The 57671-nt window shown below is 66.2% G+C and carries 49 protein-coding genes and 2 tRNA genes (1 of these 51 running past the window's edge); 14 read left to right on the top strand and 37 right to left on the bottom strand.

All coding sequences use genetic code 11. The features are described 5' to 3' along the window. Together ACYCAX_RS16705 and ACYCAX_RS16700 are read right to left on the bottom strand one after the other, a co-directional pair. Positions 1–76, bottom strand: the 5' end (the start) of a protein-coding gene (locus tag ACYCAX_RS16705; protein ID WP_460248415.1) for a parallel beta-helix domain-containing protein. Its footprint begins 1169 nt before the window's first position; 76 of the gene's 1245 nt are visible here — the first part of the coding sequence; the start codon lies at positions 74–76; the stop codon falls past the left edge of the window. Positions 77–266: 190 nt separating this feature from the next. After that, a complete protein-coding gene (locus tag ACYCAX_RS16700; protein WP_460248414.1) occupies positions 267–2522 on the bottom strand; it encodes a YgiQ family radical SAM protein in 2256 nt (751 codons plus the stop codon). A 199-nt stretch (positions 2523–2721) separates the two neighbouring features. On the opposite strand from ACYCAX_RS16700, the gene ACYCAX_RS16695 reads away from it, so the two are divergent. Next, positions 2722–4593 carry a diguanylate cyclase domain-containing protein gene (locus ACYCAX_RS16695; protein WP_460248413.1) on the top strand — a complete coding sequence of 624 codons (1872 nt, stop codon included), beginning with the start codon at positions 2722–2724 and terminating at the stop codon, positions 4591–4593. On the opposite strand, the gene alr is transcribed toward ACYCAX_RS16695, so the two are convergent. From alr to rnr, 8 genes are all read right to left on the bottom strand, one after another. Beyond that, positions 4594–5670, bottom strand: a complete 1077-nt coding sequence (alr, locus tag ACYCAX_RS16690; RefSeq protein ID WP_294980055.1) for an alanine racemase — start codon at positions 5668–5670, stop codon at positions 4594–4596. 70 nt (positions 5671–5740) lie between these two features. Then, a complete protein-coding gene (gene dnaB, locus ACYCAX_RS16685) occupies positions 5741–7135 on the bottom strand; it encodes a replicative DNA helicase (protein WP_015479133.1) in 1395 nt (464 codons plus the stop codon). 126 nt (positions 7136–7261) lie between these two features. After that, positions 7262–7708: a 50S ribosomal protein L9 gene (rplI, locus tag ACYCAX_RS16680; RefSeq protein WP_015479134.1), complete on the bottom strand. Its 447-nt coding sequence runs from the start codon at positions 7706–7708 to the stop codon at positions 7262–7264. Between the two features lie 21 nt (positions 7709–7729). Continuing rightward, positions 7730–8599, bottom strand: coding sequence for a hypothetical protein (locus tag ACYCAX_RS16675; RefSeq protein ID WP_294980050.1), 870 nt, complete (start codon positions 8597–8599; stop codon positions 7730–7732). A 34-nt stretch (positions 8600–8633) separates the two neighbouring features. Continuing rightward, entirely contained in the window at positions 8634–8864 is a 231-nt protein-coding gene (gene rpsR / locus ACYCAX_RS16670; protein WP_003095634.1) for a 30S ribosomal protein S18, read from the bottom strand. Between the two features lie 29 nt (positions 8865–8893). Further along, the gene (gene rpsF / locus ACYCAX_RS16665) at positions 8894–9310 is read right to left on the bottom strand and encodes a 30S ribosomal protein S6 (RefSeq protein ID WP_015479136.1); all 417 of its coding nucleotides are present in this window, start codon (positions 9308–9310) and stop codon (positions 8894–8896) included. A gap of 259 nt (positions 9311–9569) precedes the next feature. Further along, on the bottom strand, positions 9570–10322 hold the full coding sequence (gene rlmB / locus ACYCAX_RS16660; protein WP_294979730.1) for a 23S rRNA (guanosine(2251)-2'-O)-methyltransferase RlmB: 753 nt from the start codon (positions 10320–10322) through the stop codon (positions 9570–9572). Further along, the gene (gene rnr / locus ACYCAX_RS16655; protein WP_460248412.1) at positions 10319–13057 is read right to left on the bottom strand and encodes a ribonuclease R; all 2739 of its coding nucleotides are present in this window, start codon (positions 13055–13057) and stop codon (positions 10319–10321) included. Before rnr ends, rlmB begins: the two co-directional genes overlap by 4 nt. A 205-nt stretch (positions 13058–13262) precedes the next feature. On the opposite strand from rnr, the gene ACYCAX_RS16650 reads away from it, so the two are divergent. Continuing rightward, a tRNA-Leu gene (locus ACYCAX_RS16650) sits at positions 13263–13349 on the top strand. A gap of 147 nt (positions 13350–13496) precedes the next feature. Beyond that, a tRNA-Leu gene (locus tag ACYCAX_RS16645) sits at positions 13497–13583 on the top strand. Positions 13584–13828: 245 nt separating this feature from the next. On the opposite strand, the gene ACYCAX_RS16640 is transcribed toward ACYCAX_RS16645, so the two are convergent. The 12 genes from ACYCAX_RS16640 to ACYCAX_RS16585 all read right to left on the bottom strand — a co-directional run bounded on the left by ACYCAX_RS16640 (position 13829) and on the right by ACYCAX_RS16585 (position 27075). Next, entirely contained in the window at positions 13829–15124 is a 1296-nt protein-coding gene (locus ACYCAX_RS16640; protein ID WP_460248411.1) for an adenylosuccinate synthase, read from the bottom strand. A gap of 66 nt (positions 15125–15190) precedes the next feature. Then, entirely contained in the window at positions 15191–16369 is a 1179-nt protein-coding gene (locus ACYCAX_RS16635) for an ATP phosphoribosyltransferase regulatory subunit (RefSeq protein ID WP_460248410.1), read from the bottom strand. A gap of 31 nt (positions 16370–16400) precedes the next feature. Continuing rightward, positions 16401–16586, bottom strand: coding sequence for a DUF2065 domain-containing protein (locus tag ACYCAX_RS16630; protein ID WP_037012084.1), 186 nt, complete (start codon positions 16584–16586; stop codon positions 16401–16403). Between the two features lie 341 nt (positions 16587–16927). Continuing rightward, positions 16928–17797 carry a protease modulator HflC gene (gene hflC, locus ACYCAX_RS16625; RefSeq protein ID WP_015479142.1) on the bottom strand — a complete coding sequence of 290 codons (870 nt, stop codon included), beginning with the start codon at positions 17795–17797 and terminating at the stop codon, positions 16928–16930. Further along, positions 17797–18960: an FtsH protease activity modulator HflK gene (hflK, locus tag ACYCAX_RS16620; RefSeq protein ID WP_294976243.1), complete on the bottom strand. Its 1164-nt coding sequence runs from the start codon at positions 18958–18960 to the stop codon at positions 17797–17799. Before hflK ends, hflC begins: the two co-directional genes overlap by 1 nt. A gap of 95 nt (positions 18961–19055) precedes the next feature. Then, positions 19056–20357 (bottom strand): ribosome rescue GTPase HflX, encoded by a 1302-nt coding sequence (hflX, locus tag ACYCAX_RS16615; protein ID WP_294976240.1) that lies wholly within the window; start codon positions 20355–20357, stop codon positions 19056–19058. 12 nt (positions 20358–20369) lie between these two features. Then, complete coding sequence (gene hfq / locus ACYCAX_RS16610) at positions 20370–20618, bottom strand: RNA chaperone Hfq (RefSeq protein ID WP_015479145.1); 249 nt, start codon at positions 20616–20618, stop codon at positions 20370–20372. Positions 20619–20725: 107 nt separating this feature from the next. Further along, positions 20726–21679 carry a tRNA (adenosine(37)-N6)-dimethylallyltransferase MiaA gene (gene miaA, locus ACYCAX_RS16605; RefSeq protein WP_294976235.1) on the bottom strand — a complete coding sequence of 318 codons (954 nt, stop codon included), beginning with the start codon at positions 21677–21679 and terminating at the stop codon, positions 20726–20728. A gap of 98 nt (positions 21680–21777) precedes the next feature. Then, positions 21778–23688, bottom strand: a complete 1911-nt coding sequence (gene mutL / locus ACYCAX_RS16600) for a DNA mismatch repair endonuclease MutL (protein WP_015479147.1) — start codon at positions 23686–23688, stop codon at positions 21778–21780. Further along, positions 23685–25115 (bottom strand): N-acetylmuramoyl-L-alanine amidase AmiB, encoded by a 1431-nt coding sequence (amiB, locus tag ACYCAX_RS16595; RefSeq protein ID WP_294976231.1) that lies wholly within the window; start codon positions 25113–25115, stop codon positions 23685–23687. Before amiB ends, mutL begins: the two co-directional genes overlap by 4 nt. A gap of 8 nt (positions 25116–25123) precedes the next feature. Continuing rightward, entirely contained in the window at positions 25124–25591 is a 468-nt protein-coding gene (gene tsaE / locus ACYCAX_RS16590) for a tRNA (adenosine(37)-N6)-threonylcarbamoyltransferase complex ATPase subunit type 1 TsaE (protein WP_015479149.1), read from the bottom strand. Next, entirely contained in the window at positions 25579–27075 is a 1497-nt protein-coding gene (locus tag ACYCAX_RS16585) for an NAD(P)H-hydrate dehydratase (RefSeq protein ID WP_460248409.1), read from the bottom strand. The genes tsaE and ACYCAX_RS16585 overlap by 13 nt, the downstream gene beginning before the upstream one ends. A gap of 104 nt (positions 27076–27179) precedes the next feature. Between ACYCAX_RS16585 and queG the strand changes: the two genes are divergently transcribed. Then, a complete protein-coding gene (queG, locus tag ACYCAX_RS16580) occupies positions 27180–28241 on the top strand; it encodes a tRNA epoxyqueuosine(34) reductase QueG (RefSeq protein WP_460248453.1) in 1062 nt (353 codons plus the stop codon). 90 nt (positions 28242–28331) lie between these two features. Here the strand turns inward: queG and orn are convergent, their stop codons facing one another. Beyond that, positions 28332–28874, bottom strand: a complete 543-nt coding sequence (orn, locus tag ACYCAX_RS16575) for an oligoribonuclease (protein ID WP_460248408.1) — start codon at positions 28872–28874, stop codon at positions 28332–28334. An 89-nt stretch (positions 28875–28963) separates the two neighbouring features. Between orn and rsgA the strand changes: the two genes are divergently transcribed. Next, positions 28964–29995, top strand: a complete 1032-nt coding sequence (rsgA, locus tag ACYCAX_RS16570) for a small ribosomal subunit biogenesis GTPase RsgA (protein ID WP_015479153.1) — start codon at positions 28964–28966, stop codon at positions 29993–29995. 169 nt (positions 29996–30164) lie between these two features. Here rsgA and motB read toward each other — a convergent pair whose 3' ends face one another. Both motB and motA read right to left on the bottom strand, forming a co-directional pair. Next, positions 30165–31220, bottom strand: a complete 1056-nt coding sequence (gene motB, locus ACYCAX_RS16565; RefSeq protein ID WP_015479154.1) for a flagellar motor protein MotB — start codon at positions 31218–31220, stop codon at positions 30165–30167. A gap of 15 nt (positions 31221–31235) precedes the next feature. Then, positions 31236–32087, bottom strand: a complete 852-nt coding sequence (gene motA / locus ACYCAX_RS16560) for a flagellar motor stator protein MotA (RefSeq protein ID WP_015479155.1) — start codon at positions 32085–32087, stop codon at positions 31236–31238. A 121-nt stretch (positions 32088–32208) separates the two neighbouring features. Between motA and ACYCAX_RS16555 the strand changes: the two genes are divergently transcribed. From ACYCAX_RS16555 to ACYCAX_RS16530, 6 genes are all read left to right on the top strand, one after another. Continuing rightward, positions 32209–33732 (top strand): HDOD domain-containing protein, encoded by a 1524-nt coding sequence (locus ACYCAX_RS16555; protein WP_015479156.1) that lies wholly within the window; start codon positions 32209–32211, stop codon positions 33730–33732. A 141-nt stretch (positions 33733–33873) separates the two neighbouring features. Beyond that, on the top strand, positions 33874–34686 hold the full coding sequence (gene rhdA / locus ACYCAX_RS16550; protein ID WP_015479157.1) for a thiosulfate sulfurtransferase: 813 nt from the start codon (positions 33874–33876) through the stop codon (positions 34684–34686). 3 nt (positions 34687–34689) lie between these two features. Further along, a complete protein-coding gene (gene asd, locus ACYCAX_RS16545; RefSeq protein WP_015479158.1) occupies positions 34690–35559 on the top strand; it encodes an archaetidylserine decarboxylase in 870 nt (289 codons plus the stop codon). A gap of 77 nt (positions 35560–35636) precedes the next feature. After that, entirely contained in the window at positions 35637–36614 is a 978-nt protein-coding gene (locus ACYCAX_RS16540; protein ID WP_015479159.1) for an HPP family protein, read from the top strand. A 128-nt stretch (positions 36615–36742) separates the two neighbouring features. Next, the gene (locus ACYCAX_RS16535; RefSeq protein WP_294976203.1) at positions 36743–38536 is read left to right on the top strand and encodes a molecular chaperone; all 1794 of its coding nucleotides are present in this window, start codon (positions 36743–36745) and stop codon (positions 38534–38536) included. Between the two features lie 65 nt (positions 38537–38601). Continuing rightward, positions 38602–40686, top strand: coding sequence for an EAL domain-containing response regulator (locus ACYCAX_RS16530; protein ID WP_015479161.1), 2085 nt, complete (start codon positions 38602–38604; stop codon positions 40684–40686). Positions 40687–40757: 71 nt separating this feature from the next. On the opposite strand, the gene serB is transcribed toward ACYCAX_RS16530, so the two are convergent. After that, on the bottom strand, positions 40758–41978 hold the full coding sequence (gene serB, locus ACYCAX_RS16525) for a phosphoserine phosphatase SerB (protein ID WP_294976199.1): 1221 nt from the start codon (positions 41976–41978) through the stop codon (positions 40758–40760). 211 nt (positions 41979–42189) lie between these two features. Here serB and ACYCAX_RS16520 point away from each other — a divergent pair, with 211 nt between their 5' ends. Continuing rightward, positions 42190–43716 carry an AhpA/YtjB family protein gene (locus ACYCAX_RS16520; RefSeq protein WP_294976196.1) on the top strand — a complete coding sequence of 509 codons (1527 nt, stop codon included), beginning with the start codon at positions 42190–42192 and terminating at the stop codon, positions 43714–43716. Positions 43717–43750: 34 nt separating this feature from the next. Continuing rightward, on the top strand, positions 43751–44287 hold the full coding sequence (locus ACYCAX_RS16515; RefSeq protein WP_015479164.1) for a metal-dependent hydrolase: 537 nt from the start codon (positions 43751–43753) through the stop codon (positions 44285–44287). On the opposite strand, the gene ACYCAX_RS16510 is transcribed toward ACYCAX_RS16515, so the two are convergent. From ACYCAX_RS16510 to ACYCAX_RS16460, 11 genes are all read right to left on the bottom strand, one after another. Then, positions 44201–45520 carry a metallophosphoesterase family protein gene (locus ACYCAX_RS16510; protein ID WP_460248407.1) on the bottom strand — a complete coding sequence of 440 codons (1320 nt, stop codon included), beginning with the start codon at positions 45518–45520 and terminating at the stop codon, positions 44201–44203. The genes ACYCAX_RS16515 and ACYCAX_RS16510 overlap by 87 nt on opposite strands. Then, positions 45517–47118, bottom strand: a complete 1602-nt coding sequence (locus ACYCAX_RS16505) for an ArnT family glycosyltransferase (RefSeq protein ID WP_460248406.1) — start codon at positions 47116–47118, stop codon at positions 45517–45519. Before ACYCAX_RS16505 ends, ACYCAX_RS16510 begins: the two co-directional genes overlap by 4 nt. A gap of 221 nt (positions 47119–47339) precedes the next feature. Continuing rightward, on the bottom strand, positions 47340–48059 hold the full coding sequence (locus ACYCAX_RS16500; RefSeq protein ID WP_041712217.1) for a PqiC family protein: 720 nt from the start codon (positions 48057–48059) through the stop codon (positions 47340–47342). A 149-nt stretch (positions 48060–48208) separates the two neighbouring features. Further along, positions 48209–50473, bottom strand: coding sequence for a DNA topoisomerase IV subunit A (gene parC, locus ACYCAX_RS16495; protein WP_460248405.1), 2265 nt, complete (start codon positions 50471–50473; stop codon positions 48209–48211). Between the two features lie 7 nt (positions 50474–50480). Continuing rightward, on the bottom strand, positions 50481–51005 hold the full coding sequence (locus ACYCAX_RS16490; RefSeq protein ID WP_460248404.1) for a retropepsin-like aspartic protease family protein: 525 nt from the start codon (positions 51003–51005) through the stop codon (positions 50481–50483). Continuing rightward, positions 51002–52006 carry an esterase-like activity of phytase family protein gene (locus ACYCAX_RS16485; RefSeq protein WP_460248403.1) on the bottom strand — a complete coding sequence of 335 codons (1005 nt, stop codon included), beginning with the start codon at positions 52004–52006 and terminating at the stop codon, positions 51002–51004. Before ACYCAX_RS16485 ends, ACYCAX_RS16490 begins: the two co-directional genes overlap by 4 nt. Further along, on the bottom strand, positions 52006–53901 hold the full coding sequence (gene parE, locus ACYCAX_RS16480) for a DNA topoisomerase IV subunit B (protein WP_460248402.1): 1896 nt from the start codon (positions 53899–53901) through the stop codon (positions 52006–52008). Before parE ends, ACYCAX_RS16485 begins: the two co-directional genes overlap by 1 nt. Before the next feature lie 10 nt (positions 53902–53911). Next, positions 53912–54535 carry a YqiA/YcfP family alpha/beta fold hydrolase gene (locus ACYCAX_RS16475; RefSeq protein ID WP_294980351.1) on the bottom strand — a complete coding sequence of 208 codons (624 nt, stop codon included), beginning with the start codon at positions 54533–54535 and terminating at the stop codon, positions 53912–53914. 79 nt (positions 54536–54614) lie between these two features. Further along, complete coding sequence (gene cpdA / locus ACYCAX_RS16470) at positions 54615–55433, bottom strand: 3',5'-cyclic-AMP phosphodiesterase (protein WP_015479173.1); 819 nt, start codon at positions 55431–55433, stop codon at positions 54615–54617. 158 nt (positions 55434–55591) lie between these two features. Next, positions 55592–56050 carry a DUF1249 domain-containing protein gene (locus tag ACYCAX_RS16465; protein WP_015479174.1) on the bottom strand — a complete coding sequence of 153 codons (459 nt, stop codon included), beginning with the start codon at positions 56048–56050 and terminating at the stop codon, positions 55592–55594. Continuing rightward, on the bottom strand, positions 56041–56658 hold the full coding sequence (locus ACYCAX_RS16460; RefSeq protein WP_460248401.1) for an NUDIX domain-containing protein: 618 nt from the start codon (positions 56656–56658) through the stop codon (positions 56041–56043). Before ACYCAX_RS16460 ends, ACYCAX_RS16465 begins: the two co-directional genes overlap by 10 nt. A gap of 207 nt (positions 56659–56865) precedes the next feature. Here ACYCAX_RS16460 and ACYCAX_RS16455 point away from each other — a divergent pair, with 207 nt between their 5' ends. Continuing rightward, the gene (locus tag ACYCAX_RS16455) at positions 56866–57618 is read left to right on the top strand and encodes an RsiV family protein (RefSeq protein ID WP_294980343.1); all 753 of its coding nucleotides are present in this window, start codon (positions 56866–56868) and stop codon (positions 57616–57618) included. Positions 57619–57671: the final 53 nt, after the last annotated feature.

Here is a 57671-nt window from a genome sequence, read left to right as displayed (position 1 = left end):
CGGCGGTTTTCTCCCCTTCGCCGCAAGCGGCCAGGGCAACGGAGACGGCAATCAGGGACAAGCAAGCGAGACGCATGGCAGGGCACTCCGGTCTTGTTCTTATAATTATGGAACTATAGTACCAAGTAACTCCTATGGATAGCCCCCATGTGCATGAAAGCCGCGCCACCCGGGCTCTTCAGCCATGCGGCCGGCCAGCCATCCCCCGAAATAGACAGGCCCCGCATATGCGGGGCCTGGGGTATTGCGGCGAGGGCGACGAAGGCTCAGCGCGGAATGTTCGGCTGGCGCTTGGTGCTGCGTTTCTTGCCCTTGGCGTAGCCGCTGGCCTTGTCTTCCGCGGCCTTGTTCCACGGCTTGGAGCCATCGCTGGCGCGCGGCGGCAGGCCGGTATGCTGGGTCAGCAGCGGCTTGCCGGTCTTCTTGCTGCCCACCGGGGTGGAGTTCTTGCGGCGCGCGCTCTGGTAGCCGCCATCAGCGGTCGGCTGGTGCGTCGGGATGAGCTGGTGCTTGCCGTTGCCGATCAGGTCGGCGCGACCCATTTCCTTCAGGGCTTCGCGCAGCATCGGCCAGTTGTTCGGATCGTGGTAGCGCAGGAAGGCCTTGTGCAGCCGGCGACGGCGTTCGCCCTTGACGATCTCCACGCCATCGCTCTTGTAGGTGACCTTGCGCAGCGGGTTCTTGCCCGAGTGGTACATGGCCGTGGCGGTGGCCATAGGCGAGGGGTAGAAGGCCTGCACCTGGTCGGCGCGGAAGCCGTTGCGCTTGAGCCACAGGGCGAGGTTCATCATGTCCTCGTCGCTGGTGCCCGGGTGCGCGGCGATGAAGTACGGGATCAGGTACTGTTCCTTGCCCGCTTCCTTGGAGAACTTCTCGAACATCCGCTTGAACACGTCATAGGTGCCGATGCCCGGCTTCATCATCTTCGACAGCGGGCCTTCCTCGGTGTGTTCCGGGGCGATCTTCAAGTAACCGCCGACGTGGTGCGTCACCAGCTCCTTGACGTATTCCGGGGACTGGACCGCCAGGTCGTAGCGCAGGCCCGAGGCGATGAGGATCTTCTTCACCCCCGGCAGGTCGCGGGCGCGGCGGTACAGCTGGATCAGCGAGGAATGGTCGGTATTGAGGTTGTCGCAGATGCCCGGCCAGACGCAGGACGGCTTGCGGCAGTGCTTCTCGATCTCCGGGTCCTTGCAGGCGATGCGGTACATGTTCGCGGTCGGCCCGCCGAGGTCGGAGATGACGCCAGTGAAGCCGGGGACCTTGTCACGGATTTCCTCGATCTCGCGGATGATCGAGTCTTCCGAGCGGCTCTGGATGATGCGGCCTTCGTGCTCGGTGATCGAGCAGAAGGTGCAGCCGCCGAAGCAGCCACGCATGATGTTCACCGAGAAGCGGATCATCTCGTACGCCGGGATCTTCGCGCCGCCGTAGGTCGGGTGCGGCACGCGGGCGTACTGCAGGCCGAAGACGTAGTCCATCTCCTCGGTGGTCAGCGGGATGGGCGGCGGGTTGAACCACACGTCGGTTTCGCCGTGGCGCTGGACCATCGCGCGGGCGTTGCCGGGGTTGGTTTCCAGGTGCAGCACGCGGTTGGCGTGGGCATAGAGCACCGGGTCGCTCTTGACCTTCTCGAAGGACGGCAGGCGGATCACCGTGCGCTCGCGCTCCAGGCGCGGGTGCGGCAGCAGCTCGACGACCTTGGCCTGGTTCGGGTCGTCCTGCTCGCCCTTCTCCTGCTCGATGGCGCAGGCGGCGGTGTCCTGGGTATTCACGTACGGGTTGATGATCTTGTCGATCTTGCCCGGACGGTCGATGCGGGTGGAGTCCAGCTCGAACCAGCCCTCGGGAGTGTCGCGACGGACGAAGGCGGTGCCGCGCACGTCGGTGATCGAGTCGATGGATTCGCCGGCGGACAGGCGCTGGGCCACTTCCACCACGGCGCGCTCGGCGTTGCCGAACAGCAGGATGTCGGCCTTGGCGTCCATCAGGATCGAGTGGCGGACCTTGTCCTGCCAGTAGTCGTAGTGCGCGATGCGGCGCAGCGAGGCCTCGATGCCGCCGAGAATGATCGGCACGCCCTTGTACGCCTCTCGGCAGCGCTGGCTGTAGACCATGCTGGCGCGGTCCGGGCGCTTGCCGGCTTCGCCGCCGGGTGTGTAGGCGTCGTCGGAGCGGATCTTCCGGTCGGCGGTGTAGCGGTTGATCATCGAGTCCATGTTGCCGGCGGCGATGCCGAAGAACAGGTTCGGCTTGCCCAGCTTCATGAAGTCGTCTTTCGACTGCCAGGCAGGCTGGGAAATGATGCCGACGCGGAAGCCCTGGGCCTCCAGCAGGCGGCCGATGATGGCCATGCCGAACGACGGATGGTCAACGTAGGCATCCCCGGTGACGATGATGATGTCGCAGGAATCCCAGCCCAGCTGATCCATCTCTTCCCGGCTCATGGGCAGGAACGGCGCCGGGCCGAAACACTCGGCCCAGAACTTGGGATAGTCGAACAGCGGTTTGGCGGCTTGCATCACGGGCACCGGGGTATCTCGAAGTAGGTATCGCGAAAAAACGCGGGCGCGGAATATAGCACAAAAAGTGTACAAATCCGACCGATGAACTCAGATTTAACCGGTGCGCGACGGATTGCCAGTGCCATCATCTAGCTATACTTCAGCCACTATCCGCAGTAGGTGCCGGGATACCCACAAGGCACAGGGAGTGCGTGTCGTGCGTCATCTTTTCGTGCTACTGCTCGCGCTGCTGAGCGGCCCGGTCGCCGCAGTCGAGCTGGATTCAGGCGCCAGCGGCACCTGGCTCAATGGTCGCCTGGAACTCCTCGAGGACCGTAGCGGCGGGATGCCGTTCGACGAAGTTCAGCGTAGTCGTGATTTCATTCCGGCCAACGGTCGCACCAGCGTCGGCCAGAGCCCCAGCGCCTGGTGGCTGCGCCTGGACCTCGAGCGCCGGCAGGTACCGCCCGGCGGCTGGTGGCTGGAGGTGGACGCGGTCAACCTCAAGGACCTGCGCCTGTACCTGCCCGATGAGCAGGGCCGCTATGACGAGCGGCTCTCAGGCGAATCGGTGCCCTTCTCCGCCGGCCGCGACCGTGGTTACCGGCGTCCGGTTTTCCATCTGCCCGACGGCACCGGGCCGTTGCGACTCTACCTGCGTACCTATGACCCCGCCGGCAACTCCTTCCCCCTGCGCATCTGGACGCTGGACGACCTGCAGGACCATCGCGCCGACACCAACCTCTTCCTCGGCGTGATCTACGGCCTGATCGCCGCCCTGCTGCTGTACAACCTGTTCATCCTGCTGACCCTGCGCGACCGCGCCTATCTCTGGTACGTGCTGACCACCGCCGCGGCGCTGCTGTTCAGCCTCGGCATGAGCGGCCACGGCTTCAAGTACCTCTGGCCGGAACACGCGGTACCCTGGTGGTTGGACCGCATCACCCTGCCCTCGCTGTGGGGGCTGTGCGTGCACCGTTTCACCATCACCCTGCTGCAGACCCGCAAGTACGTGCCGTGGGCACACCGCCTGCTGAACCTGAACTGCGCGCTGTACCTGCTCACCATTGCCCTCGGCGCCCTGCAACTGCGCGGCATTGCCAGTTGGATGCTGGTGGCGATCACCTTCATCGGCGTGCCGGCGGCGATGGGAGCGGCGCTGACGCGCTGGCGTCAGGGCTGCTTCCCCGCCTTCCTCTACCTGCTCGGCTTCGGCCTGGTACTGGGCAGCGTCAGCATCTCGGTGATGCGCGCCCTGGCGGTCGTGCAACCCACGCCGATCACCACCTACACCTTCCCGATCGCTGTCGCTATGGAATCGATACTCTTCTCCTTCGCCCTCACCTCGCGCATCCGCAGCCTCAAGCGGGAACGCGCGCAGGCCGTGGAGCAGGCCGACCGGGAAAAGAACGCACGCCTGACGCTGATGCAGAGCGCGCAGCACGACCTGGCCAAGGCGGTGGCCGAACGCACCGCCGAGCTGACCCAGAGCAACCAACTGCTGCGCGAGCGCGAAGCCCAGTTGCAGCACGCAGCACACTACGATCCGCTGACCGGCCTGCCCAACCGCCGCTTCCTGGTCGAACACGCCGAGCGTGCACTGGAACGCGCCCAGCAGAACGGCGAAACCCTGGCCCTGATGCTGATCGACCTCGACCACTTCAAACCGATCAACGACAGCCACGGACACGACGCCGGCGACTTCATGCTGCAGAACGTCGGCCACCGCCTGCGCCAATGCGTGCGCGCCAGCGACTGCGTAGCGCGACTGGGTGGCGACGAGTTCGCCGCGCTGATCGCCGGCCCGGACGCCGAAGGCCATGCCCGCGAGATCGCCAGACGCCTGCTCAACGAGCTGTCGCGCCCGGTGCAGTTCGACGCCCTCGAACTGCGCGTCACGCCCAGCATCGGCGTCGCCATCTACCCCAGCCATGCGATGCAGTTCAGCAAGCTCTACAAGGCCGCAGATCAGGCGCTGTACGACGTGAAGGGCAACGGCCGGGCCAGCTTCGCCATCGCCAACGAGGGCGGCAACGACGCCAGCGACCTCTGGCAAGACGGCAACAAGACCACGGAAGGCCGCGCCTGATCAACTGCGATAGCGGCGCGGCACGCGGGCAGTAACCTTGGTCAGCAGCTCGTAACCGATGGTCCCGGCGTGGCTTGCCACCTCGTCCACCGGGAGACTCGCACCCCACAGTTCCACCGGCTCGCCGACGACCGCATGGGGCAGATCAGTGAGATCGACGGCCAGCATGTCCATCGATACCCGGCCCGCCAACGGCACCCGCCGTCCGCCCACCAGCACCGGCGTGCCGCTCGGCGCATGGCGCGGATAACCATCGGCGTAGCCGCAACTGACCGTGCCGATGCGCGACGGACGCTGCGCCACCCAGGTCGCGCCATAGCCGACACACTCCCCGACCGGTACCTCGCGCACCGCGATCAACTGCGCCTCCAGGCTCATCGCCGGGCGCAGGCCCAGCTCGGCCGCGCCGATATCGGCGAAGGGCGTAGCGCCATAGAGCATGATGCCGGGGCGAGTCCAGTCCATGTGGGCGGCAGGAATGGTCAGCACGGCAGCGGAGTTGGCCAGTGAGCGCTGGTCGAAATCCAGGTCGAGCACGCTGAGGAAACAGGCTACCTGGTCTTCGGTCAGCTCATCGCCGCGCAGGTCGGCATTGGCGAAGTGGCTCATCAGGTTCAGTTCGGCCACCTGCGTGGCCTGGCGCAGGCGCGGATGCCAGTCGCGCAGCGCCTCGGGCGAGAAGCCCAGGCGGTGCATGCCCGAATCCAGCTTCATCCATGCCTTCAACGTGCTCGGCAGTTGCGTGGCGAGCAGCGCCTGGGCCTGCTCCGGCCCCTGCACGGCCACGTCCAGGCGCAGTTGCGCGGCGATCAGGTACTCGCCCGGCTCGAAGCAACCTTCCAGCAGCAGGATGCGTGCATCGGCGTGCAGCGCGCGTACTTCCGCCGCCTCCTCCAGGCAGGCCACGGCAAAGCCGTCGGCCTCATCGTGCAGGCTGCTGACCACCTCTCGCGCGCCATGCCCATAGGCATTCGCCTTGACCACCGCGAACGCCTGGCGGCCCGGCGCGCAGCGCTTGGCCACGGCATAGTTGTGGCGGATGGCGGAAAGATCGACGGTGGCGACGAGCGGACGCATGGCTGCGGGTCCTGAAACGAAACGGGCGCCCATATTAAGGCGCCCGTCGATCACGCGATATGTGGCCGCGTCACTCGTCTTCGAAGTTGTACATGCCGGGGGCGAGGTTCTCGAAGCGGCTGTAGCGGCCGAGGAAGGCCACGCGCACCGTGCCGATGGGACCGTTACGCTGCTTGCCGATGATGATTTCGGCGACACCCTTGAACTCGGTTTCCGGGTGATACACCTCGTCGCGATAGACGAACATGATCACGTCGGCGTCCTGCTCGATTGCTCCGGATTCACGCAGGTCGGAGTTCACCGGGCGCTTGTTGGGACGCTGTTCCAGCGAGCGGTTGAGCTGGGAGAGCGCCACCACCGGACAGTTGAACTCCTTCGCCAGCGCCTTGAGCGAGCGGGAGATCTCGGAAATCTCGTTGGTCCGGTTGTCGCCGGCGGAACCGGGAATCTGCATCAGCTGCAGGTAGTCGACCATGATCAGGCCGATCTCGCCGTGCTCACGGGCCAGGCGGCGGGTACGCGCACGCATTTCCGAGGGCGAGATGCCGGCGGTGTCGTCGATGAACAGCTTGCGGTCATTGAGCAGGTTCACCGCCGAGGTCAGGCGCGGCCAATCCTCGTCGTCCAGCTTGCCCGAACGCACCTTGGTCTGGTCGATGCGGCCGAGCGAGGCAAGCATACGCATGACGATGGAGTCGGAGGGCATTTCCAGGGAGTACACCAGGATCGCCTTGTCGCTGCGCATCAGGGCGTTCTCCACCAGGTTCATGGCGAAGGTGGTCTTGCCCATCGACGGACGGCCGGCAACGATGACCAGGTCCGCCTGCTGCAGGCCGCTGGTCTTTTCATCGAGATCGGTGAAGCCGGTGGAAATCCCGGTCAGCGCATCGGTGGTGTTGAACAGGTGGTCGATGCGGTCGATGGTCTTCACCAGGATATCGCTGATCCCCACCGGACCGCCGGTCTTCGGGCGCGCTTCGGCGATCTCGAAGATCTTGCGCTCGGCTTCGTCGAGCACTTCGTTGGCGCTGCGCCCTTCCGGATTGAAGGCGCTGTCGGCGATATCGCTGCTGATGCCGATCAGCTGCCGCAGCGTGGCGCGCTCGCGAATGATGTTCGCGTAGGCCTTGATGTTGGCTACCGAGGGCGTGTTCTTCGCCAGCTCGGCAAGGTAGGCAAGACCGCCCACCTGGGACAGTTGGCCCTCGCGTTCGAGCATCTCGGAGAGGGTCACCACGTCGATCGGCTGGTTGCTTTCGGCGAGCTTGTAAACCGCGCGGTAGATCAGCCGATGGTCATGACGGTAGAAGTCGCCATCGGACACCGCGTCCGACACCCGCTCCCACGCATTGTTGTCGAGCATCAGGCCACCCAGCACCGCCTGTTCGGCTTCGATCGAGTGCGGTGGCACCTTGAGGGAAGCGGTCTGCAGGTCGTATTGCTCGGGGACGGTGATGTCGTTCATGGGCTCTTCGTGTTGTGTGAAACGGCGGAAAAACAAAGGGCACGGACCGAGGATCGGTACCGTGCCCATTGTTATTGGACTGATTCACCCAGGCAAGCCGCGTGAATCGTCCTAGCGACGGATCGCTTACTCGGCGACTACAACCACGTGCAGGGTTGCATCAACATCCATGTGCAGTTGCACTTCGATGTTGTATTCGCCTACAGCGCGCAGGGCGCCGTCGGGCAGGCGAACTTCGCTCTTTTCCAGCGGGTAGCCGGCAGCCGAAACGGCGTCGGCGATGTCGCGGGTGCCGATCGAACCGAACAGCTTGCCTTCGTCGCCAGCGTGGGCGCCGATGGTCACGATCAGTTCGGCCAGTTGGGCAGCACGGGCTTCAGCAGCGGCTTTCTTCTCGGCAGCGGCTTTTTCCAGCTCTGCGCGGCGCTCTTCGAAAGCAGCGACGTTGGCAGCGGTGGCAGCGGTGGCTTTGCCCTGCGGCAGCAGGTAGTTACGAGCGTAACCGCCCTTTACGTTCAGCTTGTCGCCCAGGTTGCCCAGTTTGGCGATCTTTTCCAGCAGGATGACTTCCATTTGAGTCTTACCTCTTAACTTTTAACCTTCACCGTTCGCGGCACCCTGGCGCTTCGCCAGACGACCGCGAAAATCAAACAGACTGTCGACTACGGCGACAAGACAGATCACATTGCCCAGTACGAATACCAGCAGGTACAGCGGTGCCAGCCAGAAGCCCGGAAACTTCTTCAGCGCGACCAGCCCGTGGCCCAGTGCGATCCCGGCGAACAGCAGCGGAATCATGCACAGCGGCGCCAGCATGGTGGCCGCGGGACCTGCGAAGGGCAGCGCCACAACGCCGACCAGCAGCGCGATAGCCGTGCCCGGCGACAGGCGCAGTGCGCGGAACTCGCGGCCAAACCCTTCCGGGTTGAACAGCACTGCCTGCCAATAACGCGCCAGCATCAGGCACATCAGGCTGATCGTCTGCAGCGAGGCTGCCATCAGGCCGGTGATGGTCGGAACCATCTCCGCCTGCAGGGCGGCCATCTGTTCCGGCGAAAGCTTGGCTTCGGCCAGAACCTGCGGCAGTGCCTTGCCGAACGCATCGGCAAGAGCAGCGACCAACCCGGCCGACACCGTGCTGAGCAGCAGCACGAACACCGCACCGAGCACAACGCTCGCCAGCATCACCTGGTTCCAGGACACCCTGCTGCGCAGAACCTGCGCCAGCACGGCACTACCCACCAGAACCAGACTCACGCTGGGGTCACCCAGGTACCACCAGGCCAGTGCCGGAAGCAGCGCCCAGGCCAGGATGCCAAAGGCATCACGCGGACCACGACGCAACAGCACCAGACTGCCTGCTGCGGCACCGAGCCAGAACAACGGCTGCAGTACCGCGGCTGCGACGACCACCAGGGTCGCCTGCATGCGGCCTCGCATGACGAATTCAGCCAATGCGCGCATGCGATCTATCCATCAATTCCAGTCGACTGCCCGATCAACGGCCGTGGCTGTCGGTGTAGGGAAGCAGGGCCAGGTAGCGGGCGCGCTTGATAGCGGTGGCCAGCTGACGCTGGTATTTGGCCTTGGTGCCGGTGATGCGGCTCGGAACGATCTTGCCGGTTTCGGAAACATAGGCCTTCAGGGTGTTGAGATCCTTGTAATCGATCTCTTTCACGCCTTCAGCGGTGAAACGGCAGAACTTACGACGACGGAAGAAACGTGCCATGTGTGTGGCTCCTCAATACTGGTCCGGGATTACTCGTCAGCGCTGTCGCGGCTATCTTCGCCGTCAGCGGACTCGCCCTCGTTCGATTCGGGACGCTCACGGCGCTCGCGGCGCTCGTTGCGGCTCTCTTCGGCCTTCAGCATTTCGGACTGGCCGGTAACGGCTTCGTCGCGACGGATGACCATGTTACGGATCACGGCGTCGTTGTAACGGAAGTTGTCTTCCATTTCTGCCAGGGCCTTGGCAGTGCACTCGACGTTCATCAGAACGTAGTGGGCCTTGTGCACGTTGTTGATGGCGTAAGCCAGCTGACGACGGCCCCAGTCTTCCAGACGGTGGACTTTGCCGCCGTCTTCTTCGATGGCCTTGGTGTAACGCTCGACCATGCCACCGACTTGTTCGCTCTGGTCCGGGTGAACCAGGAACACGATTTCGTAATGACGCATAAATGCTCCTTACGGATTGCAGCCTGCCGACGAAGCGGTCAGGCAAGGAGTGAATGATTTTTACCTTGCCACTGGGAAGGACGTGCGAACGCCTGCCCGGACGACAAGGGCCGACATTCTAGAGAAGGGGGGAAGGTGGCGCAAGGCAATTGACGATTATTTGTACAACGGGCTTTTCGTAGGAGCGAGCTTGCTCGCGAACGGTGCCGGCTCCGTGCTTGCCCGGTTCGCGAGCAAGCTCGCTCCTACAAAAGCAACGTCAGGCGCCGGCCTTGGGCTGGCGCTGCCGGACAATCTCGAACAGGCAGACGCCGGTGGCCACCGAGACGTTCAGGCTGCTGACGCTGCCCTGCATCGGCAGCTTGGCCAGGTAATCGCAATGCTCGCGGGTCAGGCGGCGCATGCCCTTGCCCTCGGCGCCCATCACCAGCACAGTCGGCCCGGTGAGGTCGAGTTCGTAGAGCATCTGGGTCGCCTCGCCGGCGGTGCCGACGACCCACAGACCACGCTGCTGGAGTTTCTCCAGGGTGCGCGCGAGGTTGGTCACCGCCACCAGCGGGATGACTTCGGCGGCACCGCAGGCAACCTTGCGCACGGTGGCATTGAGGGTGGCGGACTTGTCCTTCGGCACGATGACCGCCAGCGCGCCCGCCGCATCGGCGGTGCGCAGGCAGGCACCGAGATTGTGCGGATCGGTCACGCCGTCCAGGGCCAGCAGCAGCGCCGGACCGGGCGTGCGCTCCAACAGTTCCTCGAGCATGTTCTCGCCCCACACCTGGCTCGGGCTGACCTCGGCGACCACGCCCTGGTGCACGCCCTCGGCCCACTCGTCCAACTCCTTGCGGTCGCGCGTGCCCACCGGCACGCGCACCTGGCCGGCCAGCTCGACCAGCGCCTGGACGCGCGGATCATGCCGGCCCTCGGCCAACCACAGCTGCTTGACCCGTTTCGGATGATGGCGCAGCAACGCCTCTACGGCATGGACCCCGTAGACCTTTTCCCACTGACTCATTTCTTCGCCTTACGCTTGCTGGCCGGCGCGCCGCCCGCCGCACCCGCCTTGGGCGCGGACGAGCCCTTGCGATGCTTGGTCGGCTTGGCGGACCGGGCTTTCTGTTTCGAAGGATTGCGCGACTTGCCCGCAGCGGGCGCGCCCTTGCCTTTGCCGTTGGCCGGTTTCTTGCTGCCGACCTTGGCTTCGTCGAGCAGCGCTTTCTTCACTTCGCGGCTCTTGCGCACATCGGTATTGCCAAGCATTTCCTCGGCCTTGGCCAGCATTTCCGGGGCCACCGAAGGCAGCGCCTGGACCACGCCGACCTTGCGCTTGCGCGGCTGGTGCGACGGCACCACGGCCACGTCGGGCGCGAAGAACGGATCGTCCGCTACCTGACGACGGGCCTTGGCCGGCTTCTCTTTGGCTGCAGCACCTTTGGGCGCCTTGCCCTTCGCAACCTTGCCCTTGGCCGGCTCAGCCTTCTCGCCACGCTTCTTGCGGCCGATGGGCGCGCTGAGCACGTTATCGGAGAGCTCGAAGTCGATCTTGCGCTCGTCCAGGTCGACGCGCGCCACCACCACTTCCACGGTGTCGCCAAGGCGGAAGCTACGGCCGGTACGCTCGCCGGAGAGGCGATGGTGGACGGCATCGAAATGGTAGTAGTCGCCCGGCAGTGCGGTAACGTGGACCAGGCCCTCGACATAGATGTCCGTCAATTCGACGAAGATGCCGAAGCCGGTCACCGCGGTGATCACGCCGGGGAAGGTCTCGCCCACGCGCTCGCGCATGAACTCGCACTTCAGCCAGTTGGTGACGTCGCGGGTCGCCTCGTCGGCTCGGCGCTCGGTCATCGAGCACTGCTCGCCCAGTTGCGCCAGGCGCGCCTCATCGTACGGATAGATGCGCGCCTTGGGCATGCTGGCGGCGCCGACGCGCTGTACGTGCTCCGACGCCGCCTTGGAGCGGATCAGGCCGCGGATGGCGCGATGGGTCAGCAGGTCCGGGTAGCGCCGGATCGGCGAGGTGAAGTGGGTGTAGGCCTCGTAGTTCAGGCCAAAGTGGCCGGCGTTCTCCGGGCTGTACACCGCCTGGCTCAGGGAGCGCAGCATCACGGTCTGGATCAGTTGCAGGTCCGGGCGACCCTGGATCGACTCCAACAGCTTCTGGTAATCCGCCGGGGTCGGCTCGCCCTTGCCGCGATACAGGGTCAGGCCCAGTTCGCCGAGGAACTGCCGCAGGTTGTTCAGCTTCTCCTGCGGCGGACCGTCGTGGACGCGGTACAGCGCCGGGATAGCGTGCTTCTCGAGGAACTTGGCGGTGGCGACGTTGGCCGCCAGCATGCATTCCTCGATCAGCTTGTGCGCGTCGTTGCGCTGGGTCGGGCGGATCTCCGAGATCTTGCGATCCGCACCGAAGACGATGCGGGTTTCCTGGGTCTCGAAGTCGATCGCCCCGCGCACGTGGCGCGCGCCGACCAGCACCTTGTACAGGTCATAAAGCGTGTTCAGGTGCGGCACCACCGCCGGCAACTGCTCCTTCAGGCGCTGGCCTTCGGGGCTGTCCGGGGTTTCCAGGTACTGGCTGACCTTGGTGTAGGTCAGGCGCGCATGGGAATGGATGACCGCCTCGTAGAACTGGTAGTCGGTCATCTTGCCAGCCTTGGAGAGATTCATCTCGCAGACCATGGCCAGGCGATCGACCAGCGGATTCAGGGAGCACAGGCCGTTGGAGAGGATCTCCGGCAGCATCGGGATCACGCGCTCGGGGAAGTACACCGAGTTGCCGCGCTTGGCCGCCTCCTCATCCAGGGCCGAGCCGACCTTCACATAATGAGAGACGTCGGCGATGGCGACGAACAGCTTCCAGCCGCCACCCTTGCGCTTCTCGGCGTAGACCGCGTCGTCGAAGTCGCGGGCGTCCTCACCATCGATGGTCACGAAAGGCAGGGCGCGCAGGTCGACGCGCTTCTCCTTGTCCTTTTCCGCCACTTCGGGCTTGAGCTTGGCCGCTTCCTTCTCCACGGCCTCGGGCCAGGTGTGGGGAATGTCGTAGCTGCGCAGCGCGACTTCGATCTCCATGCCCGGCGCCATGTAGTCGCCGAGCACTTCCAGCACCTCACCCTGGGCCTGGCGATGCACGCTCGGCCAGACGTCGATGCGCACCTGGACGAACTGGTTGTGCCTGGCCTTGCCGGCCTTGCCCGGCGGGATCAGCACTTCCTGCTGGATCTTCGGATTGTCGGCCACCACCGTGCCGATGCCGCTCTCGTCGAAGTAGCGGCCGACGATGGTCTCGTGGGCGCGCTCGACCACTTCCACCACCGCACCTTCGCGGCGACCACGGCGGTCGAAGCCGGAGACGCGCGCCAGGGCGCGGTCGCCGTCGAACACCAGGCGCATCTGCGTCGGACTGAGGAACAGGTCATCGCTGCCGTCATCGGGGATCAGGAAGCCGAAGCCGTCGCGGTGGCCGGCGATGCGGCCGAGGATCAGGTCGAGCTTGTCCACCGGCGCGTAGGCGCCACGGCGGGTATAGATGAGCTGGCCGTCGCGCTCCATCGCGCGCAAGCGCCGGCGCAGCGCCTCTTCCGACTCTTCGCCGGAGAGACCGAATTCATCGAGCAATTGGGCCCGCGTGGCAGGCGCGCCGCGTTCGGCGAGATGCGCCAGGATGAGTTCGCGGCTGGGGATGGGGTTTTCGTATTTTTCCGCCTCACGGGCGGCCTCGGGATCGAGGTTTTGCCAATCGGCCATTAAAGTGAGGTCACCTTATCTATATAGGGATGGTTCGCCATCTGCTTATTGAAGCGCGAAATCCGCTCGTCGGTCAGCTTTGGGCACGAATAAATTTTTTATCGCATCAGGGGTTTACAAGCGAAACCTGGCTCCGTATAGTTCGCGCCCACAGCGTCAGACAGACGTTGTAACACGGAAACGATGAGCGATCATCGCATCCAGTGCCCAGGTGGCGGAATTGGTAGACGCACTAGGTTCAGGTCCTAGCGGTGGCAACACCGTGGAAGTTCGAGTCTTCTCCTGGGCACCACTTATTCAAGGATAAAGTCAGTCGATGACAGACTTCATCCCGGCGGGTTCGGAACCCTGATAACCGAACGATAGACCGCCCGATGCAACCAAGGGTTGCATCACCGCAAGACGATGAGCGATCATCGCACCCCATGCTGAAAAGCATGCCCAGGTGGCGGAATTGGTAGACGCACTAGGTTCAGGTCCTAGCGGTGGCAACACCGTGGAAGTTCGAGTCTTCTCCTGGGCACCATCTTCAAACGAAAAAGCCGAGCACTGCTCGGCTTTTTCGTTTTCGGCTTTCTGCAATTCAGCCCCTCTCCGCACTCGCACTCGCACTCGCACTCGCACTCGCACTCGCACTCGCCACCCCAGCGTACGGACAGGCACGCGGCGAATCAGCCTCAACCCAACCAGCAGCATGCCCCTCCGATTCGCTCGCACCCCCAGAAACGACAACGGGCCGCATAAGCGGCCCGCTGCGATCCACAACGCGAATCAGCCGAACGGATGGCGCAGGACGATGGTCTCGGCGCGGTCCGGGCCGGTGGAGATGATGTCGATGGGCGCACCGACCAGCTCCTCGATGCGCTTGATGTAAGCGCGAGCATTGGCCGGCAGGCCTTCCAGCGACTGGACACCGACGGTGGATTCGCTCCAGCCCGGCAGGTCTTCGTAGATCGGCTGCAGGCCGATGTAGCTGTCGGCGTCGGTCGGCGCATCGGTCAGCAGTTCGCCGGCGGCATTCTTGTAACCGGTGCAGATGCGTACGGTTTCCAGGCCGTCGAGGACGTCCAGCTTGGTCAGGCACAGGCCGGACAGGCTGTTGATCTCGATGGCGCGACGCAGGATGACGGCGTCGAACCAGCCGCAACGACGGGCACGACCAGTGGTGGCGCCGAACTCGTGACCTACCTTGGCCAGGCGCGCGCCGATGTCATCGAACAGCTCGGTCGGGAACGGACCGGAGCCCACGCGGGTGGTGTAGGCCTTGGTGATGCCCAGGATGTAGTCCAGGTACAGCGGACCGAAGCCCGAACCCGTGGCGGTGCCGCCCGCGGTGGTGTTGGAGCTGGTGACGAACGGGTAGGTGCCGTGGTCGATGTCCAGCAGCGAGCCCTGGGCGCCTTCGAACATGATGTTGCCGCCGCTGCGACGCAGGTCGTGCAGGGTCGAGGTCACGTCGGCCATCAGCGGCTTCAGCTCTTCGGCGTAGGCCATGCACTCATCCAGGGTCTTCTGGAAGTCGACGGCCGGCTCCTTGTAGTAGTGCTGCAGGACGAAGTTGTGGTAGTCCAGAACCTCGCCCAGCTTGGCGGCGAAGCGCTCGCGGTGGAACAGGTCGCCCACGCGCAGGCCACGACGAGCCACCTTGTCTTCGTAGGCCGGGCCGATGCCGCGGCCGGTGGTGCCGATCTTCGCGTCGCCACGAGCCTTCTCGCGGGCCTGGTCCAGGGCCACGTGGAAGGACAGGATCAGCGGGCAGGACGGGCTGATGCGCAGGCGCTCGCGCACCGGTACGCCCTTCTCTTCCAGCTTGGCGATCTCGCGCATCAGCGCATCGGGCGCCAGCACCACGCCGTTGCCGATCAGGCACTGCACGCCTTCGCGCAGGATGCCCGACGGAATCAGGTGCAGAACGGTCTTCTCGCCGCCGACTACCAGGGTGTGACCGGCGTTGTGGCCGCCCTGGTAACGCACCACGGCAGCAGCCTGGTCGGTCAGCAGGTCGACGATCTTGCCTTTGCCCTCATCACCCCACTGGGTGCCCAGGACTACGACATTCTTACCCATAACACTTGTCCCCATCGTGGATGTTCGGTGCCGGCCGCGGCCGGCGGAAACTCGAAGTGGCACGCCTCAGAGCGCAGCCACCTGCCAATTGCCATCGCGAACCAGCAATTGCTGGTCGCAGCCCGCTTCGGTAGCCGAAGCCGCATCCTGCCCGGGCAGCGCCTGCACCACGCGCACACCCTGACGGCGCAACTGCTGCACCGCCCGCCACAAGCCAGCCCCGTCGGCCGGCGCCCAGACTCCGGTGCGCGGCTCGTCGAGCTGGGCGCGGCCGAGAGTGACCAGGGTCTTCAGGTCGGTAGAAAAACCGGTGGCCGGACGTGCGCGACCGAAGTCCGCGCCAATGTCGTCGTAACGGCCGCCCTGGGCAATGGACTCGCCAACCCCAGGCACGAACGCAGCGAACACCACGCCCGTGTGATAGTGATAGCCACGCAGTTCGCCGAGATCGAAGTACAACGGCAACTGCGGGAAGCGCGCGGCCAGCGAGTCGGCGATGGCCGTGATGTCGGCCAGCGCGACCTGTACCGCAGCCGGAGCGCCGGCGAGCACTTCGCGCGCCTGGCCCAGCACTTCGCGGCTGCCGCACAGCTCGGCGAGCGCACGGAGCATGCCGGCAAGCTCGGCGGGCAGGCCTTCGGTCAGCGCCGCGACCTCGTCCACCGCCTTGCGCTGCAGGGCGTCGAACAGCAGTTGCTCGACTTCGCCGGACAACCCGGCGGCCTGGGCCAGGCCACGGTAGATGCCGACATGCCCGAGGTCCATGTGCACGTCCGGCACCTGGGCCATTTCCAGCATGTCGAGCATCAGGCTGATGACTTCGACGTCGCCAGCCGAACCGGTATTGCCATAAAGCTCGGCACCCAGCTGGATCGGGCTGCGCGAAGTCGCCAGCGCACGCGGACGGGCGTGCAGCACGCTGCCGGCGTAGCACAGGCGGTTCGGGCCTTCGCGACGCAGGCTGTGGGCGTCCATGCGCGCCACTTGCGGCGTGATGTCCGCGCGGAAGCCCATCAGGCGGCCAGAGGCCGGATCGGTGACCTTGAAGGTGCGCAGGTCCAGATCCTGGCCGGCACCGGTCAGCAGGGATTCCAGATATTCGATATGCGGGGTGACGACGAACTCGTAACCCCAGCGCTGGAACAGGTCCAGCACCTGACGGCGGGCTGCTTCAACGCGCGCCGCCTCCGGTGGCAGCACTTCTTCGATCCCATCCGGCAGTAGCCAGCGGTCTACCGTTGCCATGTCGCCTCTCCCCTTTCAGCCGGGCGGCACTTCAATGAATGCAGTAAAGAAGGACGGTGCCGAGCAGCATGCTGCCCAGCCCGATGAGTCTCAGACTGCGGTCGCCAAGGCGCCCGAGCCCGCTCACGGCGTCGCGCCAACCACGCGGATACAGGAATGGAAGGATGCCTTCCAGCACCAGCAACAGACAGAACGCCTTGCCGAATTCCTGCCACATGGCTCTCGTACATCATTCTCGCGGACGCAAAAAAGCCGGGATTTCCCGGCTGACCCATGATAACACGATTTCTCCGACGGGCGCTGCCGCCCGCCGGAGACTTGCAAGGGTCCGTTGATGTTTCGGCGTGAATCGCGTTGCCGCGGCAAATCACGCCAGGCTAGACGCGGGGCGACGGTAATGGCCGCCCCTTGCCTAGTCCCGCAACGACGCATGGCGTGATTTGACGCGCAACCCGAAGGGACGAACCCCGTGTTGCGCGGCGCCCGGACCTCAATTCAGCATCGGGACAACTCGCAACACGGGGTTCGGCGCGGTCACGACGAAGCGTCGACGGACCCTTAAGGTTTAGCTTTTTCCAGATAGCGGAAGAACTCGTTGCTCGGATCGAGCACCAGCACGTCCTTCTTGTCGGCAAAGCTCTCGCGGTAAGCCTTGAGGCTGCGGGTGAAGGCGTAGAACTCCGGATCGGCGGTGTAGGCCTTGGCATAGATCGCCGCCGCCTTGGCATCGCCGTCACCGCGGGTCTCTTCCGACTCGCGATAGGCCTCGGCCAGCAGCACACGACGCTGACGGTCGGCATCCGCACGGATACCTTCGGCCAGTTCGCGACCCTTGGCGCGGTGCTCGCGGGCTTCCCGCTCACGCTCGGTGCTCATGCGCTCGAACACGCTGCGGTTCACTTCCTTGGGCAGGTCGATGGCCTTGACGCGAACGTCGATGACTTCGATCCCCAGCTCCTTCTGCGCCATGCGGTTCAGCGATGCGGTGATGTCACCCATCAGCGCATCGCGCTCACCGGACACCACTTCGTGCAGGGTGCGCTTGCCGAACTGGTCACGCAGACCGGCTTCCAGGCGCCGGGACAGACGTTCGTCGGCGATCTGCTTCATGCCGGAGGTCGCGGTGTAGAAGCGCTCGGCATCGGAGACGCGCCACTTGGCGTAGGCGTCGACCATCACCGCTTTCTTCTCCAGCGTCAGGAAGCGCTGGGTCGGCGAATCCAGGGTCAGCAGGCGGCCGTCGAACTTGCGTACCTGGTTGACGTACGGAATCTTGAAGTGCAGACCCGGCTTCACGTCCGCGTCGACCACGCGACCGAAGCGCAGCAGCACGGCGCGCTCGGTCTGCTGGACGACATAGACGGTGCTCCACAGCGCAACCGCGGCAACGACAGCAGCGATCAGGGCAATCAGAGACTTGTTACTCATCAGCGGCTCTCCCTGGTACGCATGTCACGCTGCTGCAGGTCGTTGGCCACCCGCGAACCGATGTCTTGCGCAGTGCTGGTCGTGCTCGGCGTGCTGCTCGGGGTTGCCGAACCGCGGCCGTCCATCATCTTGTCCAGCGGCAGGTAGATCAGGTTGTTCTGACCCTGCTGGCCGGTGACCAGAACCTTGCTGGTCTGGCTCAGGACATCCTGCATGGTATCCAGGTACAGACGCTGGCGAGTGACCTCCGGCGCCTTGTGGTATTCGGCGGCCAGCTTGGTGAAGCGGTCTGCCTCACCCTGGGCGCGGGACACCACTGCATCGCGGTAACCATTGGCCTCCTCGATGACGCGCTGCGCCTGACCACGGGCTTCCGGCACCACGCCATTGGCGTAGGCCTCGGCCTGGTTCTTCTCGCGCTGCTCGTCCTCGCGGGCACGGATCACGTCGTCGAACGCTTCCTGCACCTCACGCGGCGCGGCGGCGCTCTGGATGTTCACCTGAGTCACGGCGATGCCGGTCTTGTAGGTGTCCATGAAACGCTGAAGACGCTCGCGCACCTCGGTGGCCATCTGCTCGCGGCCCTCGGTGAGGATCTGATCCATAGTCGTCGAACCCGCCACGTGGCGCAGCGCGCTCTCGGTAGCCTGCTGCAGGCTCACCTCGGGCTGCTCGACGTTGAGCACGAAGTCCTGCAGGTTGCTGACCTTGTACTGCACGGTCAGCGGAACCTCGACGATGTTCTCGTCCTCGGTGAGCATCTGCCCCTGCTTGCTGTAAGCACGCTCGCGGGTGACGTTCTCCTGGAACTTCTTGTCGATCGGCGGGAAGTAGATGTTCAGGCCGGGCCCTACGGTCTCGTAGTACTTGCCGAAGCGCAGGATCACCGCCTGCTCCTGTTCATCCACCACGTAGACGGCGTTGTACAGCCACAGCACGGCGAGGATCGCCAGGCCGATGCCGAACAGCCCCAGGCTGCCGCCCCTGCCACCACCAGTACCGCTGCCACGCTTGGGCTTGCCGAAAATTCCGTTCAGGCTGTCTTGCAGCTTGCGGAAGGCTTCATCCAGATCAGGCGGACCCTGGCGACCGCCACCACGGCGTCCACCCCAAGGGTCCTGATCGTTCTTGTTCGAGTTGTCACCCGGCTCATTCCAAGCCATAGCGCTCTCCATCTGATAACGCGAAAACGCGCCCACGGCGCGCCCACCCATGCTACCGAATGCCCCCGCCACTGCCAAAAGCAGTGTTCCGGGCTTTATTGCAAAGTGTGTTGCGCAATGAACTCCGCCGGCTGCCAGCCCTCACGACTGACCAACCGGTTCAACTCGACACGCGGCAGGCGAACCTGCAACACGGCGCATCCTTGCTCGTCATGCCCCTCGGACTGTACCGCACCCAGCTCGAAGAACTGAGCACGAAGTCGTCCCAGGCGTTGCGGCAGGCAGAGCGTTCCCACGAACATGTCCTCCCCCAGCAACTCGGCGACCGCCTGCTCCACCAACTCCAGCCCACGGGATTCGCGCGCCGACACCCAGACTCGGACGGGCTTGCCGAGTTCGTCGCGCTGAATCATCGGCCGCATGTCCGGCAGCAGGTCGATCTTGTTGTACACCTCGAGTATCGGCAGCTCATTGGCACCGATTTCCTGCAGTACCGCCAGTACCTGCTCGATCTGCGCATCACGTTCCGGCTCGTGGGAGTCGATAACGTGCAGTAGCAGGTCGGCATTGCTCGACTCTTCCAAGGTAGCTCGAAACGCCTCGACCAGCTTGTGCGGCAGATGACGAATGAAGCCTACGGTGTCCGCCAGCACGATCGGTCCGACGTCATCCAGCTCCAGGCGGCGCAGGGTCGGGTCCAGGGTGGCGAACAGCTGGTTGGCGGCATAGACCTCGGAGGTGGTCAGCGCGTTGAACAGCGTGGACTTGCCGGCGTTGGTATAGCCGACCAGGGATACCGAAGGAATCTCCGCGCGACGACGGCCGCGACGAGCCTGCTCACGCTGGCTGCGGACCTTCTCCAGGCGCGACTTGATCTGGCGGATACGTCCGCGCAGCAGGCGACGGTCGGTTTCCAGCTGGGTTTCACCCGGACCACGCAGGCCGATACCGCCCTTCTGGCGTTCGAGGTGAGTCCAGCCGCGCACCAGGCGCGTGCTCATGTGTTCCAACTGGGCGAGCTCCACCTGCAACTTACCCTCATGGGTACGCGCACGTTGAGCGAAGATATCGAGGATCAACCCCGTCCGGTCGAGCACACGGCATTCGATCGCACGCTCGAGGTTGCGCTCCTGACTCGGAGTAAGGGTGTGATTGAAGATGATCAGCTCGACCTTCTCGGCATGGACGAGGTCGTGCAACTCATCGACCTTGCCGCTGCCGATCAGGTACTTGGCTGAAGGCTGGTGGCGCGAAATGCTGATGAACGCTACGGATTCCGCGCCCGCCGAACGTGCCAGCTCCTGGAACTCCTGCGGGTCTTCGCGCGCCTCGGGGTCCTGACCTTCCAGATGGACCAGAATGGCCCGTTCCCCACCACCCGGGCGCTCAAAGAACAAGGCGGACTCCCGTCAAACGTTGCCCGGCTCGGCCGGCTGATCACCGCTGGGCAGACGCACCGGACGGCTGGGAACAACGGTGGAGATAGCGTGCTTGTAGACCATCTGGCTGACAGTGTTCTTCAGCAGAATCACGAACTGGTCGAAGGATTCGATCTGCCCCTGCAACTTGATGCCGTTGACCAGATAGATGGAAACCGGGACGCGCTCTTTGCGCAGGGTATTGAGGTAAGGGTCTTGTAGCGAATGCCCTTTTGACATATGCCGCACTCCTTGTAAGGGTAAAAAGCTGATTTAGTAAGTAGTCGAATTTGGCTTAACGCCGTCCTGAACCCCAAGGATAGACGGCCGGAATTAAGGTCTCGAGCCTATATGGAGACCGCCTCAAGGTATTTCAAGGCACGCGGCAAATTGTCGCTTGCCTGGCTGTCCAACCAGTGTAGATGGCTCCAGCTGCGCAGCCAGGTAAACTGGCGCTTGGCCAGCTGTCGCGTGGCGATGACGCCGCGCTCCACCATCTCAGCGTAGGACAGTTTGCCTTCAAGGTAATCCCATACCTGACGGTAACCCACCGCTCGTATGGACGGCAGCCCCGCATGCAAATCACCTCTTGCGCGAAGGCGTTCGACCTCGGCGATGAAGCCCTGTTCCAGCATCTGGTCAAAACGTTGCGCGATACGCGCGTGCAGCACCTGGCGCTGCAGAGGCGCAATCGCCAGATGGGCGACAGTATACGGTAATTGCCCGCCGAAACCCGCACTTTCACTCGCCTGGCGATGGCGGTGTGCAGTCATGGACATACCGCTTACGCGATAGACCTCCAGCGCCCGGACGAGCCGCTGCGGATCGTTCGGATGGATACGCGCGGCCGACTCCGGGTCCACGCGCGCCAGCTCCGCGTGCAGGGCGCCCCAGCCGTCGGCCTCGGCCCAGGCCTCCAGTTCGGCGCGCACCGCGGGGTCGGCGCCGGGCATGTCGGCCAGGCCTTCCAGCAATGCCTTGAAATACAACATGGTGCCGCCGACCAGCAGCGGAATGCGGCCGGCGGCGGTGATCTCGTCCATCGCCGCCAGAGCGTCGGCGCGAAACTCCGCCGCCGAATAGGCTTCGCCGGGGTCGCGGATGTCGATCAGGCGATGCGGAAACTCCGCCAGCACCTCGCGGGGCGGCTTGGCGGTGCCGATGTCCATGCCCCGGTAGATCAGCGCCGAATCCACGCTGATCAGCTCCACCGGCAACAGGCGCGCCAGCTCCAGCGCCAGGTCGGTCTTGCCGGCGGCGGTGGGGCCCATGAGGAAAATCGCGGGAGGCAGGGAGGACATCGGGGGCTCGTTAATACGTACTGCTGGTTATTGCGCGCTGCTGAATCGTTTGGCGCGCAGTGTACTGCAGAAAGCTGAACGCCACCTTACGGGAATGATCAGCGTCCGCGCAGGAACAGTTTGTCCAGCTCGTCGAGGCCCAGTTGCGTCCAGGTCGGTCGGCCGTGGTTGCACTGGCCGCTGCGCTCGGTCACTTCCATGTCGCGCAGCAGGCCGTTCATTTCCGGCACGGTCAACCGGCGGTTGGCGCGCACGGCGCCGTGGCAGGCCATAGTGCCGAGCAGTTCGTTGAGGTGCGCCTGGATGCGGTCGCTGGTGCCGTACTCCAGCAGGTCGGCGAGCACATCACGCACCAGTTGGGTGGCCTCGGCCTGCTTGAGCAGCGCGGGAATCTGGCGGATCGCCAGGGTTTCCGGGCCGAGCCGTTGCAGTTCGAAGCCGAGCCTGGAAAACCACTCCCCATGCTCCTCGGCGCAGTCCGCCTCACGCTCGCTGACGGCGACGGACTCCGGCACCAGTAGCGGCTGGCCACGCAGCCCCTCACTGGCCATCGCCGTCTTCAGGCGCTCGTAGGTGATGCGCTCGTGCGCCGCGTGCATGTCCACCAGCACCAGGCCGTGGGCGTTCTCGGCGAGGATATAGATACCCTTGAGCTGCGCCAGGGCGTAGCCCAGCGGCGGCACGTCCTGGCTGCTTTCCGGCAGCGCTTGCGGCGCCTGCTCGGGCAGCGGTGCGAAATAGGCCTTGTAGGCGCCCTGCGCCTCCTGGATCGGCGGCATTTCCGGGCGGTTCGGCTGATAACCGTAGCCGCCACCACCGCCGGAGCCAGAACTGCCGGAAACCGGGCCGGGCTGCCAGGCGCGCGCGGCGGCCGGAGCCTCCAGCACGGTCTCGGACAGGCGCATTTCGCCCTGCGGGCCGAACTCGCCGGCTTCCGCACCGGTCGGGCGCGGCACGGTCAGGGTGGTCGCCCCTGGCGGCGCCAACTGGTCGTCCGGACGCACTTCCGCCAGCGCCCGGTGCAGGGTGCCGTAGAGGAAGTCGTGGACCATGCGACTGTCGCGGAAGCGCACTTCGTGCTTGGTCGGGTGGACGTTGACATCCACCACCGCCGGATCGACCTCGAAGAACAACACGAAGGTCGGATGGCGGCCGTTGTACAGCACGTCGCGATAGGCCTGGCGCACGGCGTGGGCGACCAGTTTGTCGCGCACCATGCGGCCGTTCACATAGAAGTACTGCAGGTCCGGCTGACTGCGGGAGAAAGTCGGCAGGCCGACCCAGCCCCACAGGTGCAGACCGTTGCGCTCCACCTCGATGGGCATGGCCTGCTCGAGGAAGCCGGAGCTGCACACGGCACCGACGCGGCGGGCGCGGGAGGCTTCGTCCTTCGCTTCATGCAGCGAGAGGATGGTCTTGCCGTTGTGACGCAGGTGGAACGCCACGTCGAAGCGCGCCAAGGCGAGGCGCTTGATGACTTCCTGCAGATGATCGAACTCGGTCTTCTCGGCACGCAGGAACTTGCGCCGCGCCGGGGTATTGAAGAACAGGTCGCGCACTTCGATGCTGGTGCCCACCGGGTGGGCCGCCGGCTTCACAGTGGATTCCATGTCGCGGCCCTCGACCTCGACCTGCCAAGCCTGCTCGGCGTCGGCGGTGCGCGAAGTCAGGGTCAGGCGCGAGACGGAACTGATCGAGGCCAGCGCTTCGCCACGGAAGCCCAGGCTCATTACCCGTTCCAGGTCTTCCAGTTCGCGGATCTTGCTAGTGGCGTGGCGCGCCAGGGCCAGCGGCAGGTCCTCGGCGGGAATGCCGCTGCCATCGTCGCGCACGCGCAGCAGCTTGACACCGCCCTGCTCGACTTCGATATCGATGCGCTTGGCGCCGGCGTCCAGGCAGTTTTCCAGCAGTTCCTTGATGACCGACGCAGGGCGTTCGACCACTTCGCCGGCAGCGATCTGGTTGGCCAGCCGCGGCGTCAGCAGCTGGATACGGCGAACGTCACTCATTGCTGCGACGCCAGGGCGGTGCCCGGAATCTTCAGCACCTGGCCAACCTTCAGGCTGTCGCTCTTGAGGTTGTTGGCGCTGCGGATGGAAGCGGTGCTCACGTCATAGCGGCTGGCGATCATGCCCAGGCTCTCGCCGGGACGCACCACGTGCTCGCGCGGACCGCTGGAGAGCTGGCCGCCGTCGCGCAGCGAGGCAATATAGGTGCCCGGCGGCGGCGTCTGCACGAAGTACTGGCGAACGCCACCGGCAATGGAGCGCGCCAGCGCTTGCTGGTGTGAGCGGCTGGCGAGTTTCTGCGATTCGCTCGGGTTGGAGATGAAGCCGGTTTCCACCAGGATCGACGGAATGTCCGGGGACTTCAGCACCATGAAGCCAGCCTGCTCCACGCGCCGCTTGTGCAGCGACGTGATCCGGCCGACGTTGGTCAGCACCTTGTGGCCGACATCCAGGCTGGAGGACATGGTGGCGGTCATCGACAGGTCGAGCAGCACGCCGGCGAGCATCTTGTCCTTGTCGTCGAGGTTCACGCCGCCATCGCCGCCGATCAGGTCAGAACGGTTTTCGCTGTCGGCCAGCCAGCGCGCGGTTTCGGAGGTGGCGCCACGGTCGGACAGGGCGAACACCGAGGCACCGAAGGCGCTGCGGCTGGGCGCGGCATCGGCGTGGATGGAGACGAACAGGTCCGCGCCCTTCTTGCGGGCAATGGCGGTACGCCCGCGCAGCGGGATGAAGTAGTCGCCGGTACGGGTCAGTTCCGCGCGGAAGCCTTTCATCTGGTTGATCTGGCGCTGCAGCTCGCGGGCGATGGCCAGGGTGATGTTCTTTTCATGCAGGCCGTTCGGACCGAGGGCGCCCGGGTCTTCGCCGCCGTGGCCGGCGTCGATGGCGACGACGATGTCACGCTTGCCGCCCGTGCTGGGTGCGGGAATCCTGGTCACCGACTGTGCGGGACTGACAGGTACGGCGGGCACGCCGGGAGTCGGCGTGGCCGGAACGTCCGGCGCGATGTCGGCACCCTGGTCGTACAGGTCGACGACCAGGCGGTTGCCGTACTGCTGGTTCGGCGCCAGCACGAAACTCTTGGGCGTGACCGGGTTCTTCAGGTCCAGCACCAGGCGCAAGTCGGTGGGCGAACGCTGGGCCGAGCGCACCGCGATAATGGGTGTGTTGCCGAGCTTGAGCTTGTCCAGCGCGGTGGACATCTGCGCGCCGTTGATATCGACGACGATGCGGTTAGGCGCGCTGAGCGTGAACAGGCTGTGCTGCACAGGACCGGACAGATCGAACACCAGGCGGGTGTTGTCCGGCGCCCGCCAGATACGGACACTCTTGATTTGCGTGGCGGCAAAAGCCTCGCCGGCAATCATTGCCAGCAAAACAGTCATCCCCGTCAATAGCGCCCGCAGGCGCAACCCCCAACCCATCTTTTTTCTCATGCTCCCGTGGCCAGGGCGGCACACCAGGCTTCGCCCCGCGCACCCTGCGGCGTCAGGCGCAGCATGCGACCGCCCGCATGCGGGGTAATGGTAATGTCCATGTCGGCCTTTGGCAAAATGCCTGTGCCCCGTTCAGCCCATTCGATCAGGCACAGGGCATCACCCTCGAAGTAGTCGCGGATGCCGAGGAACTCCAGCTCCTCCGGGTCGGCCAGGCGGTAGAGGTCGAAGTGGAAGGCGCGGACCGGTCCGATCTCGTAGGGCTCGACCAGGGTGAAGGTCGGACTCTTCACCGCCCCGCCATGCCCCAATCCTCGCAGGATGCCGCGCGACAGCGTGGTCTTGCCGGCGCCCAGGTCGCCGTGCAGATAGATGATGCCGCGTCCGCCGGTCGCCGAGGCAATCTTCCGTCCGAGGTCGTACATGGCCTCTTCGCCCTCGGCGAACAGATTCAGTTCAGGCATGGACTGTGCTCCTCGAGCAACTGACGAACGGCAGGGATCAGATCGGTGGCGGCCAGCCCCCTGCCCTGCGGACCGAGCGACTCGCCGGCGCGGGCGTGGAGCCAGACGGCCAGGCAGGCCGCATCGAAACAGGGCATCCCCTGCGCCAGCAACGCGCCGAGTATGCCGCAGAGCACGTCGCCCAGCCCGGCGCCGGCCATGATCGGATGGCCGTGACTGCACAGCGCCAGCCGTCCATCCGGAGCGGCGATCAGGCTGCCGACACCCTTGAGCACCACAACCGCCTGGTACCGTTGCGCCAGCGCGTGGGCCGCGCTCGGCCGGTCGGCCTGAACGTCGGCCGTGGAGACGCCCAGCAATCGTGCCGCTTCGGCGGGATGCGGGGTCATCACCCAGTCGCCGGACGGGCGCGAAACCAGGCCCTCCGCCAACAGGTTGAGCGCATCGGCGTCCCAAACCTGGGTACGCTCCAGGCTGGCCGCCGCGCTGACCAGTACACGCCCCCAGGCCTCACGCCCCACACCCGGCCCCACCACCAGCACGCTGGCCCGCTCGGCCACGCGCAGCAGTTCGGCGGACGAGGAAACGCCACGCGCCATCAGTTCCGGGCAACGGGCCAGGGCACCGACGACGTGCGGTGCGCGGGTCGCCAGCGATACCAGTCCGGCGCCGCAACGCAGCGCGCTTTCGGCGGCCAGCAGCACCGCGCCACCCATGCCGGTATCGCCGCCGATCACCAGAGCGTGGCCGAACAGGCCCTTGTGCGCGGCCTTCGGGCGCGCGGCCAGGCGAGCCAAGGATGCGGGAGCGAGACGACGGGCAACGCAGTCGTCGGGAATCAGCGCCGGATCGGCATCCAGAGCGTCGAACACCCGCTCGCCGCACTGGTCCGGCCCGTTCGCGGTGAACAGCCCCAGCTTGAGGCCGATGAAGGTCACGGTCAGGTCCGCACGAACGGCGCAACCCAGCACCTGGCCGGTGTCCGCGCTCAGGCCGGAGGGGATGTCCACGGCCAGCACCGGCAGGCCGCTGGCGTTGATCGCGGCGATGGCCGAGGCATAAGGCTCGCGCACCGCGCCGCCCAGACCGGTGCCGAGCAACGCATCGACCAGCACCCCACGCAGCTCCGCGCGGTCACTCCAGGCTTCGATATCCACACCCGCCGCCCGCGCCTCGCCGTGGGCGGACGCCGCGTCGCCGGACAGCCGCGCGGCATCCCCCACCGCCAGCACCCGCGCGCGCCAGCCGGCACGCAGGGCCAGGGCGGCGATCAGGTAGCCGTCGCCGGCGTTGTTACCGTGGCCGGCGAGCACGCTGATCTCACCCGCGTCCGGCCAGTGCCGGCGCAGGGCACGCCAGGCAGCGTGGGCCGCACGACGCATCAGTTCGAAGCCGGGCGTGCCGGCGGCGATCAGGCGCGCGTCGAGATCGCGTACCTGCTGGACGCTGTAGAAGTTAAGGGGCAGATCGTCGTGGGCAGTCATCGCTGTTCCGGGCGGCAGATTGTGTCGCCTTGGCGTACGGACGGGCCGACGCCGGCAAGGTCTGGCAGAATTATACCCACCCGGACTTCCGTTTCTCGCCTTCCATGCACGATTCGACACTCGACTACACCGACCTTGCCCGTTCCATCAAGGAGTGGGGGCGCGAACTCGGCTTCCAGCAGGTCGGCATCGCCGGGCTCGACCTGGAGCAGCACGGCGAGCACCTGCAACGCTGGCTGGAGGCGGGCTACCACGGCGAGATGGACTACATGGGCGCCCACGGCAGCAAGCGCTGGCGGCCGGACGAACTGGTGCCCGGCACGCTGCGGGTGGTCTCGCTGCGCATGGACTACCTGCCCGGCGACACCCGCATGGCACAGGTGCTGGGCAACCCGGAGAAAGCCTACGTCTCGCGCTACGCCCTGGGCCGCGACTATCACAAGCTGATCCGCAAGCGCCTGCAGCAACTGGCCGAGCGCATCCAGCAGCAGGTCGGGCCGTTCGGCTTCCGCGCCTTCGTCGACAGCGCGCCGGTGCTGGAGAAGGCCATCGCCGAGCAGTCGGGCCTCGGCTGGATCGGCAAGAACACCCTGGTGCTCAACCGCAAGGCCGGCAGCTACTTCTTCCTCGGCGAGCTGTTCACCGACCTGCCGCTGCCGGTGGACCCGCCCCACGGCACGGAGCACTGCGGACGCTGCTCGGCCTGCCTGGACATCTGTCCCACCGCCGCCTTCGTCGCCCCCTACGTGCTGGACGCGCGGCGTTGCATTTCCTACCTGACCATCGAGCTGAAAGGCCCGATTCCCGAGGACCTGCGCCCGCTGATCGGCAACCGCGTGTTCGGCTGCGACGATTGCCAGATGGTCTGCCCGTGGAACCGCTTCGCCCGCGCCACCGACCAGGGCGACTTCCAGCCCCGGCACAGCCTGGACAACGCGGCGCTGGCGGAACTGTTCCTGTGGACGGAGGAAGAATTTCTCAGCCGCACCGAAGGCTCGCCGCTGCGGCGCGCCGGTTATGAGCGCTGGCTGAGGAACCTGGCCGTGGGCCTGGGCAATGCGCCGTCCACCATCCCGGTGATCGAGGCGCTGAAGGCGCGCCGGGCGTTCCCGTCGGAACTGGTGCGCGAGCATGTGGAGTGGGCACTGGGCCGGCATCAGGCCTGAAAGGTATTTGTAGGAGCGAGCTTGCTCGCGAACAGCTTCGCAGCAGGGGTTTGTTCGCGAGCAAGCTCGCTCCTACGAAGAGCTGCCGGCTTACACCTTGATGAAATGCTCACGGTAGTAGCGCAGCTCGGCGATGGACTCGCGGATGTCGTCCAGCGCCAGGTGGGTGTTGCCTTTCTTGAAGCCGTCACGCAACTGCGGGGCCCAGCGCGCGGCCAGTTCCTTGAGGGTGGAGACGTCCAGGTTGCGGTAGTGGAAGTAGCCTTCCAGCTTCGGCATGTGGCGGTAGAGGAAGCGGCGGTCCTGGCAGATGCTGTTGCCGCAGATCGGCGAGCTGCGCTTGGGCACCCACTTTTCCAGGAAGGCGATGGTCATGGCTTCGGCCTCGGCGGCGGAAGTGGTGCTTTCGCGCACCCGCTGGGTCAGGCCGGACTGGCCGTGCTGGCGGGTGTTCCACTCATCCATGCCGGCGAGCAGTTCTTCGCTCTGGTGCACCGCGATCACCGGGCCTTCCTCGAGGATATTGAGGTCGCTGTCGGTGACGATGGTCGCCATCTCGATGATGACGTCCTTGTCCGGGTCCAGACCGGTCATTTCCAGGTCGATCCAGATCAGGTTCTGTGGGTTCTGCATGATGGGGCTCCTCAGCTCAGCCCTCTAGTTTAGCGGGAAGCGGGCATACGCATGCTAAACTCCGCGGCGATTTTCCCTGTGGATACCCTATGGCCAAGCGTCACCTCACCCGCCGGCAGAGCTGGCGGATCGAAAAAGTCCAGGAAGAGCGTGCTGCCCGCGCGGCGAAGCGCGAATCGCGCGCCCTGGAAGAGCTGGAAGGCGGCGACCTCGGCCCGGAGCAGACCGGCCAGGTAATCGCCCACTTCGGGGTGCAGGTGGAAGTCGAGGCGCAGGAAGGCGACCACGCCGGCGAAGTGTTCCGCTGCCACCTGCGCGCCAACCTGCCGCCACTGGTGACCGGCGACCAGGTGGTCTGGCGCCCCGGCAACCAGGGCATCGGCGTGATCGTCGCGCAGTTGCCGCGCACCTCCGAGCTGCGCCGCCCGGACATGCGCGGCGTGCTCAAGCCGGTGGCGGCCAACGTCGACCGCATCGTGATCGTCTTCGCCCCACGCCCGGAACCCCACGCCAACCTGATCGACCGCTACCTGGTGGCCGCCGAGCACGCCGGCATCAAGCCGCTGCTGCTGCTGAACAAGGCCGACCTGATCGATGAGGAGAACGCTCCGTTCCTCGACTCGCTGCTGGGCACCTACCGCGAACTCGGCTACCCGCTGCTGGAGGTCTCGGCCTTCAACGGCCTGGCCCTGGACGCCCTGCGCGCCGCGCTGAACGAGCACGTCAGCGTGTTCGTCGGCCAGTCGGGCGTTGGCAAGTCATCGCTGGTGAACGCGCTGCTGCCAGGCGTCGACACCCGCGTCGGCGACCTCTCGGAAGTCACCGGCAAGGGCACCCACACCACCACCACCGCACGGCTGTTCCACTTCCCCGCCGGCGGCGACCTGATCGATTCGCCCGGCATCCGCGAGTTCGGCCTGGGCCATGTGAGCCGTGACGACGTGGAAGCCGGCTTCATCGAGTTCCACGACCTGCTCGGCCACTGCCGCTTCCGCGACTGCAAGCACGACCGCGAGCCGGGCTGCGCGCTGCTCAAGGCGCTGGAAGAGGGGCGTGTCTCGCCGCAACGGATGTCCAGCTACCGACACATCCTCGCCAGCCTGCCGGAAGACGAATATTGATCGGCGGGCCTTGCCCAAAGCGCCGACGCTGCCCGTACCTGTAGGAGCGAGCTCGCTCGCGAACAGTCCCTTGCGATGCGGTTCGCGAGCAAGCTCGCTCCTACGAAGAGTCCCATGATTCAGTCACAAAGAAGAAGGCCAGCTTTTCAGCTGGCCTTCGCGTTTCTCACTACTGCTTGTTCAGCTCATCGAGCTTCAGCGTGCCACCGTCGTCGAAAAGGTTGAGCTTCTGCTCGAGCTGGTCCGGCGGTAGCGGGTCGCCCTGCCCGGCCGCCGGCTGGGCCGGAGCGGCATTGGGTGCAGCCGAGCCTGGAGCCACCGGCGACGCGCCATCGGCCGGCTTCTCGGCCCCGCCGTCCTGGCCTTCGATGGCCCGCTGGGCCTTCTTGGTCAGGACGATGATGTCGATGCGGCGATTCACCGGGTTGAGCGGCTGGTCGCGATCGAACAGCGCCGAGGAGGCATAGCCCACCACGCGGGCGATCTGGTCCTCCGGATAACCGCCGGCCTCCAGCGCGCGCCGCGCGGCGTTGGCGCGGTTGGCGGAGAGCTCCCAGTTGCCGAACTCGCCATTGCCCGCATAGGGCTTGGCATCGGTATGGCCGCTGATGCTGATCTTGTTCGGTACCTGCTTGATGGTCTCCGCCAGCGCCAGCAGGATGTCCTCGAAGTACGGCTGCAGCCGCGCGCTGCCCAGGTCGAACATCGGTCGGTTGTCGGAATCGACGATCTGGATGCGCAGGCCGTCCTGGGTGATCTCGAACAGGATCTGGTCCTTGAAGCGCTTGAGCGTGGGGTTCTCGTCGACCTTGTTCTGCAGCTCCTGCAGCAACAGTTCCAGGCGCTCGCGCTCGATCTTCTCGGCAAGATTTTCCGCCTGCTCGGCGTTGACCGTGGTCCCGTCCTGCGGGCTGACGCGGGTTTCGTCCGCCTCGGGCTGCGCCTGGATCTGCGGGTTCAGGGTCTTGTCCGGCGCGGGCGTCGGCGTGCCACCCAGGTCGATGACGTAGGGGCTGGCGCTTTCGGTGAAACCGATGGGGTCCTGGAAGTAGCCGGAGATGGCCTTCTTCTGCTCCGGCGTGGCCGACGACAACAGCCAGAGCACCAGGAAGAACGCCATCATGGCGGTGGCGAAGTCGGCGAAGGCGATCTTCCACGAGCCCCCGTGATGACCCGCGGCGTAGCGCTTGACCCGCTTGACGATGATCGGCTGGTTGTTATCCATGCGTCAGGCGACCTGTCAGCGACCGCGAACGGCCTGTTCAAGCTCGGTGAAGCTCGGGCGGTGCGCCGGCAGCAGGACCTTGCGGCCGAACTCCACGGCCAGCGACGGCGGCATGCCCGAGGCCGAGGCGACCAGGCAGGCCTTGATGGCTTCGTAGAGGTTCAGCTCTTCCTTGGCGTCGTGCTCCAGGGCGTTGGACAGCGGGCCGACGAAACCGTAGGCGGCGAGAATACCGAGGAAGGTGCCCACCAGCGCGGCGGCCACGTGGTGACCGATCTCCGCCTGGCTGCCCTGCCCGAGCAGCGCCATCGTGATCACGATGCCGAGCACCGCGGCGACGATACCGAATCCCGGCAGGGCATCGGCCACGCGGGTCACCGCGTGGGCGGGGTGGTCGAGGTCTTCCTTGAGGCTGCCCAGCTCCATGTCGAACAGGCCTTCCAGCTCGTGGGGCGCCATGTTGCCGGAGGACATGATGCGCAGGTAATCGCAGATGTACGCGGTCATGCGTTCATCCTTGAGCACCGCCGGGTACTTGCTGAAGATCGGGCTGGCATCCGGATCCTCGACGTCCGCCTCGATCGCCATCATGCCCTCGCGGCGGCTCTTGTTGAGTACCTCGTAGAGCATGCCCAGCACTTCCAGGTAGAAGGTGTGGGTGAAGCGGTTGCTGAACATCTTCGGCGCCTTCTTGAGCACCGTCATGAAGGTGTTGCCGGGGTTCGCCTGCAGGAAGGCGCCCAGCGCCGCACCACCGATGATCAGCAGTTCGAACGGCTGGATGATGGCCGCGATCTTGCCGCCAGAGAGCATGTATCCGCCGAGCACACTGCCCAGGATGACGATGATGCCGATGATTTTTGACATGGGGACCGGACTGAAACTGTGAACAGAAAGGGAGGCACTTTTCCTGCCTCCCTGTTGTTATCGGAGAATTCGGGCAAGACTATAGGCCGAAAACACTAAAAACCAGTTCGGCGCCTCACGCATGCCCACCACCGTGCCCAACCCAGAGCGTCTCGCGGCCTGGCTCTCCCTGCTGGAAGAGCTGCCTTTGCCCGTCCCCCAGGAGCAGCGCGACGCCATTCGCCGGGCGCTGGATGACAGCCACCGCTCGATCCGCGACATCGCCGACCTGTTGCAGGACTGCCCGACCCTGGCCCTGGCCATCCTGCGCGAGGCCAACCGCGCCGAGAGCGCCCGCGACAATCCGGCGGAAAGCCTGGAAGTCGCCCTCAACCGCCTGGGCCTGGCGCGGGTCACCCAGTTGCTCGAACACCTGCCGAGCCAGCCCGAGGCGCAGATGCCCCGCGCCCTCAGCCAGCTCCTGCTGATCAGCCGCCATGCCATGCAGCAGGCCAGCGGTCTGTTCGCCAACCGCCTGGCGCGACTCTGGCAGGAAATCCACTGGGGCAGCCTGTTCGCCCTGGCGCCGCTGTGGGCACTGGCCACCGCGCGGCCGGACCTGCTGGAAACCTGGCAGCGCCAGGTCTGCGGACTCGGACGCAGCAGCTCCGACGTCGAACAGGAGCTGCTGGGCATGCGTCTGTTGCCACTGTGCCGGGCGCTCGCCGAACGCTGGCGGCTGCCCGAATGGATCGGCCAGGGCTTCATCCTGCTCAACGATGACCGCCGCCTGCTGGTGCGCGCCCTGCATGTGGCGCACACCGAGCCCGAGCCGCTGGGCCAGCAGCGACGCCTGGACGCCGATCCGGAACTGGCCCGCTGGCTGACCCGCCCGGCCAACACCATCCTGCTGGCCAACAGCCTGGCGATGGCCGCGCACCAGTCCTGGGGCGGACCGCACATGCTGCGCTGGCAACGCCTGACCGCGCTCTACCTGCAGATGCCGCTGGCCGAACTGCAGCAGCAGGTTCACGGCCTCGCGGCGCAAAGCGCGCGACGCCACGCCCGACCGCAGCTCTGGCATCCGGCGCAAGCGCTGCTCTGGCCCTGGGACAGCCAACGCTGGCTCGGCCCCCCTGCAGCGAGCGCGCCCACGCCACCGGATACGCTCGGCGAGTGGCGCCAGCACTGCGCGCGCCTGCTGCAGAATCCCTCGCCGTTCGGCAACGCCATGCAGTTGCTCGACACCGCCAGCGCCGCCCTCCAGGCCGGCGGCCTGCAACGCGGCCTGATCCTGCTCGCCGACCGCGGCCAGGCGTGGCTGCAAACCCGCCACCACTTCGGCCTGCCGGAGCAGGCCGGCGAGTTGAAACTGGAAGTCGCGGCCAGCGCCCTGCTGCGCAAGCTGATGCAACAGCCGGCGCAACTGCGCCTGAGCCCGGCGAACATGGCCGACTTCTCCGCCGTGCTGCCCGGCGCGCTGAAGGCGCTGCTGCCCAGCGAACACCTGCTGCTGCGCTCGCTCGGCAACGGCAGCCGGGTCATCATGCTGCTGGCCGCCGACCGCAACGGCCAGCCGCTGGGCGACCTGCACGCTCAGGCCTTCGGCCGCACCGCGCAGTGCATCGAGCAGGCCGTGCGGCAAATGTCCCGCAGCGCATCCTGAGCCGCGCGGCGATCGCCGGGATTTCCGGTACACTGCGTCCCCCTTTAGACTATCGCCCCTCAACGGCAGCCCAGGGCCGCCAGCTCACGCCGCCGCGTCCACCCTCGCGGCGGGCCGTCCGCCGTACCGGGAGACTTCGACATGTCCGCCTTCTCCGCACTGCCCCTGGTGATCGAACCGGCCGACCTCGCCAGCCGCCTCGACGCCGCCGAACTGATCCTGGTCGACCTGACCAGTGCCGCGCGCTACGCCGAAGGCCACATTCCCGGCGCCCGTTTCATCGCTCCGGCGCGCACCCAGCTGGGCGGGCCGGCACCGGGCCTGCTGCCGGCCAAGGCCGACCTGGAAGCGCTGTTCGGCGAACTGGGCCACAACCCCGACGCCGTCTACGTGGTCTACGACGACGAGGGCGGCGGCTGGGCCGGCCGCTTCATCTGGCTACTGGATGTGATCGGCCACCACCACTACCACTACGTCGACGGCGGCCTGCATGCCTGGCTGGCCGATGGCCTGCCGCTGAGCCAGGACGTCCCGGCGCCGGCCGGCGACCCGCTGCCGCTGACCCTGCACGACGAGCCCACCGCCACCCGCGAATACCTGCAGAGCCGCCTGGGCGCCGCCGACCTGGCCATCTGGGACGCGCGCAACCCCAGCGAATACAGCGGCCAGAAAGTCCTCGCCGCCAAGGGCGGACACGTTCCGGGCGCGGTCAACTTCGAATGGACCGCCGGCATGGACCCGGCCCGCGCCCTGCGCATCCGAACCGATATGCCGCAGATTCTGCAGAACCTGGGCATCACCAAGGACAAGGAAGTGATCACCCACTGCCAGACCCATCACCGCTCCGGCTTCACCTACCTGGTGGCCAAGGCCCTCGGCTATCCGCGGGTCAAGGGCTACGCCGGCTCCTGGTCGGAATGGGGCAACCACCCCGACACCCCTGTAGAGGTTTAAGGAATGTCGTTCAAAGATCGTCTGTTCATCCTCGCCCAGTACCTGCTGCCGCACCACCTGCTGTCGCGCCTGATCGGCTGCGCCGCCGAATGCCGCGCGCCCTGGTTCAAGGACCGCCTGATCCCCTGGTTCGCCCGCCGCTACCAGGTGGACATGCGCGAGGCCCAGGTCGAGGACCTGCGCGCCTATGAGCACTTCAATGCCTTCTTCACCCGCGTCCTGAAAGACGGCGCCCGTCCGCTGGACGAGAGCGAAGGCAGCGTGCTGAGCCCCGCCGACGGTGCCATCAGCCAGCTCGGCCCGATCGAGCACGGCCGCGTGTTCCAGGCCAAGGGCCACAGCTACAGCCTGATGGAACTGCTGGGCGGCGACGCCGAGCGCGCCGCGCCCTTCATGGGCGGCGAATTCGCCACCGTCTACCTGTCACCCAAGGACTACCACCGCGTGCACATGCCGCTGGCCGGCACCCTGCGCGAGATGGTCTACGTACCGGGCCGGCTGTTCTCGGTGAACCAGCTGACCGCCGCGCAGGTGCCGGAGCTGTTCGCCCGCAACGAGCGCGTGGTGTGCATCTTCGACACCGAGCGCGGGCCGATGGCGGTGGTGCTGGTCGGGGCGATGATCGTCGCCTCCATCGAAACCGTCTGGGCCGGCTTGGTCACACCGCCCAAGCGCGAGCTGAAGTCCTTCGCCTATGACGAAGCCGCCCGCGCGCCGATCCACCTGGAGAAAGGCGCCGAGCTGGGCCGCTTCAAGCTGGGTTCCACCGCCATCGTGCTGTTCGGACCGCAGCAGGTCAGCTGGGCTGAAAACCTGGCGGCCACCAGCCCGGTCCGTATGGGACAGCGCCTGGGTGGCGCGCGCCAGGGCTGACGCCCGTTTCCTATAAGGCGGGTGGCCAATGAGCCGCCCGCCCTGCTTCTTGCCTTACTGCCTTGCTGTCCCTTGCCATGAAACGCTTCCTGCACCTCATGGGCTGGCGCGCCAACGCCACCAGCCATCTGGAAAAGTGGCTCTCCGCGCTCGGAGCGCTGTGCGGCCTCGCCGCCATCTACGCCGTCACTCACTGGGTATTGCCCAGCGAAGCGGCTATCTGGGTCGTCGCCTCGATGGGCGCCAGCGCCGTGCTGCTGTTCGCCGTGCCCCACGGCGCACTGTCCCAGCCCTGGGCGGTGCTCGGCGGCCAGGTGCTGTCGGCCGTCGTCGGGGTGATCTGCCAGAAACTCTTCCCCGAGCAGCCCTTCACCCCGGCCCTGGCGGTCGGCGCGGCGATCCTGGTCATGCACTACACCCGCTGCATCCATCCCCCGGGCGGCGCCACCGCGCTGGCGGCGGTGTCCGGCGGGCCGGCGATCAGCGCGCTGGGCTTCGACTACGTGCTCAGCCCGGTGCTGCTCAACGTGGTGCTGATCCTCGCCGTGGCCGTGGCCTTCAACGGCATGTTCGCCTGGCGCCGCTACCCCGCGCCTCTGGCGCGCCTGCCCGACACGCCGAAGCTGCCCGCGGGGCCCGCCCCGGAAGACCTCTACCACGCGCTGCGCAAGATGGATTCGTTCATCGACGTACAGTTCGACGACCTGCTGAAGATCCTCCAGCTAGCCCAGGAGCACGCCCAGGCGCAGCGCCTGACGCCCGACGACATCCTCCTGGGCGCCTGCTACAGCAACGCGCTGAGCGGCAACGCCTGGGCGGTGCGCCAGGTGATCGACGACCACCCCGGCAAGCGCACGCGCCAGGACCAGCTGGTCTACAAGGTGGTCGCCGGCGCCGGCAAGGGCAACACCGGCGCCTGCCGTCGCCAGGACCTGGTCGAATGGGCCGCCCATGCGGTGATTCCCCAGGGCGACGGCTGGTTGCGCGTCACTCCGCAAGCCTCCGCCAGCGACGCCCTGCAGCGCCAGATCAGGGGCGAAACTCCCCGTCCGTGACCCGTCGGCGCACCCATCCAGCGATGGGCTGCGGTGCGCGACGGATGCTGCTAGAGTTCGGAAAAAGCCGAGCGTGACGACCGGCCGGTCCACCAAACGGCCCAGATTGTGGAGAATCCGAACCCAGCATGGACAACAGTCCCCAGCAGTTTCTGCGCGTCCCCACTCCGACGCACGAAAGCCTGAGCTTCTGCAACGCCACCCCGCGCGAGCTGAAATACTGGCTGGATCACCTGCCCAAGGCCAATCTGGGCGAAACCGCCCGCCAGCTCTATCAGGGGCTGATCGAGCTGAACCAGCTGAAGCTGCCGGTGGAAGCGCGCCTGCAGTTGCTGGAGCTGTTTCGCCCGGAAGTCCAGTTCGTCTGCCAGCACCTGGAACGCCACTTCCTCAACCAGTCCATCGTCCTCGACGAGCGCCCGCGCAAGGTCGCCAACCTCTGCCAGGCCCTGCAGAACCACCTGGCCATCGGCTACAAGCTGATCGTCGTGCGCGAGGCGGGCCGCGTTTCCCGCGAGCGCGCGCAGTTGCTGGCGGCCTCCATCCAGCGCGCCATCCGCGCCCTGTGCGGACCGCTGGTCCGCGCCTCGCAGCTGTATTGTCCGGTACCGGAAGGGCTCTGGCTGGAACTCCATCAGCTGTACCAGTTGGCGCGCCAGCACGGCCTGCAGAACCTGAGCATCCGCGACGCCCTGGCCCGTGACGCCCAGGGCCTGACCATCGAGCAGTCCTACCTGGTGGCCGTGATGCTCGGCTCGGCGCGCTGCAACCAGATGCGCCAGCACAACATCGCCCGCCTGGCGGAAGTGCTGGAAAACTGGAGCCCGCAGATACGCGTCCAGTCCGCCGATGCGCCCTCGACCCTGTTCGTCGTCGCCCCCCAGGTGGACGGGGCGCCGCGCTACCGCACCCTGTTCAAGGAAGGCGAACTGCCGGGCGGCTTGGGGATCGATCCGCAGCCCCTGGTGGACCTGATCAAGGAATACCTGCTGCTCCTCCCGGAGAACCGCGCCCAGGCGCGCCTGAAGGTGCCCGAGGGCGTCTCCGTGGACCTGCTGCAGCACCTCGCCGCCGCCTGGGGCGACATCGCCGAACGGACCTTCCAGCGCACCCTCGGCCGCGGCCAGCTCACCCTGTGCATCGGCATGAGCGCCCTGCACTACTTCCTCGCCGGCCGGCGGAACTTCACCGACGTGCTCAGGACCCAGCCGCAACACCTGGCCCCGGCCTTCAAGGCCGATGCCCAGGACGCCTGGTCCACGGCCTTCGACGCCCGGCAAGTCAAGGACTGGCAGCCCGGCATGTCGCTGGAGGAAATCGAGTACACCCCCAGCAGGCCTGTCGACAGCACCCGCGCCGCTCCCGACCTGCCCAGCGAGGACTACCCGGTCTTCGCCCTGCCCATCGTCAACCACAGCCCGGGCGGCTACTGCCTGACCTGGCCAAAGGACATTCCCAGCCAACTGCAGGCCGGCGAACTGCTGGGCATCCAGGACACCCCGGATCACAGCTGGAGCATCGCCGTGGTGCGCTGGATCCGTCAGGTACGCGGCGGCGGCACCCAGATGGGCATCGAGCTGATCGCGCCGCTCGCCCAGCCCTGCGGCCTGCAGTTGTTGCGCAAGACCGAACAGGGCAGCCACTACCTGCGTGCGCTGCTGCTGCCGGAAATCTCCGCGATCTCGCGGCCGGCGACCGTGATCACCCCGCGCCTGCCCTTCCAGGAAGGCAACCGCGTGCAGATCAACCTGGCGGGCGAGGAGCGGCGCGCCACGCTCACCCGCAAGGTCACCGCGACCGGCAGCTTCACCCAGTTCGAATACCGGGCGCACGACGCCATCGCTGCAACGAACGATAAGCCGGTCACAGCACCAGGCACCCGCGGGGAGGAAGACTTTGACTCGCTCTGGAAGTCGCTGTAGATTCCGGCCAATCCCCATTCATCGCCCATTTGCTGCCGTCCAGCGCGGTATAAGCAGCCTTACTCATGGCCAATGAAAAGAAGACCGTCCGACTACTGATCCTGGAAGACTCACAGAACGAAGCCGAGCGCCTGGTCAGCCTGTTCCGCAACGCCGGGCGCGCCACCCGCGTCCACCGCATCACGTCCAGTGAAGACCTCCTGGAAATCCTTCCCCAGGGCTGGGATCTGCTGATCGCCGCCCCTGACAGCAGCGCAATGGCGCCCAGCGATGCCCTGAGCGGCATTCGCCGCCAGGCCAAGGACATCCCGTTCATCCAGCTGATCGCCGGTAACGACTCCGACGCGGTGACCGAAGCCCTCGCCCTCGGCGCCCAGGACGCCCTGCCGCAAGGCGAGGACGAGCGCCTGATCCTGGTCGCCAACCGCGAGCTGGCCAACCTCGAGGAGCGCCGCGCCCGCCGCGCCGCCGAAGTCGCCCTGCGCGAGGCGGAAAAGCGCTGCCAACTGCTGCTGGACAGCTCGGTGGACGCCATCACCTACGTGCATGACGGCATGCACATCTACGCCAACCGCGCCTACGTCGACCTGTTCGGTTACGACGACGCGGAGGAACTGGAAGGCCTGCCGATGATCGACCTGATCGCCGGCAGCGACCAGGCGACCTTCAAGGACTTTCTCAAGGGTTACCCCAATACCAAAGAGAGAACGGAAGACAACGCCGACCTGGCCTGCAGCGGAATCAAGGTGGACGGCCAGGCCTTCAGCGCACGCATGAGCTTCTCCCCGGCCACCTACGACGGCGAACCCTGCATCCAGGTGGTGATCCGCGCCCAGACCGGCAACGCCCAGCTCGAAGAAAAACTGCGCGAGGTCAGCAGCCAGGACCTGGTCACCGGCCTGTACAACCGTGGCCACTTCCTCGACCTGATGGACAGCGCCGTGGAGCGCGCGGTGACCGCCAGCCAGCCGGCCAGCTTCGCCTACATGCTGCTCGACCGCGCCCAGACGCTGCAGCTCAACCTCGGCGTCGCCAGCATCGACCTGCTGCTCGCCGACCTCGGCAACCTGCTGCGCGCCCACTTCCCGCAGGAGGCCCAGCTGGCCCGTTTCAGCGACGACGTGTTCGCCGTGCTGCTGCCGGGGCACAGTCCCGACCAGACCCGGGCGCTGTTCGCCAGCCTGCTGAAGAAGATCGAAGGCCACCTGTTCGACATCCACGGTCGCACCGCCCAGGTCACCTTGTCCATCGGCGTCGCCGGGCTGGACGAAAAGACCACTCGCGCGCAGGACGTCATCGAACGCGCGCATCGCAGCGCCGACGAAATCGCCCAGAGCGAAGGCAACGGCCTGAAGCTCTACGATCCGGCCGATGAACTGGCCGCCGCCGCCAACCGCGGCGACACCCTGGCGATCATCCGCCAGGCCCTGGAGCAGAACAGCTTCCGCCTGCTGTTCCAGCCGATCATCAGCCTGCGCGGCGACACCCACGAGCATTACGAAGTGCTGCTGCGCCTGCTCAATCCGCAGGGCGAGGAAGTACCGCCGGCGGACTTCCTCGCCGCCGCCAAGGCGGGTGGCCTGGCCGAGAAGATCGACCGCTGGGTCCTGCTCAACTCGATCAAGCTGCTCTCCGAACACCGCGCCAAGGGCCACGACACCAAGCTGTTCGTGCACCTTTCCAGCTCCAGCCTGCAGGATGCCGAGCTGCTGCCCTGGCTGAACGTGGCGCTGAAGGCATCGCGTCTGCCCGCCGACGCCCTGATCATCCAGATCAGCGAACCGGACGCGATCAGCTACCTCAAGCAGGCGAAGGTGCTCAGCCAGGGGCTCGCCGAGCTGCACTGCCAGATCGCGCTGTGCCAGTTCGGCTGCGCGCTGAACCCGTTCAACACGCTCAAGCACATGAACGTCGATTTCGTGAAGGTCGATGGCTCCTACGTGCAGGAGCTGGGCAAGGCGGAGAACCAGGAGAACCTCAAGACCCTGATGGCCAGCCTCCACGCCCAGGCCAAGCTGACCATCGTGCCGATGGTGGAAACCGCCAGCGCCCTGGCGACGCTCTGGCAGGCCGGCGCCAACTATATCCAGGGGCACTATCTGCAAGGACCGAGTCAGGCGATGGACTACGATTTCGCCTCGGACGAGTAGCCATTCGCTCAGGCATGAAAAAGCCGCCCATTGGGCGGCTTTTTCATGCCTTGCGTAGACAGCCGGATCGATCAGCGGCCGTCTACCCCTTCGCGATCACGGAAACCGAGCAGGTAAAGAATGCCATCCAGCCCGAGAGTGGAAATCGCCTGCTTGGCCGACTGCTTGACCAGCGGCTTGGCGCGGAAAGCCACGCCCAGGCCGGCCAGGCCGAGCATCGGCAGGTCGTTGGCGCCGTCGCCCACGGCGATGGTCTGCTCCAGCTGCAAACCTTCCTTCGCCGCCAGCTCGCGCAGCAGGTCGGCCTTGCGCTGGGCGTCGACGATCGGCTCGATGGCCACGCCGGTCAGCTTGCCGTCAACGATCTGCAGTTCGTTGGCGAACACGTAGTCGATGCCCAGCTTGGCCTGCAGCTGCCTGGCGAAGTAGCTGAAGCCGCCGGAGAGGATCGCGGTCTTGTAGCCCAGACGCTTGAGCTCGGCGAACAGCGTTTCGGCGCCTTCGGTCAGGCGCAGCGAAGCGCCGATCTCTTCCAGCACGTCCTCGGACAGCCCCTTGAGCAACGCCAGGCGCTCCTTGAAGCTGGCGCGGAAGTCCAGTTCGCCGCGCATGGCGCGCTCGGTGATCTCCGACACCTTGTCGCCCACGCCGGCGGCCTTGGCCAGTTCGTCGATGACCTCGGCCTCGATCAGCGTCGAATCCATGTCGAACACCGCCAGGCGGCGGTTGCGGCGGAACACCGAATCCTGCTGGAAGGCGATGTCGACGTTCAGCTCCTGGGCCACGCTGAGGAACTCGGCGCGCAGCGCGACCGGGTCATCCGGTTCGCCGCGTACCGAGAACTCGATGCAGCCCTTGCCCTGGTCCGCCGGCATGTCCAGCGGCATCCGGCCGGACAGGCGGTCGATCTGGTCGATGTTCAGGCCGTACTTGGCAGTGATCGAGCTGACTCGCTGCAATTGCTCGGCGGTCACCCGACGAGTCAGCAGGGTCACGATCTGGCGGGGCTTGCCCTGGCCACCGACCCACTGGCGGTAATCGTCTTCGGACACCGGCGTGAAGCGCACCTGCTGGTCGAGCTTGTAGGCCGTGAACAGCACCTCCTTGAGCACCGACGAGGCTCGCTCGTTATCCGGGATTTCCACCAGGATGCCGAAGGACAGGGTGTCGTGGATCACCGCCTGGCCGATATCGAGGATGTTCACGCCACCCTGCGCCAGGACGCCGGTAATGGCCGCGGTGAGGCCGGGGCGGTCTTCCCCGGTGATGTTGATCAGGACGATCTCGCGCAAGGCGCTGTCTCCGCCATGTAAAAAAGGCCGACATTCTACCTGCTTTACGCCGCATACGCCCGGTTGGTGGGCACCGCCGCCGATCGGATTGAGCGGTTCTTTCCCCGGTCATCCCGGCTCCGGTCGTATTGGCAAGGCCTGCGGCGCTTTGCCCCTCCGGAGGGCCTCGTTATACTGCCCCGCATCTGCCCTACTGAAGACCGAGCCCGCTGTGACCCGGCCCACCTCCGTCAAGCCCGACAATTTCTTCCTGCTGCTCTTCCACGCGCTGCGTCAGCGCCGGGTGCCGATCGCGTTGCGAATCGCCATCCATAGCCTGATGCTGGTGGCCGCCGCCCTGGTGATCTACGCCTGGGTCATGGGCATGCAGTTCAAACAAGCCATGCAGCAGCAGGCCGACGCCCTGGGTCAGAGCCTGACCACCCAGACGGCCTCGTCCGCCACCGAGTTGCTGGTGTCCAACGACATCCTCAGCCTCAACGTGCTGCTCAACAACCTGACCAAGAACCCGCTGGTGGCCCACGCGGCGATCTACAGCGTGGACAACCGCATCCTCGCCGAGTCTGGCACGCGCCCCAAGCAGGGTCTGCTGGGCGACACCGAAGGTCTGTATTCCACCCCCATCACCTTCCAGGAAGTGATCGCCGGTCACCTGCGCATCAGCCTGGACATGCACCAGTTCGAGCAGCCGATGACCGTCAGCCTGCAGAGCATGGGGCTGATCAGCCTGATCCTGCTGCTACTGACCCTGACCCTCAGCCTGCGCCTGGGCCGGCAGATATCCACGCCGCTGCTGCAACTGCGCGTCTGGCTGCGCGACCCGGACGATCCCGCTCCCGGCGCCGGCCTGCAGAACGAGATCGGCGACCTGGCCCGCCAACTGCAATCGCGCCTGGTGCCGGAAAAGCCGCCGGCGCCCGAGCCGGTGATCGTCGCACCTGTCGCCCGCCCGAAACCGACCCTGGACGCCGCGGCCGGCCCGGACGAACACGAATTTGACGAGAACATCTTCTCCGAGGACGAACTGCCGGCACCCGCGCCCCGCCGCACGGACGACAGCGACGACTTCCCCGAAGAAGAACCCGCGACACTCGCCGAAGAGCCTGCCGCCACGGACGAAGAGCCCGAGCTCGAACCGGAGCCGGAGCCCGAACCGCTGTCCAGCGGCACCAGTGCCGTCCTGGCCGTTCAGCTCGGCGCCCAGGAACAACTGCGTCGCCTGCCGCGCGCCCGCCTGGTCGACCTGCTGGAACGCTACCGCGACTGCCTGGAACAGGCTGCGCGCCTGTACAAGGGCACGCTGTACACGCTCAGCGATGGCGGCAGCCTGATCCTCTTCCACAGCCGCGACCAGGACGACGAGTACCTCACCAACGCCCTGTGCTGCGGCGAGCTGATGCGCGCCCTGGGCCACGCCCTGCAGATCGAGGTGGCCGACAGCGGCATCACCCTGCAACTGCAACTGGGCATGACCCTGGGCGAGGATGTCGCCGACCTCGAACAGGCCGAACTGCTGCAGGAGTCGGCGGCACAGGACGCCCTCGCCCTCAGCCAGCACAGCCGCAACCTGCTGCTGGTGGAAAAAACCATCGGCGATGACGAGAAAGTCCGCGAACGGGCACGCATCCGTCCCATCGCCAGCCCGGAAAACGCCTGCTGCGTGGAATGGCTGAAGGAACCCTACCCCTCGATGCTGGAACGCCAGCTCTCGCGTATGCGCGCTCTGCGTACCACATGATGTCGGGGCCGCCAGGCCCCTTGGAACGGACGCCATGACCACCCTGATCACCCATCCCCTGCCCGTGCTGGCCGCGGGACTGGCGCTCGGTTCGCGGGTGATCCCGCCACGCCTCCTGCTGGCCGGCCTGTTCGCCGCCTGCCTGCCCGACTTCGACGTCATCGCCTTCAAGCTCGGCATCGCCTATCAGGACGCGCTGGGGCATCGCGGCTTCAGTCACTCACTGCTGTTTGCCGCCCTGCTCGGCCTGCTCGGCGCCGCCTGTTGCCGCAGGCTCGGCTGTGGCCCGCTGAAGGCCGGCCTGTGGATCGCCCTGGCGACCGCCTCCCACAGCCTGCTCGATGCCATGACCGACGGCGGGTTGGGAGTGGCCTGGTTCTGGCCCTGGAGCGACCGGCGCTACTTCCTGCCGCTGCACCCCATCGAGGTTTCGCCGATTGGCCTGTCGCGCTTCCTGAGCCCGCGCGGTGCGCAGGTACTGCTGTCAGAGGCGCGTTGGGTCTGGATACCCTGCGTGGCCATTGCCCTTGGCGGCATCGCGCTGCGCCGCCTGCTGCGACTGCGCGGCTGACTCGAGCTGCGTCCGAACTTGCTGCAACAGCGACGCCCCCTCCGCCGCGCCCTCGGGCAACTGCGCGGTGTAGCCCTGGAAGCCGGCGAAGCGCGCACGGAAATCCAGGGCGATGTGGAAGCGGTTATCCCAGCCAGCCGAAGGTGCCGGCAGCAATTGGTCGCAACCGCGCAGGTCCTGCTCCGAGGTGCAGCCCTTGAACGCCTTCGGGTAGAACTGCCGCTTCCACAGTACCCAGGGTGACAACGACAAGGCATCGATACGATTGCGCCGCAAGTCCAGCTCCAGCAACTGCAGCAACCCGTTGCCGCCCAGGTACTCGTCCTGGTAGTCCACCATCACCATGTCCACGCTATGCCCCCGGTCGTTGAGCATGCGCGCATGGGCCGAGCCTTCGACGTGCGCACTGAGGGTCAGGAATATCTGATCGTTACGGCGGATCAACTGCTGCCAGAGCAGGGGCCCGCTGTCGCTGCCCTCGCGGGACAGCTGCGGCTGCTCGCCGGCCTTGCGGTACAGAATATTGTGCGACGCGAGGATCACCGGGACGTGCGGATGCGCGTCGATGACCTGCTGCGCCCAGGCCAGCGTGGCCGTCGACGGACTCCAGTCCAGCGCCAACAGGAGGAAGGACTGGCCGTACCGGCGGAACAGGTGGTACTGGCTCAGGCCGAGCGAGTCGCTGCCACCGTAGGTGCTTTGCCAGGCGGCGCGTTGCGGGCCGAAATGGTCCTTGAAACGGTCGCGGAACGAACGCTGGTCATCGGGCGTGGTGGCGCCATGAATGTCCCGGTCGCCGCTCATGATGCTGTAAGGCACGCCACCCTCCTCCAGCACCCGCATCGCGCCGCTGGCGACCTGCCACTGGCTCAGGGTGCCGGCGTTCTGCACCACATCGCCCAGATGCACCACCATCGGCACCTGCAGGGCCTCGGCATTCTTCGTCAGCCACGACGTCTGGGCGAAGAAGGCCAGCGCCGGCTCGTAGGGCAACCCCGCGTAACGCTCATCGCTACGGAACAGACGCAACTCGCGGTGATTGTTCTCGGCGTAGAACTGCGTATCCGGCAGCAGCGGCAGGACGAAGCTCCCCGGCACTGCGGTCACCCGCAACGGCGGCATCGGGTGCTGGCGAAACAACGCCTGATCGTGAGCGATCTGCTCATGGCGGTCAGCCCCCTGGCAGCCGCACAGCAGCAGACCAAGCCCCAGGACGGACAACAGAAACCTCATCGTACGGAACCGAACATGTTGGGGTTGCTCACACGCAGCAGGCAATAGCGGTCATTGTCGAAGCGGCCGCAGAGCAATGGCGCCTCCAGGGCCGGATAGGCAGCCCTCAGTTGGGCGGCGCGCTGCTCGTCCAGCATCAGGTAGTACGGCCCCGCCGACGCGGCGAGCTGCTCGGGACTGCCCGCGAACAGCGGCTGCATGTCGCGATCGAGATTGACCATGAACTTGATCGCCCGTGCGTCGCGTCCCATGCCATAGAGCACCAGCGGCGCCGGGGCCCCGGCCACCGCGGCATCCACCGCCAGGGAGAACTCACGGCTGTCGTACAAGCGCCGCTCCGCCGGCTCGACCACCAGCAGGTAGCCACCCCACAACGCCAGCACCGCGCCGAGCGCGATCAGTTCCGCGCGCCGATCGCGCTGGAACAACCGGGACAGCGAGAACAACTGCAGAACGACCAGACCGCCCACGCACAGCCAGACGCGCCAGCCGAGTGCCTGCAATACCTGCGGATAGCGCCGCCAGCCCAGCCATACCCCCAGCAGCACGAGCAGCGGAAGCACCAGCCAGAGCGCCTGGATCAGACGGCGCAGAAACACGGCCAAACGCCGGTTGCCAACGTAGAACGGATAAGTCGCGACGATCGCCGCCAGCGGCGCCATCGCCAGGATGTAGCGAGCCTTCTTCGCCTGCGGCACCGACAGGCCAACCATCACCACCAGCGCCGCCAGGACGCAGGCGACGACCAGCCGCGACGCCGGATCGCTCTTGCGTCGCCACAGCAGCGCGACGGCCGGCACCGCCAGCGGAAACGCCAGGGCATAGTTGCCCAGCGAACCGCGGAAGTAATACAGCGCATCGCTGGCGCCGGCACTGCCATCCAGCCGGCCCGTGACCTGCATCCGCAGTACCTCCCGGGCAAAAGGCTCGCCTCCGGTCAATCGCGCCAGCGCCAGCAACAGGACGCTGCAGCCCGCCAGGAGCAGCAGCGCCCCCAGGGAAAAACCCAGCAGACAACGCCAGCGGCGATCCAGCAACAACGGGCTACAGGCCATACCGGCCGGCACCACCAGCCCCAGCGGGCCGCGCAGTACGAAACCGGCGAGCAGCAACGGCAGCAGGCGCGCCAGCAATCCACAAAGGGGGTAACGTTCGGCGCGCATCGCGAAGAAGAACGCCAGCATCCCCAGTGCCGCGACCTGCAGATCGACCGACACCGCCCGGGTTTCGCTGAGGAAAGTCGCCGTGAGCAACAGCATCGCCACGCTGAGCAGGGCCCACTGCCGAGAGAGCGGCGCGACCAGGCGATAGGTCAGCCCGACGCTGGCGGCGGAGGCCAGGGCCGTCGGCAGCCAGGCGCTGAAGAGATTGACGCGGCCCAGCGGCAACGATGCCAGGTAGATCAGGAAGGTCGAGGCCCCCGGATAGTCCGGATAAGGCTCGCCATAGGTGGTCGGGAAGAAACCCGGCCCATGTCGCAGCATTTCCTTGGCGAACAGCACGAAACGCGAGTCGAACCCCACCACCGACGCGCCCTGCGCACCCAGCAGAAACAGCACGAGCGCCGCCAGGGCGACGCACAGCGCCTGCCGGGTCAAGGCAGCACCTGCCTGACCGGAAAGAGAAAGCGGAAGTGACGACGACACGCCAGGCCCCTCGCAGGCGCGCTACGGAAGGAGCTCCGTGCGGTCATGACCTGCAAACGGCGCCCTTGATATCACGCAGGGCGTCAAGAAGATGTCAAGCCGGGCGAGGCTCGCCGGGAGCCCGGCCGGCCGCATGAAACACGCCCGGAAACCAGGTTTCCGGGGCGCCGGAGTCAGAAGCGGTAAACCTCGACATCGGTGCGGATCGGCACCACCAGCGGGATTTTCGGCCCCTCGTCCTTGGGCTTGGACTGCTCGCTGTTGGCGACCGACGGCTTGCGTGTCGGCGTGGCCGGCTGCTCGGACAGCGCGGCGGCAACCGGGCGAACGTCCTTGGCCAGTTGGACCGACAACTTGCGCAGCAGATCACCCTGGGCCCGGACCTGGTCCTGGATGCTGCCCGAATGCTCCTCTTCTTCGCGGAACACCCGGCTATCGCGTAGCGCGCCCTTCTGGTCGAGCAGGCGCCAGCGCGCCTCCAGCACCGCCGGCTCCTTTGGGCCGGAATCCAGGCGGCTGATGGTCAGCATGACCTGCACCTGCGGCGTGAAGCCAGGCTTCTCCGGGAACAGGGCCAGACGCGTACTGTCGAGCTGGCTCGACAACAGGCGCAGCAGTTGCTGGCTGACATTGGTTTCCAGACTGCCCGCCCAACGGGCGTCGGTGGACAGGTTGAGAATACCGTCAGCCTGACGCTGAACCATCGTCTCGCGTTTCAGATAATCGGCCAGGGAAACCGGGCCAAGGAGCACAGCGACACCATTGTCGCGGGTCGGAACCGACGCGGCACCTGCATCCAGTTGATACAGCTGGGTCGGTCGATTCACTGTGCAGCCCGCCAACCCGAGGAGGCTGACGAGAGAAAGACATGCCAGGACGCGCAGAGCGCTCATCGTGAATCACCGTCATTCGCCGAATATCGGCGCTACTTTCAACATTTCAAGTAACTTCAGGCAACGCGCCACGGCGCCGGCTGCCAAAAGGATCTATCATCCCTCAACCGACGCCATAGCTCCAGAGGCAGAATGTATCGAGCCGCGTTTCAATCCTGAGACAGCGATTCTACCAGCAGACTGTCCACTCGCTGGAAACCGCGTGGCAATTTATTGCCTCGACGGCCCCTCTCGCCCTTGTAGTGCTCCAGGTCGTCACCCTTGAGGGAGAGCGTCCGCTTGCCCGCCTGCAGCACCAGGGTCGCGCCCGTCGGAAGAACGGCAAGGTCCGTCAGGTACTCTTCCCGACTGGCCACGCGGTCGCCCGGCACGCTGATGATCTTGTTGCCCTTGCCCTTGGCCAGTTGCGGCAGGTCGGACACCTTGAACAGCAGCAGCCTGCCTTCGGTAGTGACGGCGGCGATCCAGTCCTGTTCCAGATCATTCACCGGCCTGGGCGCCATGACCTGCGCGCCGTTGGGCAGGCTGAGCAGCGCCTTGCCGGCCTTGTTCTTGGCCTGCATGTCCTCGCCCTTGGCAACGAAGCCGTAGCCGGCGTCGGAGGCCAGCACGTACAGCGCACTGTCTTCGGGCAACAGCACGCGGTCGAAGGTAGCGCCCGGCGGCGGCGTCAGACGGCCCGTCAACGGCTCGCCCTGGCCACGGGCCGACGGCAGGCTGTGGGCGGCCAGCGAGTAGCTGCGGCCCGTGGAGTCGATGAACACCGCGTACTGGTTGGAACGGCCCGGCGCGGCCGCCTTGAAGCCGTCGCCGGCCTTGTACGACAGGCCGGTGGCATCGATGTCGTGGCCCTTGGCGCAGCGCACCCAGCCCTTCTCGGACAGCACCACGGTCACCGGCTCGGTGGGCATCAGCTCGGTTTCCGACAGGGCGCGGGCTTCGGCGCGGGCGACGATGGGCGAACGGCGGTCGTCACCGTAGGTTTCGGCGTCGGCGATCAGCTCGTCGCGCACCAGTTTGCGCAGCTTGGCGTTGGAACCCAGGATCGCCAGCAGCTTGGCGCGCTCCTTGGCCAGCTCGTCCTGCTCGCCGCGGATCTTCATCTCTTCCAGGCGCGCCAGCTGACGCAGGCGGGTGTCGAGGATGTAGTCGGCCTGCAGCTCGGAGAGCTCGAAGCGCTGCATCAGGACCGGCTTGGGTTGGTCCTCGGTGCGGATGATGTGGATGACTTCGTCGAGGTTGAGGAAGGCGACCAGCAAGCCTTCCAACAGGTGCAGGCGCTTCTCGACCTTGTCCAGGCGGAACTGCAGGCGGCGGCGCACGGTGTCGGTGCGGTAGGTCAGCCACTCGCTGAGCACCTGGCGCAGGTCCTTGACCTGGGGTTTGCCGTCCAGGCCGATGACGTTCATGTTCACCCGGTATGAGCTTTCCAGGTCGGTGGTGGCGAACAGGTGGGTCATCAGCTCTTCGGCATCCACGCGGTTGGAGCGCGGAATGATGACGATGCGGGTCGGGTTCTCGTGGTCCGACTCGTCGCGCAGGTCGGCCACCATCGGCAGCTTCTTGGCCTGCATCTGGCCTGCGATCTGCTCCAGCACCTTGGCCCCGGAGACCTGGTGCGGCAGCGCGGTGACCACGATGTCGCCGTCTTCGACGCGGTACACGGCGCGCATGCGCACCGAGCCACGGCCGGTTTCGTAGATCTTCTGCAGGTCGGCACGGGGGGTGATGATTTCCGCTTCGGTGGGGAAATCCGGGCCCTGGACGTGCTCCATCAGGTCGGGGATGGTCGCTTGCGGCTCATCCAGCAGGCGGATGCAGGCAGCCGCCACTTCGCGCAGGTTGTGCGGCGGAATGTCGGTGGCCATGCCCACGGCGATACCGGTGGTGCCGTTGAGCAGCAGGTTCGGCAGCCGCGCCGGCAGCACCGCCGGTTCGTTCATCGTGCCGTCGAAGTTCGGCACCCAGTCCGCGGTGCCCTGGCCCAGTTCGGACAGCAGGGTCTCGGCGTAGCGCGACAGCCGGGCCTCGGTGTAACGCATGGCGGCGAAGGACTTGGGATCGTCCGGCGCACCCCAGTTGCCCTGGCCATCCACCAGCGGGTAGCGGTAGGAGAACGGCTGGGCCATCAGCACCATCGCTTCGTAGCAGGCCGAATCGCCATGCGGATGGTACTTGCCCAGCACGTCGCCGACGGTCCGCGCCGACTTCTTGTGCTTGGCGTCCGCGTCCAGGCCCAGTTCGCTCATGGCGTAGACGATGCGCCGCTGCACGGGCTTCAGGCCGTCGCCGATGTGCGGCAGGGCGCGGTCCATGATCACGTACATGGAATAGTTCAGGTAAGCCTGTTCGGTGAAGTCGGCCAGTGACCGGCGCTCCACGCCCTCCAGACTCAGATCGAGGGTTTCGCTCATGCGTGCCTCACGGTGTAGATCGCTGGCGCAGCACCAGGGTGCCGTCCTGCTGGGTGAAATCCAGTTGTCTGAGGGCGCTCATGCCGAGCAGCACCTCGTCGCCTTCCATGCCCGGCGCGATCAGCGCGGACACGTCGTTCAAGCGGATGTCGCCAAGCTGCAACGAAGACAGGCGCGTACGCCAGCCCTCGCTGCGACCGTTGGCGGTATTCAGGGTGATCGGCGCCCCCAGTGGCAGCCCCAGGCGTCGGGCCAGTGGCTGCGGGATGGCGACCTGGGTGGCGCCGGTGTCGAGCATGAAGGTCACCGGCGTACCGTTGATCCTCCCGTCCACCACATAGTGGCCGGCGCGATTGCCGAGCAGGCGCACCTCCACGTAGCCGTTGCCCTTGACCGACCGCGGTTGCGGGTTCGGGTTGTGCTGGCGATCTTCCCAGGCGCCGAAATAGCGGGTGGCGAGCAGGATGCCCGCGCCCCAGGCGAGGAACATCATGATCTTGCCGATCCGCCGCCCCGGCACCGCGTCGCTCATTTGCCACCGAGCCAGCCGCCGGTCGGCGCGGCGAAGCGCAGTACATAGGGCCGCGAATCACCGTCGGCGCGAGCGTGCTCGCCGTTGTCCAGGCCGATCCAGGCGCCCTTGTCGTCGATCAGCAGCGCCTCGGCCACGCCGTACGGCAGGTCATAGCGCCGCTCCGGCGCCAGCGCACCGGCGGCGAACGACCAGCATTGCTCCTGCGCACCGGTATCGGCGTTGCGCCGGCAGATCTGATGGGCCAGGCGCTCGAGGGTGAACAGCTTGTCCTTGTACAGTGCCAGGTCGGAGAAATCGATGGGCAGCGGGCGGTCGCTACCCAGCTCCGGCGGCGGCTGTATCACGCCGCCCTCGCTGAGCAGCACGCAATTGCCGTCGCACTTCCAGGTGCCGTTGTCGTTGCGCATCCGCAGCAAGCCGCGGCGCTGACGCTCCGCCGCCAACCACAGGTGCTTGCCGTCCGGGCTGATCGCCAGGCCTTCGTACAGTGCGTTGAAGCTCATCAGCAGGCCGCTGGCCCGCGCCTGGCGCAGCAGGCTCTGCGGCAACGGCAGCCAGGACGCCTCGCCGGCGACCGGCAGCAGCAGGACAGCCGCGTAGCCTTCGCTGACCAGGTAACGGTTGCCCGACTGATCGCAACCGATGGCTTCGAAGTCCATCGCACCGCCGCGCATCAGGCTGCCCACGCTGACCCGCGCGCGCATGCCCCAGGACAGCCCGCTCTCCGGCACGCCGGGCGGCACGAACGGCTCGGCGCTGGCCTGCCAGGTCTTGCCGGATTGCTCGTCGGGCAGCAGACGGTAGATGCGGTCGTCGTCACGGTCGGACGCCGCCCACAGCTCACCGCCGCAACTCGCCAGCCCCGACAGATTGCCGCTGGGCATCCCGTCCACCGGGTGCTCGGAGACGAACTGCAGCGTGTTCGGCACCGCCACGGGCACGGTATCGGCCAGGGCAACGCCGGCGCACAGGCCGAGGGCGGCCAGCAGCCAGCGCATCAGGCGAAGTCCGCCAGGTTGCCCTTGGTTTCCAGCCAGGACTTGCGGTCGCCGGCGCGTTTCTTGGCCAGCAGCATGTCCATGATCTCCACGGTGCTTTCGGCGTCTTCCAGGGTCAGTTGCACCAGGCGGCGGGTGTTCGGATCCATGGTGGTTTCGCGCAACTGCGGCGGGTTCATCTCGCCCAAGCCCTTGAATCGGGTAACCTGCGGCTTGCCACGGCGCTTTTCGGCGGCCAGGCGGTCGAGGATGCCGTCGCGCTCGGCCTCGTCGAGGGCGTAGAAGACTTCCTTGCCCAGGTCGATACGGAACAGCGGCGGCATGGCGACGTAGACGTGGCCGGCTTCCACCAGCGGACGGAAGTGGCGGACGAACAGCGCGCACAGCAGGGTGGCGATGTGCAGGCCGTCGGAGTCGGCGTCGGCGAGGATGCAGATCTTGCCGTAGCGCAGCTGGGTCAGGTCGGCCGCGCCCGGATCGACACCGATGGCCACGGCGATGTCGTGGACTTCCTGGCTGGCGAGCACTTCGCCGCCGTCCACTTCCCAGGTGTTCAGGATCTTCCCGCGCAGCGGCATGATCGCCTGGAATTCCTTGTCGCGCGCCTGCTTGGCCGAACCGCCGGCGGAGTCACCCTCCACCAGGAACAGCTCGGAACGCATCGGGTCCTGCCCCGCGCAATCCGCCAGCTTGCCGGGCAGCGCCGGGCCCTGGGTGATCTTCTTGCGCTCGACCTTCTTGCCCGCCTTGAGGCGACGGCCAGCGTTGCTGATGGCCAGTTCGGCCAGCTGCAGGCCCAGCTCGGGGTGGGCGTTGAGCCACAGGCTGAAGGCATCCTTGACCACGCCGGAGACGAACGCGGCGGCCTCGCGGGAGGACAGGCGCTCCTTGGTCTGGCCGGAGAACTGCGGCTCCTGCATCTTCATCGAGAGGACGAAGGCGATGCGCTCCCAGACGTCTTCCGGGGCCAGCTTCACGCCGCGCGGCAGCAGGTTGCGGAATTCGCAGAACTCGCGCATCGCATCCAGCAGGCCCTGGCGCAGGCCGTTGACGTGGGTGCCGCCCTGGGCAGTGGGAATCAGGTTGACGTAGCTTTCCTGCAGCGACTCGCCACCCTCGGGCAGCCACAGCAGGGCCCAGTCCACCGCTTCCTTGTTGCCGGCCAGCACGCCGCAGAACGGCTCGTCGGGCAGGCGCAGGTGCTCGGCGACGGAATCGACCAGGTAGGAACGCAGGCCGTCCTCGTAGTGCCACTCGACACGCTCGCCGGTGTTCTTGTCCTCGAAGCTGACTTCCAGCCCCGGGCAGAGCACGGCCTTGGCCTTGAGCACGTGCTTGAGGCGGCTGACGGAGAACTTGTGCGAATCGAAGTACTTGGCGTCCGGCCAGAAGTGCACGCTGGTGCCGGTGTTGCGCTTGCCGACGCTGCCGACCACTTCCAGGTCGCTGGACTTGAAGCCGTCGGCGAAGGTCATGCGGTATTCGTTGCCATCGCGCTTGACCCGCACTTCCACCAGGGTCGACAGCGCGTTCACCACCGAGATGCCCACGCCGTGCAGGCCGCCGGAGAACTGGTAGTTCTTGTTGGAGAACTTGCCGCCGGCGTGCAGCTTGGTGAGGATCAGTTCGACACCCGGCACGCCCTCTTCGGGGTGGATATCCACCGGCATGCCGCGACCGTCGTCGATCACTTCCAGCGAGTTGTCCGCGTGGAGGATCACCTGCACGCTCTTGGCGTGGCCGGCGAGGGCTTCGTCGACGCTGTTGTCGATGACTTCCTGGGCCAGGTGGTTGGGACGGGTGGTGTCGGTGTACATGCCCGGGCGCTTGCGCACCGGATCGAGGCCGGACAGGACTTCGATGGCTTCTGCGGTATAGGCGTTCTGCTGGGCCATAGGTCCCTACTTAGTCAGAGGAAATTCGTTCAAAGGTCGAGAAGTCTACGTCGCGCCACAGGCCGGAGGGTATACCGGCGAAGGCCAGCAGCGCCGGCAGGTGGCTGACGAAGCGCTGGAAACTGTGATCGCCACCCGCCTCGATGCGCAGGGCACAGGCACGGTAATAGCGCTCGGCAGCGCGGTAATCGAGGGTTTCGTCGGCGGTCTGCAGCCACACCTGGTAGCGCGAGCCATCGGTCGGCGCCGGAACTTCCAGCTCAGCCAGGGCCTGGATGTGATCGCGCGTCAGTTCCCAGGCCTCGCCGCTGTAATAGTTGGTCTGCGGCCCGAGCTGGCCGTCGAACAGCCGGTGCGGCGCCACCGCCGGGTTGACCAGGACCGCCTTCAGGCCATGACGCTCGGCCAGGCAGGTCGCGTAGTAGCCGCCCAGGGAGCTGCCGATCAGCAGCGGCTGGCCGAGCTCCGCCAGCACCGACTCCAACTGCGCCACAGCCTGACGCGGATGATGGTGCAACGCCGGAACACGCACCTCTGCGTCCAGCCCCAGGCGCTGCAGGGCGGCCACGAACTGGCGCGCCTTCTGCGAAGCGGGCGAGCTGTTGAAACCGTGGATATAGAGGAATGCAGTCATGGGCCGGGAGGCTACAAGCTGCAAGCGGCATGCCGCAAGTGCATCGAGCCGAGGATGGCGACTCGTACGAGGCCCGGCCTCAATAACCCTTGACGCTGTAATCGACCTCGAAGTCGATGCCGGTCACCCGCGAGACGCCGGTTTCCAGCAAGCCATCGGGATGCAGGCGCAACCAGCGGTAACCCGGTGCGGGGCTGTCGACGCAGAAATCCTCGCTGCCCGGCGTGAACTGCACGCAGGTGGACGGCGAAGCCAGCAGGCGCACATCGCCGCGCAGGCGGTCGATCTCCTGATGCACATGGCCCCAGAGCAGGCAGCGAACGTTCGGGTAGCGGTCGAGCACGGCGAACAGTCGCTGCGGATTGTGGATCCCGATACGGTCCATCCACTGGCTGCCGATGGGCACCGGATGGTGGTGGAAACTGATCAGCAGGTGCTTGTCCGGCGCGGCCTGGATGGCCCGTTCGAGCAGGTCGAGCTGCGCATCGTTCATCTGCCCCGGCACGGCGCCCGGAATGGTGGAGTCGAGCAGGATGACACGCCAGGCGCCCAGGTCGATCACCGGCTCCAGCAGGTCGGTGCCCGCCGTCGCTTCGCGCATCAGGTCGAGTTCGTCGTGGTTGCCGGGGAACCAGCGGATCGGCGCAGCGATGGGCGCGGTGAGCTCACGGAAGCGCTGGTAGGACTCCAGGCTGCCATCCTGCGACAGATCGCCGGTGGCCAGCACCAGGTCGATGGCCGGCTGCTCGTCACGTACGAGGCGGACCACCTGATTCAGGCTGTCGGCCGTATCCATGCCCAGCAAACGGCCATCGGACTCGGCGAACAGATGGCTGTCGGACAGCTGGACCAACAGGACCGATGCGCTATCGGAGGGGTATGCAGGCACTGGAGGCAATGCGCCTTCTCCTGTGAGGCGGGCGTCCACGAATGAGTGATGAGTATGGTGACAGCCACGCTCCCGAGCAAACCGGGAAAGCGTCACAGATCACATTCAGGGATACGCGGCGGACGACGAGTGGGCAGTATACATGGCACGAAGCCATCACCACGATATCAGCGCTGCAGCACCGGCTCCAGCTCGTGGCCGCAGGACAGGCAATGGCTCAGCCACTCGCCGAGGAACAGGTTCAACTGGTTCTTCTCGTCCGGCTGGTGCATCGCCTGGTTCGGATAAGGGTATATCGCCAGCAGGCGGCGCGCTTGCTCGGCGCCGACCACTTCGGCCATGCGCGCGTCGTGGTACACCCGCACTTCCAGCCTGGGCGCCGGCAGCCAGGGCAGGCCCAGCTCCTGGCGCACCTGCAGCACGGTGGTATAGGGGCAGGCTTCCACCACGTCCAGCGCCAGCACGCCGAGCAGGCGCTCGCCTTCGCTGAGCGCCACGCGGCGCGAGACCCGGGTCTCGCGCATCTCGGGCAACAAGCGCATCAGGCGCAAGTAATTCGCCTCGCAGGTCGCCTGCAATCCCGCCAGGTCGACGCGATAGCGCTCGCGCAACAGATTCACACCCATAACCCCCGCACCTCGGCGCGGTTCAGCGCCAGCCATTGCAGGGCGAGCATGCTCGCCGCGTTGTTGATGCGTCCGTCGCGCACGGCCTGCAGCGCCTCCTCGAAGGCCAGCACGTGCACACGGATATCCTCACCCTCTTCCGCCAGGCCGTGAATGCCCGCCGCCGTGCTGCTGTCGCAGCGGCCGACGAACAGGTGCACCAGTTCGTTGCTGCCGCCGGGCGACGGCAGGTACTGGCTGATCGGCCAGAGCGCGCCGAGGGCCAGGTCGGCCTCTTCCACCGCTTCGCGGCGGGCGACCTCCTCGGGCTCCTCGTCCTTGTCGATCAGGCCGGCAACCAGTTCCAGCAGCCAGGGATTGACCCCGGCGTCCATCGCGCCGACGCGGAACTGCTCGATCAGCACCACTTCATCGCGCTGCGGGTCGTAGGGCAGCACGCAGACGGCGTTGTGACGCACGAACAACTCGCGGGTCAGCACCGGCCCCATGCCACCGGCGAACTGGCGATGCCGCAGGTGCAGCCGGTCGAGCTTGTAGAAGCCCTTGAAGCACTGCTCGCGCTTCTGGATCTCGACATCCTGGGGGCCTGGTTTGAACGTGTCCGACATCCCGTTCCACTCACTGATCGATTGAACTTCGCGCCATCCTATCGCGCCGCTTGAGGCGGCGCAGCCTCTTTCTCGGACCGCCCGGCGGGCTGACCGGGCGTGCGCCCGAACCCTGCCGCCAGACGGCCGACTGGTTCATACTGCCCGCCGAACCGGCGGCTGCGATGACGGTCCAACCCGCCCAAGTCCGCGACGACAAGGAATCCCATGCGTCTTCTGAAACTCGCTGCCCTCGGCAGCCTCTGTCTGTTACTGGGGGCTTGTCAGAGCCTGTTCAAGCCCGGCCTCGACGAGCCGCTGCCCGGTCGTCACACCGCCTTCGAGCACCTCCAGGCCGGCTGCCAGGGCGAGCAGTGCCCGCTGTTCAACCTCGATACCCTCAGCTTCGACGACGAGCCGGCGCTCAACGCCGCGATCGATAGCCAGTTGCTGGCGCTCGCGCGCAGCCCTGAGGGCGCCGTGCCGGCCAGCCTGGAGGTCTACGAGAAGCGCTTCCTGGACAGCGCCCAGCCTGGCTGGAGCAGCTACCTGCAAGCCAAGATCCGCGAACAGCATGACGGTCTGGTGATCATCGAGCTGTCCAGCTATCGCTTCACCGGCGGCGAGTACGGCCAGCCGGGTCGCGCTTTCATCAATTATGACCGGCGTCTGCACAAGGTGCTGACGTTGCAGGACATTCTTCTGCCCGGCCAGGAGGAGGCGTTCTGGAAGACCGCCCGACTGGCGCACCAGGCGTGGGTCCTGCAGAACAAGCTGGATGAGCAGGATCCGAATTTTTCCAGGGACTGGCCGTTCCAGACCACCCCGCACTTCGCCCTGACCTTCGGCGCCTTGACGCTCAAGTACGACATCGACCGCATCGCGCCGCACTCGGTCGGGCATCCGGAGCTGAAGCTTCCCTATCCCCGCCTGAACGGCATCGTCAAGCCGTATTACTTCCCGGGGCGCGGGGCTCAGTAAAGAGTCGCTTCGCGAGCAAGCTCGCTCCTACAGGTTAGCCTCTGTGCCGAGCC

This window comes from Pseudomonas sp. MT3 (assembly GCF_054720805.1).
Note: the sequence above shows the minus strand (reverse complement) of the source record. Positions and strands in the feature narration are given on the sequence as shown.

Excerpts from the sequence above, each read along its gene's own strand:
- ACYCAX_RS16635 (WP_460248410.1), bottom strand. The coding sequence starts at position 16,369 with ATGGCAACGGTAGACCGCTGGCTACTGCCGGATGGGATCGAAGAAGTG.
- hflC (WP_015479142.1), bottom strand. The coding sequence starts at position 17,797 with ATGAGTAACAAGTCTCTGATTGCCCTGATCGCTGCTGTCGTTGCCGCG.
- ACYCAX_RS16585 (WP_460248409.1), bottom strand. The coding sequence starts at position 27,075 with ATGACTGCCCACGACGATCTGCCCCTTAACTTCTACAGCGTCCAGCAG.
- hfq (WP_015479145.1), bottom strand. The coding sequence starts at position 20,618 with ATGTCAAAAGGGCATTCGCTACAAGACCCTTACCTCAATACCCTGCGC.
- miaA (WP_294976235.1), bottom strand. The coding sequence starts at position 21,679 with ATGTCCTCCCTGCCTCCCGCGATTTTCCTCATGGGCCCCACCGCCGCC.
- ACYCAX_RS16500 (WP_041712217.1), bottom strand. The coding sequence starts at position 48,059 with ATGAGCGCTCTGCGCGTCCTGGCATGTCTTTCTCTCGTCAGCCTCCTC.
- ACYCAX_RS16555 (WP_015479156.1), top strand. The coding sequence starts at position 32,209 with ATGCCCACCACCGTGCCCAACCCAGAGCGTCTCGCGGCCTGGCTCTCC.
- rsgA (WP_015479153.1), top strand. The coding sequence starts at position 28,964 with ATGGCCAAGCGTCACCTCACCCGCCGGCAGAGCTGGCGGATCGAAAAA.
- mutL (WP_015479147.1), bottom strand. The coding sequence starts at position 23,688 with ATGAGTGACGTTCGCCGTATCCAGCTGCTGACGCCGCGGCTGGCCAAC.
- ACYCAX_RS16510 (WP_460248407.1), bottom strand. The coding sequence starts at position 45,520 with ATGAGGTTTCTGTTGTCCGTCCTGGGGCTTGGTCTGCTGCTGTGCGGC.
- rpsR (WP_003095634.1), bottom strand. The coding sequence starts at position 8,864 with ATGGCACGTTTCTTCCGTCGTCGTAAGTTCTGCCGTTTCACCGCTGAA.
- motA (WP_015479155.1), bottom strand. The coding sequence starts at position 32,087 with ATGTCAAAAATCATCGGCATCATCGTCATCCTGGGCAGTGTGCTCGGC.
- rlmB (WP_294979730.1), bottom strand. The coding sequence starts at position 10,322 with ATGAGTCAGTGGGAAAAGGTCTACGGGGTCCATGCCGTAGAGGCGTTG.
- tsaE (WP_015479149.1), bottom strand. The coding sequence starts at position 25,591 with ATGCCTGAACTGAATCTGTTCGCCGAGGGCGAAGAGGCCATGTACGAC.
- amiB (WP_294976231.1), bottom strand. The coding sequence starts at position 25,115 with ATGGGTTGGGGGTTGCGCCTGCGGGCGCTATTGACGGGGATGACTGTT.
- ACYCAX_RS16700 (WP_460248414.1), bottom strand. The coding sequence starts at position 2,522 with ATGCAAGCCGCCAAACCGCTGTTCGACTATCCCAAGTTCTGGGCCGAG.
- ACYCAX_RS16540 (WP_015479159.1), top strand. The coding sequence starts at position 35,637 with ATGAAACGCTTCCTGCACCTCATGGGCTGGCGCGCCAACGCCACCAGC.
- queG (WP_460248453.1), top strand. The coding sequence starts at position 27,180 with ATGCACGATTCGACACTCGACTACACCGACCTTGCCCGTTCCATCAAG.
- ACYCAX_RS16475 (WP_294980351.1), bottom strand. The coding sequence starts at position 54,535 with ATGACTGCATTCCTCTATATCCACGGTTTCAACAGCTCGCCCGCTTCG.
- ACYCAX_RS16675 (WP_294980050.1), bottom strand. The coding sequence starts at position 8,599 with ATGCGCGCATTGGCTGAATTCGTCATGCGAGGCCGCATGCAGGCGACC.
- ACYCAX_RS16455 (WP_294980343.1), top strand. The coding sequence starts at position 56,866 with ATGCGTCTTCTGAAACTCGCTGCCCTCGGCAGCCTCTGTCTGTTACTG.
- parC (WP_460248405.1), bottom strand. The coding sequence starts at position 50,473 with ATGAGCGAAACCCTCGATCTGAGTCTGGAGGGCGTGGAGCGCCGGTCA.
- ACYCAX_RS16465 (WP_015479174.1), bottom strand. The coding sequence starts at position 56,050 with ATGGGTGTGAATCTGTTGCGCGAGCGCTATCGCGTCGACCTGGCGGGA.
- ACYCAX_RS16535 (WP_294976203.1), top strand. The coding sequence starts at position 36,743 with ATGGACAACAGTCCCCAGCAGTTTCTGCGCGTCCCCACTCCGACGCAC.
- rpsF (WP_015479136.1), bottom strand. The coding sequence starts at position 9,310 with ATGCGTCATTACGAAATCGTGTTCCTGGTTCACCCGGACCAGAGCGAA.
- ACYCAX_RS16640 (WP_460248411.1), bottom strand. The coding sequence starts at position 15,124 with ATGGGTAAGAATGTCGTAGTCCTGGGCACCCAGTGGGGTGATGAGGGC.
- alr (WP_294980055.1), bottom strand. The coding sequence starts at position 5,670 with ATGCGTCCGCTCGTCGCCACCGTCGATCTTTCCGCCATCCGCCACAAC.
- asd (WP_015479158.1), top strand. The coding sequence starts at position 34,690 with ATGTCGTTCAAAGATCGTCTGTTCATCCTCGCCCAGTACCTGCTGCCG.
- ACYCAX_RS16460 (WP_460248401.1), bottom strand. The coding sequence starts at position 56,658 with ATGTCGGACACGTTCAAACCAGGCCCCCAGGATGTCGAGATCCAGAAG.
- motB (WP_015479154.1), bottom strand. The coding sequence starts at position 31,220 with ATGGATAACAACCAGCCGATCATCGTCAAGCGGGTCAAGCGCTACGCC.
- ACYCAX_RS16515 (WP_015479164.1), top strand. The coding sequence starts at position 43,751 with ATGACCACCCTGATCACCCATCCCCTGCCCGTGCTGGCCGCGGGACTG.
- ACYCAX_RS16485 (WP_460248403.1), bottom strand. The coding sequence starts at position 52,006 with ATGCGCTGGCTGCTGGCCGCCCTCGGCCTGTGCGCCGGCGTTGCCCTG.
- parE (WP_460248402.1), bottom strand. The coding sequence starts at position 53,901 with ATGGCCCAGCAGAACGCCTATACCGCAGAAGCCATCGAAGTCCTGTCC.
- dnaB (WP_015479133.1), bottom strand. The coding sequence starts at position 7,135 with ATGAACGACATCACCGTCCCCGAGCAATACGACCTGCAGACCGCTTCC.
- rhdA (WP_015479157.1), top strand. The coding sequence starts at position 33,874 with ATGTCCGCCTTCTCCGCACTGCCCCTGGTGATCGAACCGGCCGACCTC.
- ACYCAX_RS16490 (WP_460248404.1), bottom strand. The coding sequence starts at position 51,005 with ATGAGCGACGCGGTGCCGGGGCGGCGGATCGGCAAGATCATGATGTTC.
- hflK (WP_294976243.1), bottom strand. The coding sequence starts at position 18,960 with ATGGCTTGGAATGAGCCGGGTGACAACTCGAACAAGAACGATCAGGAC.
- ACYCAX_RS16630 (WP_037012084.1), bottom strand. The coding sequence starts at position 16,586 with ATGTGGCAGGAATTCGGCAAGGCGTTCTGTCTGTTGCTGGTGCTGGAA.
- ACYCAX_RS16530 (WP_015479161.1), top strand. The coding sequence starts at position 38,602 with ATGGCCAATGAAAAGAAGACCGTCCGACTACTGATCCTGGAAGACTCA.
- rnr (WP_460248412.1), bottom strand. The coding sequence starts at position 13,057 with ATGGCCGATTGGCAAAACCTCGATCCCGAGGCCGCCCGTGAGGCGGAA.
- orn (WP_460248408.1), bottom strand. The coding sequence starts at position 28,874 with ATGCAGAACCCACAGAACCTGATCTGGATCGACCTGGAAATGACCGGT.
- rplI (WP_015479134.1), bottom strand. The coding sequence starts at position 7,708 with ATGGAAGTCATCCTGCTGGAAAAGATCGCCAAACTGGGCAACCTGGGC.